Source organism: Kitasatospora sp. NPDC059648, from assembly GCF_042734825.1.
Classification (GTDB): Bacteria; Actinomycetota; Actinomycetes; order Streptomycetales; family Streptomycetaceae; genus Kitasatospora.
Map to the genome: position 1 here is coordinate 1 of NZ_JBHWDU010000042.1, position 55,652 is coordinate 55,652.

Genomic DNA, 55,652 nt, shown 5'->3' on the forward strand with positions numbered 1-55,652 from the left:
CTGGCTGCCACCACGCCCCTGCCTGCGGGGGGTCGGACGGGAGCCCCCGGGGCCGGTTCGCGGGGACCCGCCCCGGGGGGCTCCCGCGCCTCACGACCCGGCGAGGACCCACGCCTGGCCGGAGGACCGGACGCTGCCGGTGGTCAGGCCCTGGTATGGCCACCGGCCTCCGGAGGTGCCGCTCCGCCCGGTGGCACCGGGTGGTGCGTGGAGCACTGCCCTCACGAACGGTCACCCCGCACCGGGACACCGACGGTGGAGCAGGCGTGGCCCCGTGGGCGGTGGGGAATGGTCAGTGGTGCGTGCAAGGATGACTGCAACGGAAGCTACGTCTCAAGGGGGGTGGACCGTGATCACGAGCCGGTTCACGGGCACAGACGCGAACGGGTACCAGCACACGGCGGTGATCGTCTCGCGCGGGGACAACGAGCGCTACGTGGAGTGCGGCAGCTGCGACTACCAGCGGCGGGTGTCCTGGGGCGCGCGCGAAACGGCCGAATCGCACCTGTGGAGTGAACACCATGTCTCCGGGGTCCACCGACAGCTCGCGCTCGGCCCGTTCATCGCGGCTGGCTTCGGGCTGCTGCTCGTCCTCTTCCTCCTGTCCAAGGCCCACGCCCTGTAGGTCCGTTGACACGCCGCCGCCCCGCACGGCGGGTGCCGTGCGGGGCGCAGGGGTACGGCGGGTGCGGGGCGGTGCAGTCGAACTGCCGGGTCAGGCGGCCGGCTTGGCGGCGACGGGCTTCGCCTTGCTTCCGAACAGGTTGAAGAAGACGGCCAGGGTGGGCAGCAGGTAGGCCAGCCAGACCACCAGCTGCAGCACGGTCGGGTCCGGCTGGAAGTTGAACACGCCCTTCAGCAGGGTGCCGTACCAGCTGTCCTTGGGGATGGTGCTGGAGATGTCGAAGGCCAGCGAGTGCAGGCCGGGCAGCCAGCCGGCCTCCTGGAGGTCGTGCACCCCGTAGGCGAGCACGCCGGCCGCGACCACGACCAGCATCGCGCCGGTCCAGGTGAAGAACCTCGCCAGGTTGATCTTCAGCGCGCCACGGTAGAACAGCCAGCCGAGCACCACCGAGGTGAGCAGGCCGAGCGCGGCGCCGGCCAGCGGGTTCCAGCCGTCGTCGGTGGCCTGCACGGCCGACCAGATGAACAGCGCGGTCTCCAGGCCCTCGCGGCCGACCGCCAGGAAGGAGGTGACCACCAGGGCCGTCGTGCCCATCGCGATCGCCGCGTCCAGCTTGCCGTGCAGCTCGGTCCTCAGGTGCCGGGCGGTGCGCCGCATCCAGAACACCATCCAGGTCACCAGTCCGACCGAGATGATCGACAGCGAGCCGCCGAGCGCCTCCTGGGCCTCGAAGGTGAGCTGCGAGGAGCCGAACTGCAGCACCGCGCCGAAGGCCATGGAGAGCACCACGGCCGCGGTGACGCCGAGCCACACCGGCGGCAGCCTGTCCCGGCGGTCGGTCTTGACCAGGTAGGCGATCAGGATGCAGACGACCAGACTGGCTTCGAGGCCTTCGCGCAGGCCGATCAGGTAGTTGCCGAACACGGCTGACTCCTCGTGGTGGTGGGGGTGAGGGGGATCATCCGAAGAGGGCCTGGCCCCACCACTCCCCCGGCTTGCGCACGCCCGCCGGGCAGGCGAAGTGGGCGGAGCCGACGTGCTGGATGTACTCGTTGAGCTTGTCGGAGGCCGCGAGCCGCTGCTGCAGCGGTACGAAGGCCTTCCGGGTGTCGCGCTGGTAGGCGAGGAAGAACAGCCCGGCGTCGAGGCGGCCGAGGCCGTCCGTGCCGTCGGTGAAGGAGAAGCCGCGGCGCAGGATCATCAGGCCGTTGTTGGCGTCCGGGTGGGCCAGGGCAACGTGCGAGGTCGCGGGCATCGCCTTGAGGTCGGGGGCGTCGTGCTCCTTGGTCCTGCCGTACGGCGCGCCCTCGCCCTTGGTGCGGCCGAAGGTGTCCTCCTGGTCCTTGAGCGAGGCGCGGTCCCAGGTCTCGATGTGCATCCGGATCCGCCGGGCGACCAGGTAGGAGCCGCCGGTCATCCACTCCGGGCCGTCGCCGGGGGCCGCCCAGACGTGCTCGGACAGGTTGGCGGTGTCGTTGCCCGCGATGTTGTGGGTGCCGTCCTTGAACCCCATCAGGTTGCGCGGGGTCTGCTCGTCCGGGGTGGTCGAGGAGGTCTTGCCGAAGCCGAGCTGCGACCAGCGGATGTTGACGGTGCCCATGCCGATCCGGGCCAGGTTGCGGATCGCGTGCACCGCGACCTGGGGGTCGTCGGCGCAGGCCTGGACGCACAGGTCGCCACCGCTGCGCAGCGGGTCGAGCTTGTCGCCCTTGAAGTTCGGCAGTTCGATCAGGGCGTCGGGGCGCTGGGCCTTGAGGCCGAAGCGGTCCAGGCCGTCCTTCTCGAACAGGCTCGGCCCGAAGCCGATCGTCAGGGTGAGCCGGGAAGCGGGCAGGCCGAGCGCCTCGCCGGTGTCGTCCGGCGGCGCCTCGGCGGAGGCGGGGACGGCGCCGGTGCCGACCTCGCGGCCGCCGGTCATCGCGGCGGCCGCCTTGGTCCACTCCTTGAGGAGCTTGACCAGGGACTCCCGGGTGGCCTTCTCGGAGACGTCGAAAGCCGCGAAGTGCAGCCGGTCCTGGACCGGGGTGGAGATGCCCGCCTGGTGCTCGCCGTAGAAGGGCACCTCCCCGCCGACCACGGCGTTCGCCGCCGGCGCCGGGGCGTCGTCCTGCCGGACGGCCGCGGCGACCGATCCGACGGCGGCGGCACCGAGGGCGACGCCCGCGCCCGCCCAGCCGATGACGGCGCGTCGGCTGACCGGGGACCGGTCGGGGGTGGCAGTGGCGGCAGCGGCCGGGGTGCCGTCCTGCTGCTCGTTCTCGGCGTCCATCGGCGGGCGGGCCCTTCTCACTCTTGCGGAACTACTGAACTGCGGCCGGTGACCGGCCGGTTGAGGACCTGGTGGCGGTCCGACGAGGTCCTACTTGGCGACCACGGCGGCGGCCAGCTTCGACAGCGGCTCGCCCAGCGAGTTCACCGAGTCGGAGAAGGTCTTGCGCTCGGCCTCGGTGACCTTGTCGTACGGGGTGAAGCCGCCGTCGGACTGCTTGTACTTGGCCAGCAGGGCGCTGATGGCGGCGAACTCGGAGTCGAGCGTCCTGGCGAGCTCCGGGTCCTTCTCGGCGGCGACCGGCTTCAGCAGCTCGTAGGCCTTCTGGGCGCCCTCGACGTTGGCCTGGAAATCCGCGAGGTCGGTGTGGCTGTAGCGGTCCTCCTCGCCGGTGATCTTGTTGGTGGCGACCTCGTCCAGCAGTTCCTTGGCGCCGTTGGCCATGCTGGTCGCGGTGATCTCCGCCTCGGGGATCTTCTTCTGCCAGTCCTTGAGGTCGCCGACCAGCTGGTCCGCGAGCTTCCGCTCGTCGTCGCCGATCTTCGCGTCGGCCCAGAGCGCCTTCTCCAGGCGGTGCCAGCCGGTCCACTGCTGGCCCTGCTCCAGCTTGTCCTCGCGGGTGTCGGTCTTGGGGTCGACGTCCCCGAAGCTCTCGGCGACCGGCTCGGTGCGCTCCCAGCCGGTGCGCGAGGGCGCGTACAGCGCCTTGGCCTTCTCCAGGTCGCCGCCCTTGATCGCGGCGGCGAAGGCCTCCACGGCCGGGATGGTGGCGTCGGCCTGCTCCTGGGCGTACTTGCGGTAGGAGTCGACGGCGGCGGCCAGGCGCGGGTCGGCCGGGGCGGTGCTGCCGCCCTCGCCGGTCACCGTGATCTTCTGGCGGATACCGTCGCCGACCATGCCGGGCTTGCAGGCGATCTCGTACGAGCCGGCCTTGATCTCGGCGTTGATGCTGGCCTTGGTGCCGGGGCCGATGTTCTCCCGCTCAGTGACGATCTTGTCGCCGGAGGCGTAGACGTAGACCTCGGTGGTCTTGGAGCCCTTGTTGCTGATGTCCAGCACCACGTGGCCGGCCGGGAAGCTGGTCGTGGACACCTCGCAGGCGGTGTCGGTGGCGTTGACCTTGACCGCGTCGGCGCCGCCCGCCTTGTCGTCCTTCTTCGAGGCGCAGCCGGCCAGGGCGGCGGTCGCCACGGCGAGGCTGAGCAGCGCGGCTGCGGTGGAACGGCGGCGGGCGGACATGGGGACTCCAACGGAAAAGGGCATGGGGGTGCCAAGGCCGGGTAAAGCGCCGACCGGGCCGGCGCCTCCTTTTTAGCTAAGGCATACCTTACGTAAGAATGCTTTACCGTCGATACCCGGCCCCCTGCCCAGCCCGAACCGTCACCTCCCGGGCACGCGGCGGGCGGCGGCCCGGGCCGTCCAACGGCCCTCGTGACGGCTGATCCGGACCGGGTGGCCGAAGGTCTCGCTGATCAGCTCGGTGGTCATCACCTCGTCCACCGGCCCGGCCGCCACGCACTCGCCCCCGCGCAGCAGCAGCGCGTGGGTGGTGCTCTCCGGCAGCTCCTCCAGGTGGTGGGTGACCAGCACGCTGGCCAGCTCGGGGTGCTGGTGGCGCAGCAGGTCCAGGCTGTCCAGCAGCAGCTCGCGGGCGGTCAGGTCCAGCCCGGTCGCGGGCTCGTCGAGCAGCAGCAGCCGGGGGCTGGGCATCAGCGCGCGGGCGATCAGCGCCCGGCCGCGCTCGCCCTGGGAGAGGGTGGTCCACGGGGCCTCGGCCATCGCGCTCATGCCGAGCGTCTCGATCAGCTGCTGGGCGCGCTCCACCGCCTCGGGGGCGGGCTTGCGGTGCCACTCGGGCTCGATGGTGTTGGTGAACCCGGTGAGCACCACCTCGCGCACGCTCAGCGGCGAGCGCAGCGGGTGGCGCGGGTTGACGTGCCCGAGGTGGGCGCGCAGCTCGCGGATGTCGACCCGGCCGAGCCTGCGGCCGAGCACGTCCACCGTGCCCCGGGTGGGGTGGGAGACCGCTCCGAGAAGGGCGAGCAGGGTGGACTTGCCCGCCCCGTTGGGCCCGAGCAGCGCCCAGTGCTCGCCGGGCTGGATCTCCAGGGTGAGGCCGCGCAGCAGGTGCCGGCCGTCGCGCACGACGTCCACGTCCTGGGTGCGCAGCAGCGGGCCGTCGAAGGACGGGCTCATGGGGAACTCCGATTCATGGCGCCGGGCAGGGTACGGGCGGGGGCGCCGTACCGGACCGGCCGGCGCCGACCGTCCGTGTGCACCGTACAACCGTCGGCCGGGGCGGAGTCCGGCCGTCCGATGGGTGGACTCGACAGAACCCTGTTGCACGAGGGGAGTTGGGAGGAACATTGTGCCTTTCCGAGGGGAGCGAGGGGGCGGCGAGATGGTGGCGGACGAGGAGCGGCCGGGGAGCGTGCACGGCCTGGTCGAGCAGAGGGCCCGCCGGGCCCCGGAGGCGGTCGCGGTGCGCTGCGGCGAGGCGGAGCTGACTTACGGGGAGCTGGACGCACGGGCCGACCGGCTGGCCGCCGTCCTGGCCCGGCGCGGGCTGGCCCCGGGCGGCCGGGCCGCGGTCGCACTCGGCCGGGGCACCGAGGTATACGTGGCGTTGCTCGCGGTGCTCAAGGCGGGCGCCGGGTTCGTGCCGGTGGAGCCGACCGCGCCCGACGCGCTGCTGCGGCACGTGCTGGCCGACGCGGCGCCGGACCTGGTGCTGACCGAGCAGCGCCACCGGGCGCGGCTGGCGGACGCCGGCGGCTCGCGGGTGCTCTGCCTGGACGACCCGGCCGAAGCGGTCCCCCCGGAAGGGGAGTTCGAGCGCCCCGAAGTCGGGCCGGGCGACCTGGCCTGCGTGTTCTACACCTCCGGCTCCACCGGCCTGCCCACCGGCGCCCTGGTCGAGCACCGCAACCTGCTGGCCGCGTACGCGGGCTGGCGCGAGGTGTACGGGCTGACGGCCGAGGACCGGATCCTGCAGACCGCGAGCCTGGAGTTCGACGTCTTCACCGCCGACTGGGTCCGCGCGCTGTGCACCGGCGCCACCCTGGTGGTCGCCCCGTCCAACCTCACCCTGGACCGCACCGCCGACCTCGCCGTCCTGCCCGCCCTGGTGGCGCGGGAGCGGGTCACGGTCATGGAGCTGAACGTCCGCACCGCCCGCCGCCTCACCGCCCTGCTGGAGGCGAGCGGCGCCGGGCTGCCCGGGGTGCGACTGCTCACCGTCGGCGCCGAGAAGTGGTACCTGGACGAGCAGGTGGCCCTGCAGCGGCTGCTCGGCGACTTCAGCCGGGTGCTGAACGTCTACGGCCTGGCCGAAGCCACCGTCGACAGCACCTACTTCGACGTGCGCGGCGCGGCCGTCGCCGAGGGGGCGGAGCGGGTCTCGCTGATCGGCCGGCCCTTCCCCGGCACCCGGGTGTACGTGCTCGGCCCCGATTCCGCCCCGGTGCGGCCCGGGCGGGTCGGCGAGATCGCGATCGCGGGCGGCGGGCTGACCCGCGGCTACCTCAACCGGTCGGCGGAGACCTCCCGCCGCTTCGTCCCGGCGAGCTTCGACCCGGACGGGCGGGTGCTGCTCACCGGCGACCTCGGGCTGCTGCGGGCGGACGGCGTGCTGGAGTTCGTCGGGCGGGCCGCGACGGTGGTCGGGCCGCTCGGGTCGGACCGGGTGACCACGGTGACCACCCGGGTCAAGGCCGCGGCGCGGGCCGAGGGGGCGTTGCGCGCCCATCCCGCGGTGCGGGAGGCGGCCGTGGTCGAGGTGCAGCCGGCACCGGGGCGGCGGGTGATGGTCGGCTACGCGGTGACCGTTCCGCAGGCGGACGGTGTGGACGGCTGGTCGCTCACCCAGTACCTGGCGGAGCAGCTCAAGGGCTTCTCCGCGCCCGCCGCCGTCATACCCGTCGCGGAGCTGCCGCGCACCCGGGCCGGCAAGCTGGACCGTGCCGCACTGCCACTGCCGGCCCCGCCGCAGCACACCGCGCCGCGCTCCGCCAAGGCCGGTGGCAGCCGCAAGGGCGGCGGGAAGGCCGGGGGCCGGGCCGGGGCGTCCGGCCAGGACGAGGTGGGCTGCTACGCGTTCTTCGTCACGGTGGCCGCAACCATCCTCGCCCGGTGGACCACCGACTACTTCTACCCCGGGTCGACCGACCTCTCCGGGGTGCCCTCCGACTACCACTTCTGGTTCGGACTGCTCTACTGGGCCGAATCCGCCGCCTTCGGCGCCGGGCTGTCCTTCCTCCTCTTCGGCCTCCCCGCGGTGCTGCGGCAGGGCCGCTCGCTCAGGCTGTCGCTGCTGACGTACCTGTCGGTGTTCTGGCTGCTCGCCAACTGGTGGCCGCAGGACAACCTGTACCGGCTGACCGCCGCCACCGACTGGCCGCGCGAGACGACCATGGTCTACGTCTTCAACATCCCGCTGATGCTGGCCGCGGTGGTGGTCGTGGTGTTCCTGCTGAGCCGGCCGAAGGCGAAGCAGTAGGGCTTCAGCGCAGCGCCTCGAACATGCCGGTCAGCGCGTGGTTGGCAGCCTGGACCACGGCCTGGGCGGCGTCCAGGGATTCGGTGTCCGGCCCGGCGAGGGCGAGGCCGACGGCGGGTTCAGGGTCCCGGCCCGCCGTCGGGATCAGCGGCAGCAGGGTGACGCCGAGCCGGGCGCAGCGCGGGCGCAGCCGGTCGAGGTGGTCGTGCAGCGCCTCGGGGGCGAGCCGGGCGCCGAGCGGCAGCGCGTCCAGGGTGCGGACCAGGTGGCCCGGGCCGCGCACCTGGTCGAGGCGTGCGCCCAGCACGAAGGCGATGGCCGGGCCGGTGAGCCGCAGGTTGATCTCGGTGGGGGCGAGCCGGCGCTGCCGGTCGGTGACGAAGTCGACGTCGTACCAGCCCCGGTAGCCGTCGGCGGCGAGCCGCTCCCCCACCGCGAGGGCGAACCGGCGGGCCGTCTCGGCGGCGGCCCGCGGGACGGCGCCGGGGCCGACGGTGACGCCCTGGTACCGGGTGCCGGCCACCTCCATGGCACCCGCGCCGACGGGGTGCACGGCGCCGTCCGGGCCGACCACCGCGTCGTAGGTGAGGTCGCGCAGCCGGGCGGCCGGGCCCGGGTCGACGTACTCCTCCAGCAGCAACTCGCCCTGCGGCGGCAGGACTTCGGAGCGGACCAGCCGACGCAGCAGGGCGCCACCGCCGCCCGCGGCGAACAGCTCGGCGGGCTCGACCACGACGGTGCCGTAGCCGCCGACGCCGTGCGGGCTCTTCAGTACGGTGGTCAGCCCCCGGGCGGCGCGGACCGTCAGCCGCCTCGCCGCCCGGCGGCGGCTCTCCGTACGGTCCTGCGCGGGGACGACGATCCCGGGGTGCTCGGCGGCCAGGGCCGTGAACAGCCCGTGGGCGGCGGCCTTGGACTCGTACCGGCGGACGGCGGCCAGCTCGGGCCCCTCGCCCTGCGCGGCGGTGCGGCCCCAACCGACCACCGGATGGCCGGAGTCGGCGATCCGCGCGGCGAGGGCGGGCCGGGCGGCGAGCGCCTCGGCGAGGGTCAGGCCGGGCGCCACCCCGCTGTGGACCTCGACCGGCCCCCAGTCCAACTCCCGGGCCAGCCAGTCGGTCCACTCCCGGTCGACCTCTGCGGGCAGCACCAGCACCGCCGGCTCCGGGCTGTAGCCGACGGCCAGGCAGGCGTAGTGGTGCGCCTGCCGCAGCCGCCGGGCGCGCTGCTCCGCGTCCATGCCGGGGGCGAAGAACTGCGCGTTGAAGTCCGCCACGTTGCCGAGGTGCACCGCCGCCCGCCCGCCGGTCCAGGCCCCCACCCATCCGTCCATGCCCCGAGAGCTTAGGGCCTGTCGTCAGAGCGCCGACAGCCCCGCGTCGGTGGGCCGGAGACCGCAGGAGTCCAGGTAGAGGGGGCGCAGGTGCGGCTCGAAGTCGACGTGCAGCCAGGCGCAGCCGGCCGCCCGGGCGCCGTCGGCGGCTTCGGCGACCAGCCGGGTGGCGATGCCCAGCCGTCGGGCGTCCGGTGCGACCACGGTGTCGAGCAGGAACGCGTGGGCGCCACCGTCCCAGGCGACGTTGACGAAGCCGACGAGAGTGCCGTCGGCGGCCCGCCTGGCGGTGACCCAGCCGAGGCTGTGCCGCTCCAACCGGGCCAGCCAGCGGCCGGGTTGGACGGGGTGGCCGAAGCCTTCGGCGTGCAGGGCGTCGAGTTCGGGGTCGGTGAGCGCGCCGCGCCACCGGCAGTCGGTCGGCTGGTCGTCGGTCGCTCGGTAGTCCGTCGCTCGGTAGTCGGTCGTCACGACGACAGCGTAGAGGGCTTGTTAACTTCCGATCATTTTTGATTTGACCAGGACACAACTTGGCAAAGTTATGACCTTTCCTCTAGCTGAATCTGACTGACCGCCGTCAATCTCGGTCGCAGCTCTTTTCCCTGCAGCTACCCCCACTGGAGCCAGAGTGAGCCCCACCTCCTCCTCCCGCCGTGTCCGCACGGCCGGAGCCGTCGCCGTCGTCGCCGCGCTCGCCGCCGTGGCCGTCCCCACCACGGCCGCCGCCGCGCCCGCCACGCGTGAGGCCGCGATAGCCCAGGCCCGCGCCAACGTCACCCACAACCCCGGGGTGTTCGGCTACGGCGCGGGTCAGGACCTCGTCCTCAAGGACGTCGTCCTCGACGCCGACGGCACCTCGCACGTCCGCTTCGACCGCACCTACCAGGGCCTCCCGGTGGTCGGCGGCGACCTGGTCGTCCACCAGGACGCCCGCGGCAGGCTCAGGGACACCTCCCGTGCGGCCGCCCACGACGCCGCCGTGAAGTCCACCACCCCCAAGGTGCCCGCCCAGTCCGGCGCCGCGAACGCGCTCTCCGCCGCCCCCGGCGTCCGGGACGCCGTCAGCACCCCCGAGCTGGTGGTCTGGGCCGCCGACGGCACGCCCCGGCTCGCCTGGCGCACCACCGTCGAGGGCGCAGGCGAGCACGGTCAGCCGGCCGGCAAGGTCGTCGTCACCGACGCCACCACCGGCGAGCAGATCGAGTCCTACGACGCCGAGCACCAGGCCGCCGGCACCGGGAACTCCGAGTACACCGGCCAGGTCACCGTCGACACCACCCAGACCGGCGGCGGCTACACCCTCACCGACCCGGTCCGCGGCCACGTCACCAAGGACGCGGGCAACCTCTCCGCCGGCTCGGTCAAGGCGACCTCCGGCACCCCGTTCACCAGCACCACCAACGTCTGGGGCGACGGAAGGAAGTTCTCCACCGACCGTGCCACCGCCGCCGTCGACGCCCACGCCAACACCGCCTGGACGTACGACTACTACAAGAACGTCCACGGCCGGAACGGCATCAAGAACGACGGCAGGGGCGCCACCGTCTTCGTCCACGTCGGCACGAACTGGGACAACGCCCAGTGGTCCGACAGCTGCTTCTGCATGATGACCGGCGACGGCGACGGCAGCACCGACCCCGAGCAGGTCGACCTCGACACCATGGGCCACGAGATGACCCACGGCGTCACCAGCGCCACCGCCAACCTGCGCTACAGCGGCGAGTCTGGCGGCCTCAACGAGTCCACCAGCGACATCTTCGGCACCATGGTGGAGTGGTACGCCAACAACAAGGTCGACACCGGCGACTACCTGTTCAGCGACCAGTCCACCCCGCCGTGGCTGCGCCGCTTCGACAAGCCCTCGCTGGACGGCAAGTCGGCGGACTGCTGGACGAGTTCGGTCGGCAAGCTCGACGTCCACTACTCCTCCGGCGTCGGCAACCACTGGTTCTACCTGGCCAGCGAGGGCAGCGGCAGCAAGACCGTCAACGGGGTCGCCTACAACAGCCCGACCTGCAACAAGTCCACGGTGACCGGCATCGGCAACCAGAAGGTCGCCAAGATCTGGTACCGCGCGCTGACCGTCTACATGACCTCCACCACCAACTACAAGGGCGCCCGCGCCGCCTCCCTCAACGCCGCCCGCGATCTCTACGGCGCCGGCAGCACCGAGTACAACGCGGTCGCCTCGGCCTGGAGCGCGGTCGGCGTCAACTAGCCATCGCAGGCTAGCTGTTGAACCCGATGTGGACGTGGTCGTGGTGGGTGTCGTCGGTGAAGAACCGGTTGCCGACGCCCGCGATCGCCACCGGCCCGCCCACGTTGTACGAACCGGCGGCCGCCGCGTCCCGCATGAAGGACTCGATCAGCCGCCGGGGCGTGGCCGGGTCGATCACCGCCCGGCCGTCGATCCGCCAGACGTCGAAGGCCCGGCCCAGCGGATGGTCGCTGGGCCGGGTCGTCCCGAAGACGTCCAGCGGGTGGCCGCTGCGCACCACGCTCACCGAGAGCGTGTACGGGCCGGCCAGCCGCAGCATCGCCGCCAGGACGGTGTCGTGCACGGCGCCGCTGCGCAGGTCGTCCGCCGCCCCCGGCGCCAGCTCGACCCTCGGCTCGGCCAGCACCTCGGCCATCGCCGGGGCGGGTGAGGTGGCGGCCGGGCCCGGGTCGCCCGGGTGCAGCGCGGTGACGGTCCAGCGCGGCTCGGCCCGGCTCAGCCGGACGTCCACGGTGATCCCGCCCGGGGCCACCGCGCCGTCCGACTGCCGGGTCCACTGCCGGCAGACCACCAGCACACTGGCCGAGTCGGCCAGGATCCCGCCGTACTGGGCGTCGATCACCTCCAGGCTCGCCTCGGTAGCCGCCGGGGCGAGCCGCCCGGCCTGGTCCGCCAGGCCGGGCGGCAGCCCGAGCGCCGCCACCCGGGACCGGGCCGCCTCCGCACCCTGGGCACCGGACGGCCAGGCCCCGAGCGCTGCGACCAGCTCGACGGCGCGGCGCTTGACGTCGGGCTGGATCTCGCCGGGGCCGGGCTGCCAGAGCGGCGGGTTGGGCAGCGGGGTCGGGCTCGGGGTCACGGTCGGGCTCGTGCTCGGCGACGCGGCGGAACCCGTCTCCGCTGTCCCGGACTTGCCCCCGCTCGAACACCCCACCGCCCCCAGCAGCACCGCCGCCGCCCCCGCCCGCAGCACCCCGCGCCGGCCCGCCCGCCGGTGGCCGCAGCCGCCTCCGCTCGTCATGCCGTCAGTATGCGACCGGAAGCCCGGGCACGGGCGCCGGTGTCAGCCCAGACGGCGGATCGGCTCACCCTTGAGGAAGGCCTCGATGTCCTCCACCGCCTCACCGAAGTACCGCCGGTAGTTGTCCCGCGAGACGTACCCCAGGTGCGGAGTGGCGAGCAGCCGGGGCGCGCTGCGCAGCGGGTGGTCGGCGGGCAGCGGCTCGACGTCGAAGACGTCCAGGGCGGCGCCCGCGATCCGGCCCTCGGTGAGCGCGGCGAGCAGCGCGTCCTGGTCGACGATCGCCGCCCGGGAGGTGTTGACCAGGTAGGCGTCGGGCTTCATCAGGGCGAGTTCGGCGGCGCCGATCAGCCCGTGGGTGTCCGCGTTCGAGGCGAGGTGGACGGAGACGAAGTCGCTCTCCCGCAGCAGTTCCTCCTTGGAGCCGGCCCGGCGCACGCCCGCCTCGGCCGCCCGCTCGTCGGTCAGCCTCCGGCTCCAGGCGAGCACGTCCATGCCGAAGGCGGTCCCGACCCTGGCCACCAGCGCGCCGATCCGCCCGAGGCCGAGCAGCCCCAGCGTCCGCCCGTGCAGATCGGCCCCGACGGTGCTCTGCCACGGGCCGCCCTCGCGCAGCGCGGTGTTCTCCTGGACGATCCCGCGGGCCAGGCCGAGCAGCAGCGCCCAGGTCAGCTCGACGGGCGGGGTGCCGGAACTGGCGGTACCGCAGACCGTGACGCCGTGCGCCGCGGCGGCGGCGTGGTCGATGACCGAGTTGCGCATGCCGGAGGCGATCAGCAGCTTGAGCCGCGGGAGCCGGGCGAACAGCGTCGCGGGGAACGGCACCCGCTCGCGCAGGGTCACCACGATGTCGAACCCGGCGAGCGCGGCGGCCAGTTCGCCCTCCGAGCCGTGGTGCTCGCGGAAGGAGGTCACCTCGACCCGGTCGGCTATCGACGACCAGTCGGCGGAACTGGTGGCGACGCCCTGGAAGTCGTCCAGGACGGCGCAGCGGAGCATCGGAAGCGTCATGACGGCAGCTTGCCAGACGGCGGTGGGGCCGGGGGCCGCAGCCCGTACCGGTCCCCGTCCCGGACGATCCACCAGGGCTCGCCGAGCTTCATCCGAAGGACGGCCATCGGGTACCGCAGCTCCCGGGGGCCGAGCCAGACGCCCCAGCCGCGCAGCAGGACGTCCTGCGCGTCGTGCAGCCCTTCGCCCAGCTCGATCAGGGTGCGCAGGCCCCGGACGTCCTGATGGGTGAGCCGGACCTCGCGGCCGTCCACCGTGGCGGTCCGGGCGTCCGGGTCGAGGACGAGGCGTCCGTCGAAGACGGTCAGCGGGCCCTGCGGCCGGTCGGCGTGTGGTCCATGCCCGGCAGCCTAACCGGCGCCCGTTCCCCTGGTCCGGGCTTCGGGGAACGGGCTTCAGCCGTCCGGGTTCAGCAGTGCCTCCGCCGTGGCCGTCCGGGCGTACAGCACCGAGCGCCCCGCGCGGTGGGCGCTCACCAGTCGGGCGTCGCGCAGCGCCGTCAGGTACTGGGAGACGGCCGAGGGCGACAGCCCGGTGCGGCGGGCGAGTTCGGTGGTCGAGGCGGGGGCGGCGAGTTCGGCGAGCAGCAGGGCGCGGGAGCGGCCGAGCACCGCCGCCAGCGCGGCCGTTCCGGATGCCGGTGCCGCGGCCGTCGTCCAGAGACCGCCTATCCCCCGGGCCGGGTAGGCGAGTTGGGGCGGGTCCGGCGGGGCGAACAGGGTGTACAGGCCGGGGCCGGTGAAGGCGGACGGGATCAGCAGCAGGCCAGGTCCGGCGCTCCGGCGGGACATGGGGCGGGTACGGCGGCTCAGCCGCAGGGTGCCCTCGGCCCACCGCAGTTCGGCGTGCAGGTCGTTCAGCACCCGCGCGGCGCCGTGCTCGGCGGCCTGCCGGGCCCGGTGCAGCACGTCCGCGTCGAGCACCGCGCGGATCCTCGCCCAGTACGGCGCGAGGGCCAGCTCCCAGTACGCCTCGACCGCCTCGGCGAGGCTCCCCAGCCCGGGGCCCGGATCGGCGTGCAGGGCCCGCAGCCGCGACCCGAGCGTGCCGTGCTCCGCCGCGAGCCGGTCGAGGTCGCGCCGGACCTGCCCGGCGGGGGTGGCCCGGATCGCGGCGAGTTCCTCGGCGAGGGTCGGCGCGGGCCCGGCCGGGGCGGGATTGATGAAGTCCGGCACGTAGCCGGTGGGCGGTACGAGTTCGGCGAGCAGCCCGAAGGCCGGGCCGAGTGCCGTCAGCCGGGGCCTCACCTGCTCCGCCCAGGGCCCGTGGACGGCGTGCGGGAGCCCCGAGCGCAGCAGGCGCAGGCTCGGACCGACCTCCCACATCGGAGCGACGGCGAACCGCATCCGCGCCAGGTCACCCGCCGTGAACAGCAGATCCGCCAACTCCCTCTCCCCGGCCATCCCGTTGGATTCGCACATGCGCGAATCAGTGGCGGTCAGGTTAGTGCAGAAGCGATCATGACCGGCATGACTTCCGATGCCACCGTGCCCACTGTGACCGCAGCCGCCTCCGGCACCTGGAACCTGGGCGACCGCGCCGTCCACCGGATCGGCTTCGGCGCGATGCGCCTGCCGCAGACCGGCCCGGCGCTGGTGCCCGACGCCGTACCGCGCGACCGCGACCAGGCCCTGCGGGTGCTGCGCCGGGCCCTCGAACTGGGCGTCAACCACATCGACACCGCCGCGTTCTACTTCTCCCCGCTGCGCTCGGCCAACGAGCTGATCAACCGCGCCCTCGCCCCGTACGCGGACGACCTGGTGATCGCCACCAAGGTCGGCCCCGCCCGCGGCCCCGACGGCCAGTGGAGCGAGCACGCCCGCACCCCGGCCGGGCTGCGCGCCCAGGCCGAGGAGAACCTGCGCCAACTCGGCCGCGACCACCTCGACCTGGTCAACCTGCGCGTCCTCGGCACCGACTCGATCGCCGAACGCTTCGGCGCGCTCGTCGAGTTGCAGCGGGTCGGCCTGATCCGCCGGCTCGGGCTGTCCAACATCCACCCCCACCAGCTGGCCGAGGCCCAGGCCATCGCCCCGGTCACCTGCGTGCAGAACCCGTACGGCATCGGCGCCTCCCCCGCCCAGGACGAACTGCTGCGCCTCTGCGGCGAGCAGGGCATCGCCTTCGTCCCCTTCTACGCCATCGCGGGCGACGGCCGGCAGGACGGGGCTGGCGGAGCCGAACCCGCCCAGGTCCAGGCGGTGGCCGAGGCCCGCGGGATCAGCACCGCCCAGGTGCGGCTCGCCTGGACGCTGCACCGCGGCCCGCACGTCCTCGCCATCCCGGGCACGGGCGACGTGGCGCACCTGGAGGACAACGTCGCCGCGGGCGCGGTGCGGCTGACGGCGGAGGAACTCGCCCTGCTGGACCAGGCCCACACCGGCTGACGGAACCGGCAGCGGCCCCCGGGCGTCGCTGAGGGACACAGGTCCGAAGATCACCGAAGTCCACCGAAGACCACTGACGAGTCGAGGAACCCCTCAGCATGCCCGACACCGCCACCCGCTACCTGTACCTCGCCCGCCACGGCGAGGCCGCCTCCGACGGCTCCGACGGCGGCGGACTCACCGCCGCCGGACGCCGCCAGGCCGTCCTGCTCGGCCGCCGCCTGGCGAACCGACCGATCACGGCGGTGCACCACGGGCCGCTCCCCCGGGCCGCGCAGACCGCCCGGCTCATCGGGGAGCAGCTGGGCGGGGCGGCGGTGTCGGCGTGCGAGGAGGCCGACGACTACGTCCCCTACCTGCCCGCGGCCGACGAACTTCCCACCGACAGCGCGGAGTTCCTGCTGAACTTCCTGTCCGGTGCCTCGGCGGAGGAACTCGCCCGGGGCCCTGAGCTGGCCCGCCGGGCCGTCGAACGGTTCACCGGCCCGGTCCCGGGCGGCGAGGAGCGGCACGAACTGGTCGTCACCCACGCCTTCCTGGTCGGCTGGCTGGTCCGCCACACCCTCGATGCCCCGAGGTGGCGCTGGCTCGGCCTCAACGCCGCCAACGCGGCCCTCACCGTCCTGCGCTTCACCCCCGGCCGCCCCTCGTCCGTACTGCTGCTGAACGACCAGAGCCACCTGCCCGAGGAACTCCGCTGGACGGGCTTCCCGCCCGAGCTGCGCTGCTGATCCCCCGCGTCGGCGCTCCCCCTGCCCGGCGGGCCGTCGCAGGTGGCGGCTCACGTCCCCACGATGACGGTCTCCCGGAGCATCCGCTCCGCATCCCCGTGACCGGCCGTGCTCGCGGCACCCGCGCCACTCGTCGCACCCGCGGCGCTCACCGGCCCGCCCCCTGCGACTCCCGGACGACGACCGCGTCCCCGGCTGCGGCCGCGCCGGCGAAGAAGTCCCGCAGTTCGCGCAGGTCGTTGACGACGCGGGCGGCCCATGACTCCGACCAGGGCGGCGCGGAGTCGAGCTGGGCGACCCGCCGGGCGAGCACGGTGTCCTGCTGGCGGACGAGTTCGCCGAGCGCCGAGCCGCGCAGGAAGGTGGAGGCGGCGGCGACCTGTTCGGGGCGCAGCACCGGCATCCCGGTCCCGGCCGCCGGGCGGGCGCCGCCGTAGACGGGCAGCCGGGCGGCCGGATCGGGATGCAGTCCGTTCTCGGTGAGCGCGACCTCCATCAGGGCGGCGGTCTGCCGCACCCCGAGGGCGAGTCCGTCGGCGGCCAGTCGGTCGTACCGGAGGTCGCGGCTCCGGGGCACCAGCTCGCCGAGTTCCTCGGGCGAACAGGCGTCCACGGCCTGACCCGGCAGGCGACGCCAGAAGTGATCCACGCTCACCCGGAAAGCGTAGCGAACGACGGCGCGGTGATCAGTGGATCACGCCTCTCCGGGGTGCCAGGCCGGCCATTCCCAGGGCCGGTCGGCCCAGTGCACCTTGACCGGGTCGCGCGGGTCCAGGTCGGGGAAGAGCTGGTGGATGCGGGGCTCGAACTCCTCGGGAGCGAGCGGTTCCCAGCCGTGCCCCTCGAAGTGGACGAGGCGGTAGCGGCTGTCGGTCCGGAACTCGGCCACCTCGACCAGATGTGCGGTCGTACTGTTCGTCTCCATGACCCCCAGCATGTGGCGCGGCGGCAATCCACGCCCGTCCAGACCCCTCTTCCGGGTCATGTCCCGGCGTCCGCGCGCTCGTTGAGCACGGAAAGGTACGGCGGGGGCGCGCGGGAAGGACGAGCAGATGACTGGGCAGCCCACCGGAGGACAGTGGCAGTGGCCGTCGAACGCCTGGCAGCCACCGCCGGTCCCCATTCCGCCCCAGGCGGTCCCGCCGCACGTGGGGCCGCCGGCGCCACCCGCGCCGGAGCCGCCGCGCCGTTCGCGGAAGGCGTGGGCGGTGGCGGCGGGCGGAACGCTCGCCCTGCTGGCGGCGGTCATGGTGATGTGCGGACCCGGCTCGGGTGACGACGTCCGGGTGGTGACCCTGCCGGACGCCCCGCCCTCCGCCACCCCGTCGGACCCGCCGGCGGAGGGCGGCACCCCCGCGCCGTCCCCGCTGCCCTCCCCCACCAGCGCCGAGAGCACTCCGGCGAGCAGCGAGGCCCCGGCCACCCCGGCGGCCGCCCAGACCGGGCCGGAGCACGCCGACGGCCGGCACCCCTCCCCCCGCGCCCGTCCCAGGGCCGGCCGCACCCCGCACCCCAGCCCCGGCACCCACCCGGCCCCGAACGGCGGAGCCCAGAAGGTCCCCTCCCTCGCCCCGGGCAACATCTGCGAGCAGGCCGAACGCATCGGCCGCTGGCCGGCCGACTCGGAGCAGGCCCGCCTCTGCCACGAGTTCTACGGCTGACCCCTCCGCCCCCGCCCCTCCGCCCCTGCGCCCGTCGGCGGCTCACAGCACGGCCGGGCGCCCGGCTGACCCGGGAACGCCGTGCCGCTCCGACGGCGACCGGCGGGCACTCACCCTGGGGCGGTTCCCCGTCCCGCGGGGTACGGTCACGGCGCGCCCAGCAGTCCCTTGTCCAGCCGGGGTGCCAGCACCTGGGCCAGGGTGTCCGTGATGTGCCCGGTGTCCCGGTAGAGCACCACGCCCTCCAGCACCGCCGGGCAGCTCGGCCCGCTGCCCGGGCAGAGCACCGGTCCGAGGTCCAGGGTCCGGACGCCGTAGCGGGCCGCGAGGCCGCCGTCGAGCATCGGGTCGGGCTCGAAGGCGGTGCCGCGCGGGAAGAAGCAGGCGTCGGAGCGGCCGTCGGAGGCGGCCAGGCAGGTGGGGACGTCCTTGCCCGGCATCGGGGTGTCGCCGAGGTAGGCGAGCGGCGCGCCGAGCGCGGCGCGCCGGTCCAGGGTGCGGGTCCAGCCGACGGTGCGCTCCTCCTGGCTGCCGTAGCGGTTGAGCCCGGCCATCAGGACCAGCCGGGGTCTGGGCCCGGAGGTGAGCCGGGCGAGGGTGTTCTCGCGCCAGCGGTCGCATTCGGCGTAGGTGCGGCCGAGGACGTCGTTGCGCACGGTCAGGGTGGCCAGCGGGCAGCCGGGCTTGACCAGGACCTCCAGCGCCCAGTGCCGCTGTTCGGCCGTCTTCAGCGCGGCCGAGATCCACTGTCCGGCGTGCGAGTCGCCGAGCAGCACGATCCGGTCGGGGCTGTCCTCGTTGCCGAAGAGGCAGCGCGGGCTGCTGTCGGCGTCGAGCGGGATCTCGCAGCCCTTGCCGGGCGGGAAGTCCTCCCGGGCACGGGCGAGCGAGGGGGTGAGGCCGGGCACCCGGGTGCCGGGGGCGAGCAGGGTCGGCCCGTCGGCGGCCCCGGCGGGTGCGGCGGTCCGGGCGTTCGCCGCACCGCCGAGCGCGCGGACGGTGCCGCCGCCGAGGGTGAGCGCGGCGATCAGCGGGATGACCAGGGCGCTGGCACCGACGGCGAGGCCGCGCCGGGGTGCCGGGCTGCTGCCGTACCGCAGCGGCTGTTCGACGAGGCGCAGGGTGAGCCACGCGGGCAGCGCACCGGCCGCGGTCAGGGCGAGGAGCGCCGGCCAGGGCATTTGGCCGTACCGGGCCTGGGCGATGGTCAGTACGGGCCAGTGCCACAGGTACCAGGCGTACGAGAGGCGCCCGGCGGCGCGCAGCGGCCGGGTGGCGAGCAGGCCGCCGACGAGGCGGTCGGAGGGGGCCGCGAGCAGCACGGCGGCGGTCCCGAGGACGGGCAGCAGCGCGGCCGCGCCCGGGAACGGGGTGGTGCGGTCGTAGAGGAGGATCGATCCGAGGACGGCTGCCAGGCCCGCCCAGCCGAGCGGTCGCAGCGCCCGGGCCAGGGCGCGCCCCGGCGTGCGGGCGGCGAGGGCGCCGCTCAGCAGGGCCGCGCACGCTCCGGCGGCGAACTCCCAGAGTCGGCTGCCGGTGGAGAAGTAGGCGAGCGGCGCCGAGGTCGCCGTCCAGCGCAGGCAGAGAGCCAGCGAGGTGCCGCCGACGGCGAGGGTGGCGAGGGTGATCGCCAGGGTGCGGCGGCGCCCGTGCAGGTAGCGGGCGAGGCCGAGGACGCCCCAGAGCAGGTAGAACTGGTTCTCCACGCCGAGCGACCAGAAGTGCTGGAGCGGACTGGGGTCGCGTTCGGCGGCCAGGTAGTCGGTCTGCTGGCCGGCGAAGCGCCAGTTGGCGTACTGGCCGGCGGCGGCGATCAGGTCTCGGGCGAGGTCGGTGCCGCGCAGCGGGTCGAGCAGTGCGCCGCCGGCGGCCGCGGTGGCGACCAGCACGGTGGCGGCTGCGGGCAGGATGCGTCGGGCGCGGCGGGCGGCGAAGTCCCACAGGCCGAGCGGACGGCCGGTGATCAGTCCGGTGATCAGGAAGCCGGAGATGACGAAGAAGACGTCGACGCCGACGTAGCCACCGGTCGGGCCGGGGACCGCGGCGTGGAAGGCGAGAACGGAGAGCACGGCGATGCCGCGCAGCCCCTCGATGTCGGGGCGGAAGGCGGTGCGGCGGCGGGGCTCTCCCGTCGGCAGCATCTCGGCGGAGGGGGATTCCGGGGCCGGGGCCGGGGCGGCCTGCCGGTCCGCCCGGACGGCTCCGGGCAGCGGTCCTTCGGAGGACGTGGACGACGTCGGTGGTACGGCCGTTGACACGGCGGTGCTCCTTGCTGGGCTGGCAGCGGTGGTCGGGCCCGCCGGGCCGATGGGGCGGCCGGGCGGCGGGTTCCGCGCCGGTGGGGCGACGCGCAAGGAAACGAAGCGGTGGAAGGCGGAGGGAGGGAACGCGGCGGAGGAAACGGGTGATCAGAAGATCAGCGGATCGGCCCAGCCGGAGGCCAGCACCCCGCACAGCAGCAGCACGGCGGTGAGGGCGACGGCCTCCGCCCGCCCGAAGCCGAGGTCGGAGCCGAGGTCGGAGCGGCGCCGCACCGGTGGGGCGACCTCCCCGTCGGCTCCGCGGCCCCCGTCGGCTCCGCGGCCCCCGCCGAGCAGCGGCCACAGGGCCCGGATCAGCGGGATCACGGTGTACGCGGTGATCCCGAGCAGCGCGGCGAGCGCCCAGAAGGGCCGCCAGCCGTACTCCAGCGCGGCACGCACCAGGCCCGCGCCGCCTGCGAGGACGACCAGGCCGAGCCAGCCGACGCCGAGCCGGGCGACGGTCCGGGCCAGTGACGTCCCGCCGGAGACGGCGCCGGTGGGCACCCAGTCGGCGGAGCGGCGGCGCAGCGCGTGCGCGATGGCGACCACGTGGCAGAGCCCGCCCAGGAGTTGGACCCGGGTGACCTCGAAGCGCCAGCGGGTGCGGGACACCGCGGGCAGCAGCACGAGGGCGACCCAGATCGGCGGCAGGAAGGGGAGCACCTGCCAGGGCCGGACCTCCTCCGGCGCGAAGTACAGCGTGATCAGCGCGGGCAGCGGTACGGCGAACACGTTCACCGCGCTGGTCAGGTAGCCGAGGATGCCGTTCCAGAAGCAGAGCCGGGCGGACTTCGACAGCGGTCCGCGGCGGAACTCCGGGTCGCCGACGAGGGCGAGCGAGCCTAGGCACCAGCGGTACTGCTGGCTGACGAAGGCGGGCAGGCCGGCGGGCGACATGCCCTTGGCGACCAGCGCGGGCACGTACCGGGTGCTCCATCCGGCGCGGGCCAGGGCGAGGCCGGTGTAGAGGTCCTCGCTGTGGTCGGTCTCGGCGAAGCCGCCGACCCGCCGCAGGGCGGCGCGGCGGTAGAGCGCGTTGGTGCCGCAGCAGACGGTGCCGTCCCGGGCGTCCCGGGAGGGCTGGATCCAGCGGTAGAAGATCTCCTGGGTGGCTCCCGCTGCGCGTTCGAGCCAGGACATGTCGGCGTCGGTGTCGAAGCACTGCGGGCTCTGCACGATGCCGATCCCGGGGTTGTCGAGGTAGGGCACCAGGTGGTGCAGGAAGTCGGGGCGCGGGCAGAAGTCGGCGTCGAGCACGGCGACGATCTCGCCCTCGCCCTCGGCCAGGCCGTGGTTGAGGTTGCCGGCCTTCTTGAAGCGGCCCCGGTCGGGGCGGGCGCGGTAGCGGAAGCCGTAGGACTCGGCGAGTCGGCGCACCTCGGGGCGGTCGGCGTCGTCGAGGACCAGGACGGTGAGCGCGCCGGGCCACCGGACGGCGGCGGTGTGCCGGTAGGCGTTGTCCAGGACGGCCAGCGGCTCGCCCGCGGTGGGCAGCAGGAGGTCCACGCTCGGGTGGCGGTCGGGGTTCCAGGCGCGCAGCAACAGGTCGTGCGAGTCGCGGGTGAAGCGGCGGGCGCGCTGGCCGTCGGTGAGCGAGAGCAGCCAGGTGGCGGCGTTGAGCAGGGTGAGCAGCAGGAACGGCCACAGCAGCGGCTTGCTCAGCGCGAACAGGCCGAGGGTGGCGGTGGCTCCCGCGTACGAGAGGGTGGCGCACAGCAGGACCCAGCGGCGCTGCGGGCCGAAGTACCAGTAGAGCTCGTCGTCGTCGGGCGGGCTCGGCAGGCGCAGGTCGGGGTCCGCGGGTGTCCGGCGCGGACCGGTGTCGGGTGCGGGCACGGCGGCGCCATGGAGTGCGGGCATGCGGAAACGGCCCCCCTGGGCATCGGACGGAACCTTGCCGTTCGACCCCAGCCTCTCATATTGGTCTGGACCAATTATGAACGAGATATGACATCTCCGCATCGTCCCAGCTCAACTACTTGACGGCCCGTCAGTAGGACGACAGACCGTCGGACGATCAACGAATCAGCCCCGGAAGGGCCCCGGAACGAAGCCCCGGCCCTTCCCGGACCGGCCACCCTCAGACCCCCTTCAGCTCCTTGGTCAACAGCTCGAACCGGAGGTCCGGCCGACGTGGGATGCCGAAGCGCTCGTCCCCGTACGGGAAGGGGCTGTAGACGCCGGTGCGGCGGAACCCGCGCCGCTCGTACCAGGCGATCAGGTCGCCGCGCTGCTCGACCACCTTCATCTCCAGCAGCCCGACGCCCCACTCCTCCCGGGCCACCCGCTCCGCCTCGGCCAGCACCACCCGGCCGATCCCGCCGCCCTGCAACGCCGGGCGCACCGAGAACATGCCGAAGTAGGCGCAGTCCGGGCGCCGTTCCAGCTGGCAGCAGGCGACCAGTTCACCGTCGCGCTCGACCAGCAGCACCACCCCGTCCGGGTCCTCGACGGCCTCGGCGACGCTCGCCGCGTCGGTGCGCTGCCCGTCCAGCAGGTCCGCCTCGGTGGTCCAGCCGGCCTTGCTGGCCTCGCCCCGGTAGGCGGACTCGACCAGTTCGACCAGCGCCGGGACGTCGGCGAGGGTCGCGGTCCGGAAGGCGGGCTCCCCGGCCGGTGCGGTGCCGGGCCCGGTGGCGGTGTCGGACATGCTGCTGGTCCTCTCCTCGGAAAGTGTCGGCTTCCGGGCATGGTGCCACAGGTCCCTGAGTCCCCGGTGTGGCGGCAGAGGACGCGGGCAGCGGGGCGGCGACTGCCCCGCGCCGCGGCGGACGGCACGCGTTCCGCTCCTGGAGTCCCGCCGACGGGCGGGTCCGACGAGGAGCCTTCCGTCAGGGGAGCCGGTCGGGCCGGTCCTGGACGGGTGTGCGGATGGCCAGGACGGCCATGTCGTCGTGACCGTCGCTCGGGTGGTGATCGGTGAGGGCGTGGACGAGTTCGTCCAGGGGGTGGGCGGCGTGGGCCGCGGCGAGTTCGGCGAGGACGTCGAGGCGCTCGTCGATGGGGTGCCCGGGATGCTCGACGAGGCCGTCGGTGAAGAAGAGGACGGTGGAGCCGCCGGGCAGGACTGCGGTGTGGTCGGGACGGGGGATGCCGGGGTCGACGCCGAGCGGGATGCCGGGGTCCGCGAACAGGTACCGGGCGCGGCCGTCAGGGGTGAGAACGAGTGGGGGCGGATGACCGGCCGTGCTCCAGTTGAGGATCCAGCCGTCGGTCGCGTGCTCGATCCGGGCCAGGCAGGCCGTGATGACGGGCAGGTCGGTGATGGCCCGGAGGGTGTGGTCGAGCTGGGTCAGCACCGAGCCGGGCGGGCCCTGGCGGTCGTAGAGCAGCGCACGGAGCATGTTGCGGGCCTGGGCCATCGCGGCTGCGGCGTGCAGGTCATGGCCGACGACGTCGCCGATGACGGCGGCGCAGGCACCGTCGGGCAGCACGGCGGTGTCGTACCAGTCACCGCCGACACCGGCCGGCGCGGCCGCGGTGCGGTAGACCGCCGCGCCGGAGAACGGCGCGAGGTCCGGCAGGGTCGGCAGCAGCAGACGCTGGAACTGCTCGGAGCTGTCGCGCATGTAGCCGAACAGACGGGCGTTCTCGATCGCGATGCCGGCCGCCCCTGCGAGGGCGCGCACGAGGTCTTCGTCGTCCTCGTCGAACGGGTGCCCGTCCCGCCGCTCGGAGAGGTAGAGATCACCGTAGACCTCGCCCCGAACGGTGACCGCCACACCCATCAGGGTGCGCATCGGAGGATGGCCCGGCGGGAAGCCCACCGAGGCCGGGTGGGAGGGGATGTCGTCCACCCGCAGCGGCACGGGGTGGCGGATCAGGCACCCCAGCACGCCAAGCCCGTGCGGGAAGTGGGTCCCCGCGAGGGCCGCGCGCTCCTGCTCCGTCAACCCGGCGGTGATGAACTGCTCCAGGTGGTCCCCCGAGGGAGCGAGGACACCCAGCGCACCGTAGCGGGCGCCGGCCAGGTCCATGGCGGTGGTGACGATGCGCTGCAGCACCGCTGGCAGGTCCAGGTCACTGCCGATGGCCAGCACCGCCGACAACAGTCCGTGCAGCCGGTCCCGCACAGCGGCCAGCGCCCGCAGCTGCTCCCCCATCCCGTCCAGCTGCTCGTCCAGATTCAGCCGCAGCCGCGGCGGGCCACCGTCGTTCGGTGACCCCCCGGTCGGCCTCTGTTCGGTGTTCACGGCGCCGCCTCGGTCATCAGTTACGTACGACGTCCCGCCCGCGCATCGGCCGGTTCGGCCGACCTGGTCGACGTGGCGGCGGCAACCGCGCCGAGGTAGCGCAGCAACGCCTGCGGTTCCTCAGGACTCCAGGCTCCGCCGGGTGCGGAGCGGCGAGCCTCCGTCCCCGCTGAGTACTGCTCCCGCTCGCTCACGGTGCGCCTCCTCGGCCGGCGGTCCTGTCTTCCTCCAGTGTTGGCCCCGCCCGCCGCCCCGGCTTGTGCCGATCGGCCCCATGTCGGCGCGGGCCGTCCGGACTGCGGGGGACAGGAGCGGCCGCGACCGGCGTTCCCGCCGACCGGGCGGCCGGGCTGGCGCCGGAGCCGGCGCCGTCGCCCGACCAGGTGGCGCAGGCCCGGCAGGAGGCGGCGGCCGTCCGGGCCGGGGGCCTTCGAGACGGCCGCACGCGTCCGGCACGAGGCCGTGCCCGGGGCGGCGATCCTCGACGGAGCCGGGAACCGTGCCCCGCGCACGTGGCTCAGTCGACCAGGAACGCTCCGGTGCGGCGCGGCCCGTACACGGGATCGGCGTACGCGCCACCGGTGAGCACCCGGTCCTGGACGGCGATCGCGCGCAGGTCGCAGGAGCGTACTCCGAGGAAGGCGTAGCGCGGCGGCGGGGCGTCGTCCTCCCGGACGGTGACGGTGCCGTCCTCGGACCGGTCTGCCTGCCAGAGCCGCGCCCGGGGCGGGTGCAGGAAGGTCTTCCAGGACTGCGGCCCGGCGGAGTGCGCGAAAGCCGCCCGGTCCTCGCGTCGGCGCAGCCGGTAGTGGCCGGACTCGGTCTCGACGCCCCAGCCGTGCGGCAGGTCCTCGGCGGACGCCAGCTCGGCGAGGACGATCGCGCCGTCCCGGCGGGTGGGACCGATCACGGTGTACCCGCGGTGCCGCAGGGCTTCGACGAGTGCGGCGAGTCCCGCCTCGTCCGGTTCCGCGGGCTGTGCAGGGGTGTCCATCGGCTGTCCTCCGGGTCGCCGCGGCCGCCGCCGCGAGTGGCTACCCGGCGGCCGGTGCCGTACTCCCAACTGTCCACCGGTCCCGGTGACCCCGCACAGGGCCGACCGGCCCCGCCACCCGGCCCCGGCGGCTCCGGTTCGCCACAGCGTGGAGTACCGGGAGATCGGCAGCCCCCCGGTGAACGACGTGGCGGCGACTTCCGGGCATGGTGCCACAGGTCCCGGAGTGCAGGGTGTGGCGGCAGACGCCTGGCGCAGCGCGAAGGCCTGGAAGACCTCGAAGGATCCCGACCACGCCACCGGGAAGGCCCGCGTTGAGCACCTGTACGCGATCGCTGACGGCGAGGTCGTATCCGAGGAGGGCGACCCGAACTCATCTTCTGCCTGGACGAGTTCGGCCCGCACCTAATTCGCGATGGACCCCTGCGCCGAACCGGCGGTTGGCAGTGCGCGCGTGCGACCGGGGGCGAGGAGTCCAGGGCGCTCATCCGGCTCGGCCGGGAAGCGGCTGCCGCGGCGGTGACAGGTGACCAGGTGGGTGTCGACGAGACCGGTGGCCTCCATGAGGGCGTACATGCCGGTGGGGCCGACGAAGGTGAAGCCGTGGGCGCGCAGGGCCTTGGCGAAGGCCGCTGACTCGGGGCTGCTGGTGGGGATGTCGGCGTGCTGGCGGGGCTCGGGGGTGGTGGCCGGGCGGTGGGCAAGGACGAGTTGTTCGAGGCCGCCGCAGTCGTGGAGGCGCATGCGGACCACGGCGCGGGCGTTGGTGCGGGCGGCTTCGATCTTCTTCCGGTTGCGGATGATGCCCGGGTGGCTGGTGAGTTGCTCGATACGGGTGTCGGTGAACCGGGCGACGGTGTCGGGGTCGAAGCCGTCGAAGGCGTCGCGGAAGGCGGGGCGTTTGGCCAGGACCGTGCGCCAGCTCAGGCCGGCCTGGAAGACTTCGAGGCTGATGCGTTCGAACAGCTCCGCCTCGCCGGTGACGGGCAGTCCCCATTCGGTGTCGTGGTACTCGCGCAGCAGGTCGTCGGCGGCGGCCCACGGGCAGCGGGCCAGTCCGTCCGCGCCGATGACGGCGGTCACCGTGCCTCCTCGGGTTCGGTGAGGCCGGTGACGCGCATCGTGATGTTCAGCCGGCCGGATCCCAGGCCGCAGGCGGGGTCGGCGGTGCCTTCGTGGACCCTGGGAACGCCGTGGTAGACGTAGCGGGAGGGGCCGCCGAAGACGAACAGGTCGCCGGAGGCCAGTTCGATGTCCGTGTAGGGCCGGGTGCGGGTCTGCGTGTTGCCGACGCGGAAGACGCAGCTGTCGCCGATGGACAGGGATACCACGGGCGCCGAGGAGTGTTCGTCCTTGTCCTGGTGCATGCCGAGCCGGGCCTGCCCGTCGTAGAAGTTGATCAGTGCGGTGTCCGGGGTGTAGCCGGCCGCCGCCTGCTGGTCGCGGTACGCCTCGTGCACTGCGCGGCGGCCGAGGCGGACCATCCACGCGGGGAACGGGGCGACCTGTTCGCCGTTCACGTCGTCGGCGGTACGGGTGTAGCGGTAGGGCTGCCAGTGCCAGCCGATGCAGACGGTCCGTACGGACATGACGCCGCCGCGCGGGAGCCGGGTGTGGCGGATGGGGACCGGGCCGGTGGCCCAGGTGCGGCAGGCGGCGACCAGTTCACGCTGCTCGTCGAGGGTGAGCCAGCCCGGCACGTGCACCGCGCCGGGTGCGATCTCCATGGCGGGGCGGGGAATCAGCGCGCTCACCCGTTCGCCTCCGTCGTCGGGCGGAAGGTGTCCCATGCCTCGCGGACGTCCCAGGTGCCGCCGTCGGCGCTCGCGCCGCGCAGCCCGCTCAGGGTGCCGGGGCCGGCCAGCGCGGACAGGCGGGGGGTGTTCAGCGAGGCGAACGCCACGGTGCGGGCCGGCTCGAAGTCGGTGGACAGGCGCAGGCGGCGCGCGAGTTGGGCGAAGCCCGGCACGGAGGCGGCGATCACCCAGGCGTCGGGGGTCTGGGCGGTCAGCCGTTTGGCCGGACGCAGCCAGGACGCGGCCGTCTCCGGCCAGTCGACGACCGCGAGCACGCGTCCGCCGCGGGCCGTCCACGCGTCTTCGAACGCCTGGGCGGCCGCCCGGGAGGCGTCGTCGCGGCTGTGTCCGACCACGACCGTCCCGGTCCGCTGCCCCGGCCCCGGCCCCGCGAGCAGGCCGAGGAGCGAGGCGAGTTCGGCGTCGGTGTGCGGCCGGGGCACGGGCAGGTCGCCGGCGTGGGCGGCCAGATCGGCGGGGCTGATGAGGGACGAGCGGGACCCTACGTACCGTTCGGTGAGGGGGTTCATCGGGCGGTGCTTTCCTGTTCGGCTTTCCAGCGGGCGTAGTCGGTGGGCAGGCACACGGCGCAGGGCCGGTATCCGGCGGCGACGGCGGTGGCTTCGTCGGCGAAGAACACCCGGTGGGTGACGTAGTCGCCGCGGGCGATGGCACGCAGCGCGGACGGGCAGTCCAGCCGCCCGTACAGTCGGCCGCGGCGGTGTCCGCCGAGCGTGCCGGGTGTCGGGCTCCGGTAGGGCTGCCCGTCCGCGCCGCACAGGGTGTAGGTGCGTACGGGCTCGCCGCCTTCGGCCGGGGCGGGGGTCATGCGGCGTCGTGGAAGACGAGGCCGAGGGTGTGCCGTCGGCCGGAGCGGACGGTGCTCACGCCGTGTCGCATCGGCCCGTTCGACCAGCCGCGCTTGCTGGCCACCGGCCGGTCGCGGGTGGTGAAGACCAGGCCGTGGCCCCGGGGCAGGACGGTGGCCGAGCCGCGGGTCTGTGCCCGGGGCCGCTGCTCGGTCATCAGGAACTCCCCGCCGGTGAAGTCGGTGCCGGGGGCGTTGAGGCCGATGACGACCTGCAGGGGGAAGATCATGTCGCCGAACACGTCGCGGTGCAGGGCGTTCCAGTCGCCGGGCCCGTAGCGCAGAAGGATCTGGGCGGACTTGGTCTGCCCGGCCTCGTGGCACATCTCCAGCCACTCGGTCAGGGTGTCGGGCCAGGGTGCGGGCTTGCGCAGTTTGACGGCCCAGTCGCGTGCGATGGGCAGCAGGCGGGGGTAGATCGCCTCGCGCAGGTCACGCACGAGGTCGGGCAGGTCGTGGGTGAAGTAGCGGTACTGGCCGGAGCCGAAGCGGTGGCGGGCCATGTCCACGGTCGTACGGAAGCGGTCGGGCCGGTCGTAGAGGGCGGTGAGCTCGGCGCACTGGGCGGGTGTGACCAGAGGCCCGGTCAGGGCGTGGCCGTGTGCGTCGAGTTCGGCCGTCAGGGCGGCCCAGTCGTTCTGTGCGACCCGGCCGTCGACCGGGCCCGAGAGCCGAATGGTCTCGGTCATGACGGGGATTCCTTGCGTCGGTGGAGAGGCGGCGCTGCCCGGGTCCCGCCGTGCGTGAGCGGTCGGGGCCGATCGGGCAGGCCTGGTGGACGTCTTCGAGGTGTGGGAGCCGCTGCCTTGCGCTCCGGGGTGTTCAGATCAGGGCCGGCTGCAGGGCGCCTTCGTGGGTGAGCAGGTGCACCTTGCGCTCGACGCCTGCCGCATAGCCGCGCATCGCGCCGTCCGCGCCGATGACGCGGTGGCAGGGGCGGACCAGCAGCAGCGGGTTCGCGCCGATCGCCGCACCCACCGCCTGGGTCTGCGCGCGCGGCAGCCGAAGGCGGGCGGTCAGAGCGCCGTAGGTGGTCGTGGTGCCGTGCGGGATCTCCTCCAGCGCACGCCAGACGCGCTGCTGGAAGTCTGTTCCGCCGGGGGTGAACGGGATGTCGAAGCGGGTGGGTTCGCCCGCCCAGTACGCCTCCAGCCGGCGGATGACGTCCGCGAACGGCTCTGCGGTGTACCGCCATCCGGGGCGCGGGGCAGGGGCGTTCTTCTGCCCGGGCATGGACAACGAGGTCAGGGTGAACCCGTCGGCGCCGTCCTCGCCCACCAGCAGCAGGTCGCCCAGCGGGCTCGTGATCGTCGTGCAGGCGATCATCGTCGCCTCCTTCTCGTCAGTTTTCGCTCCACCGTCAACTGTGGTGTCCGGCGGTCCCGATTGCTGGCGGATATCGGACGTCACGCTGCGGGGTGCGGTGCCGGTCCGCCGCCGTGCTCCAGAAGTGGTGCATGGCGTAGGTGCGCCAGGGGCGCCAGCGCTCGGCGTCGACCGGGTCGGCGCCCGCCCGTCGCATGCCGGCCTGGACGGCGACGTCGCCGGTGAGCAGGACGTCGGGGTCGCCCAACGCCCGCATGCGGATGTAGCCGGCCGTCCAGGGGCCGATGCCGCGCAGGCCCAGCAGCTTCTTCTCGGTCTCGTCGCGGTCCGCGCCCGCGTCCAGGCACACCGCGCCCTCCGCGAGTGCGGCGGCGACGGTGCGCACGGTCCTGCGGCGGGAGTCGGGCATGCCGAGCTCGGCCAGGGACGCTTCCGCGAGGTCGTCCGCGCCGGGGAACACATGGGTGAGGCCGCCGTCCGGCAGGGGAAGCGGCCGGCCGTAGGCGGTCACCAGCGCCTTGCCGAGTTTCCGTCCGGCGGCGACGGAGACCTGCTGGCCCAGTACGGCGCGGATCGCCAGCTCGTGCGGGTCGGCCGCCCCCGGGGCGCGCAGCCCGCGCCGGGCCTGGACGAGCGGGGCCAGTGCCGGGTCGGCGCCGAGCCGCTCGGTGACCGCGTACGGGTCGGCGTCCAGGTCGAACAGGCGGCGGATGCGCTGTGTGGCGGTGGTCAGGTCCCGCAGGTCGCCCAGGTGCAGGCGGCACTCCAGCCAGCCGTCGCCGAGCTTCTCGCCGACCTCGACGACTCCGGGGCCGTGCGGCAGGCGCAGGGTGCGCCGGTAGGTGCGCCTGCCCGCTCCGCCGGTGATCTCCTCTATGCCGTCCAGGGCGCGGGCGGCGAGGTAGTCGAAGACCTCGGCCGCGTCGTAGGGGCGGCGGTGGGCCAGCCGCAGCGGTATGCCCGCCGCACCGCCGGCGCTGCCGACGGAGCCGTAGCGGGAGGTGCGGCCCGGCCGGGCCGCACGCAGCTCGCTGGGGGTGACGGCGTAGATCTCGCGGATGGTGTCGTTGAACTGCCGTACGCTCGCGAACCCGGCCGCGAAGGCGATCTCGGTGGCCTGCAGGGACGTGGTCTGCAGCAGGATACGCGCGGTGTGCGCACGCTGGGCGCGGGCGAGTGCGATCGGGCCGGCGCCGAGTTCGGCGTTCAGCTGGCGCTGCACCTGCCGGGCGCTGTAGCCCAGGCGTGCGGCCAGCCCGGCGACGCCCTCCCGGTCCACGACGCCGTCGCCGATCAGCCGCACGGCGCGGCCCACCACGTCCGCCCGCGTGTTCCAGGCGGCGGAACCGGGCACCGCGTCCGGGCGGCAGCGCCGGCAGGCGCGGAAGCCCGAATGCTGGGCGGCCGCCGCCGTGGGGAAGAAGCACACGTTGCGCCGCTTCGGTGTGGTCGCGGGGCAGCTGGGCCGGCAGTAGATCCCGGTCGTGGAGACGGCGAAGAAGAACTCGCCGTCGAAGCGGGAATCGCGGCTGCACACAGCCTCGTACATGCTGTCGTCGCTGGTCACCCTCCCAGGGTGCGGCAGCCCACCCCCGGGTGCTGGCGGAAAACGGACGCCGAGCTCCCCGCAGGGCGCCCGCTTCCTCTCCGGTGCGCCGGGGACAGGTCAGCGGGCGTTGTGGAAGATGAGCCCGAGAGTGGTGCGCCGCCCGGACTCGACGGCGTTCGTTCCGTGGCGCATCGGATGGCGGCGGAAGCCGTTCCCGTCACGGAACAACCGGTGCCGCACGGGAAAGATCATTCCCTGGCCGAGTCCGGGTTTGACCACGATCGCGCGGGACTGGAGGCGGGGGCGCTGCTCGACGAAGACGTTCTCGCCACCGGTGAAGTCCTCGCCGGGCTGGTTGAGCATGACCGCGATCTGCAGCGGGAAGACGATGTCGCCGTAGATGTCCTGGTGCAGGCACGCGTAGTCACCGGGGCCGTACTGGAGGAGCAGCGGCGTGGAACGGCGCTGCCCGTGGTCCGCGCATTCGGCCAGCAGTTCCTCCAGGGAGAGCGGGAAGGTGCGTTCGCCCAGCTGCGGCGCCCACTGGTTGGCCATCCACGCCATCGGCGGGTAGAGCCGCTCCCGCAGGGTCTGGACCAGCGGCACGGTGGCGGGGTCGGCGTAGTACTTGTAGGTGCCGCGGCCGAACTGATGGCGCTGCATGACGACCGTGGAGCGGAACAGGCCGGGTTCCTCGAAGGTGTCGATGATCTCCTGGCACTGCGCGCGCGACAGCAGCGGCGGGGTGAGGGCCACGCCCTCCTCGTTCAGCTGGGCGTACAGCTGGTGCCAGTCCAGTGCGCCGAGCCCGGGCAGGTCGTCCGTCGCGGGGACGCGCGGCGGCTGCTCGGCCGGTGCGGCGGAAGGGAACAGGGTGTCGGCGGCATAGGTGAACCGGTTCATGAGGGAGTCTCTCGTCGATCTGTAGCGCCGGTGCGGGTCTGCGCACCTCCTCGGCCGGGGGACGTTCGCCCGCTCGGCCAGGGCGGGGCGTTCGCCCGCGCCGTCACCGATCGTCGCGCCCCACCCGGCCGGGGGCTGGCGGCATTCGGACGTCGCGTTCACCCGGAGCGGCTTCCGGGTGGGGCGCGGACCGTCCCGGTACGGCGTTTCCGGCGTTCAGGCGGGGAGCGTCAGCGCGGCGGTGACCGCGGCCGGGTCCCAGTAGAAGGGGCGGATCTCGGCGATGCGGCCGTCCCGCACCGTCATCTCCTGCACGATCCGGGTGTGCAGTTCGCGGCCCGTCGCCCGGGCCACGAAGCGGACGTGATTGGTCACGACGACGTCCTGTCCGTCCACGAAGCAGCGCTGGTCCAGGAACTCCATGGTCCGCCACGCCTCCCCCATGACGGCCAGGAACCTCTCGATCCCCTCCGGGCCCTGCCAGACCCCGGAGTACGGCAGACCGGGCGCCTGGTGCAGCGTCACGTCCGGGGCCAGGCACGCGGCGACCTCGTCGAAACTCGCCGCACCGGGTCCGCCCGCTTCCACGTAGGCGGCTTCGGCGGCGTAGAAGCGCTCAAGGGTCTCGGTCGTGCTGGTCTCGCGTGTCATCATCGTCTCTCCCGGGTCTCACGGCGGTCCAGGTGCGGCCGCCGGAAGGCCAACGAGAGGCGATAAGTCCCGGTTACGACGGTTCAGGGATGAACGTTCCGGTGTACTTCGAGTGTCACGGTGGAGCGGTTGAGCGTGATGTAGTGCAGACCCGGCGCCCCCTCCCCCAGCAGGCGTTCGGCCAGTGCGGTGGCGTGCTCGACACCGATGCGCCGGCCGTCGGCCGGACGGTCGCGGGCCTCGTGCAGCCGCTGCGCGAGACCGGTGGGGACGGTTGCGTCGGAGAGCTCCGCGAACCGGCTGATCTGCCGTACGTCCGTGGCCGGCATGATCTCCGGGATGATCGGGATGTCGCACCCGGCCCGTAGAACACGGTCCCGGAGCCGCAGGTAGTCCTCCGCGTCGAAGAACATCTGGGTGATGGCGAAGTCGGCGCCGGCCCGGCACTTGGCGACGAAGTGCCGGATCTCGCTCTCCCAGTCCGGTGAGCGCGGATGGCGTTCGGGGAAGGCGGCCACGCCGATCCCGAAGTCGCCCAGCCCCCGGACGAGTCCGACCAGTTCGCGGGCATAGGTCAGCCCGTCGGGGTGCGGGGTCCAGAGCTTGCGGGGGCCGCCGGGCGGATCCCCGCGCAGCGCCAGGACGTCGCGTACGCCCGCGTCCGCGTACTGGCCGATGATGTGGCGCAGTTCGGCCACCGAGTGGCCCACCGCGGTCAGGTGGGCCACCGGCCGCAGCGAGGTCTCGGCGGCGATGCGCCGGGTCACCTCGACGGTGCGCTCGCGCGAGGACCCCCCTGCTCCGTAGGTGACCGAGACGAAGGAGGGGGCCAGCGCCTCCACCCGCCGGATCGCCTCCCACAGGGTCTTGTACCCGGCCTCGGTCCTGGGCGGGAAGAACTCGAACGAGAAGGTCCGCTGCCCGGCGGCCAGTTGGTCGCGCACCGACGCGGCACCGCGTGGGCGCGGGCGGTGGGGCTGGGTCGGGAGTACGGTCACGGCAGGTCCGCGAGGAGTGGTTCCAGGGCGGCCGCAGTGCCCGGGCCGTAGGTCTCGGTGATCCGGCGGCGCATCTCGTCCGGCACGATCTTGTACTCCTGTGTGCCCACCGATTCCAGGACCGTGGTGGCCAGCGCGCAGCCGAGCCGGACGGCCTGCTCGATCGGGACGCCCTGGGTCACCGCGGCCAGGAACCCCGCCCGCAGCCCGTCGCCGACGCCGGTCGGATCGGCCGGTCCGCGCGTGGGCAGGGCCGGGACGCGGCGGACGGGTGCGGAGCGTTCCAGGATCTCGGCGCCTTCGGCGCCCCGCGTGCGGATCCAGGTGCCGACCCGGTCCAGGACGTCCGTCATCGTCCATCCGGACCGTTCGAGCAGCAGCGCGGACTCGTACTCGTTGGTGAACAGGTAGCGGGCTCCGCTGACCAGCGTCCGGGTCTGTTCGCGGTCGAGGCGGGCAAGTTGCTGGGAGGGATCGGCGGCGAAGGGGACCCCCAGTCCGGCGCACTCGTGGGTGTGGCGGAGCATGGCCTCGGGGTCGTCCGGGGCGATCAGCACCAGGTCGAAGGGGCCCGTGCGCCGTGCGGTGTCGCTGAGGGAGATGGTCCGGGCCTCCGCCATCGCCCCGGCGTAGAACGTGGCGATCTGGTTGTGCTCGGCATCCGTGGTGCACATGAACCGGGCGGTGTGCAGGGTCTCGCTCAGGTGCACGGCCCGGGTGTCGACGCCGTTGTTGACCAGCCATGCGGCGTAGTCGGCGAAGTCGTGGCCGGCCGCGCCGATCAGGACGGGGGTGAGGTTCAGCCGGGCCAGCCCGATCGCGATGTTGGCGGCGACGCCGCCGCGGCGCACGTCGAGGGTGTCGGCGAGGAACGACAGGGACACGTGGTCGAGCCGGCCGGGGATGAGCTGGTCGGTGAAGCGTCCGGGGAAGACGGCCAGGTGGTCGGTGGCGATCGAGCCGGTGACGGCGATGCGCACGGCGGGGCTCCTTGTCGGCATGTCGGTCACAGGCCCGCGGCGGTCCTGAGCTGTGCGGCACGGTCCGTGCGTTCCCAGGTGAAGTCGGGCAGTTCGCGGCCGAAGTGGCCGTAGGCGGCGGTCTGGGCGTAGATCGGGCGGAGCAGGTCGAGGTCGCGGATGATCGCGGCCGGGCGCAGGTCGAAGACCTCCGCGATGGCCCGCTCGATGCGTTCCTGGGCCACGGTGGCGGTGCCGAAGGTCTCCAGGAACAGGCCGACCGGGCGGGCCTTGCCGATGGCGTACGCGACCTGGACCTCGCAGCGGGTCGCGAGTCCGGCGGCCACGACGTTCTTGGCGACCCAGCGCGTCGCGTACGCCGCCGAGCGGTCGACCTTGGAGGGGTCCTTGCCGGAGAAGGCGCCGCCGCCGTGCCGGGCCATGCCGCCGTACGTGTCGATGATGATCTTCCTGCCGGTGAGGCCGGCGTCCCCCATGGGGCCGCCGATCTCGAACCTCCCGGTCGGGTTCACCAGGAGCCGGTATCCGCCGGTGTCCAGCTTGATGCCCTCGTCCTCCAGTTGGGCCAGGACGTGGTCCACCACGTACTCGCGCACGTCGGGTGCGAGGAGCGCGTCCAGGTCGGTGTCGGGTGCGTGCTGCGAGGAGACCACGACCGTGTCCAGGCGCACCGGCCGGCTGTCCTGGTACTCGATGGTCACCTGGGTCTTGCCGTCCGGGCGCAGGTACGGCATGACGCCGTCCCGGCGTACGGCGGTGAGGCGGTGGGCCAGCCGGTGTGCCAGGTCGATCGGCAGGGGCATCAACGTGGGGGTCTCGTCGGTGGCGTAGCCGAACATGAGCCCCTGGTCGCCGGCTCCCTGCCGGTCGAGGGCGTCGTGCCCGCTACGGTCGCGGGACTCGTACGCCTCCTCGACCCCTTGGGCGATGTCGGGCGACTGGCTGCCCAGGGAGACGGACACCCCGCACGACGCTCCGTCGAATCCCTTGGCCGACGAGTCGTAGCCGATCGCCAGGACGGTGTCGCGGACCAGTTGGGCGATCGGTGCGTACGCCGTGGTGGTGACCTCGCCGGCGATGTGCACCTGTCCGGTGGTGATCATGGTTTCGACGGCGACGCGGGAGGCGGGGTCCCCGCGGAGCAGGGCGTCGAGGATCGCGTCGCTGATCCGGTCGGCGATCTTGTCCGGGTGGCCCTCGGTGACGGACTCCGAGGTGAAGAGGCGACGGGACATCACGGCTCCTGGGAGTGAGGGGGACGCGGTGCGGGCTCGGCGAGCGCGCGGGCCACGAGGGCGGGGGCGCCCCCGGTGTAGGCGGTGGGGTCGAGGAGGTGCGCCAGTTCGTCCGGGGTGAGGTGGGCGCTCACCTCGGGCCGGGAGCCCAGCACCTCGGCGAGGGGGCGGCCCTCCTGCTCGGCGGTGAGGGAGGCGTCGGTCAGCAGCTGCTTCGCGGACACGCGGCCCAGGGAGGGTGTGAGGGCGGCGGCGAGGCGTTCGGTGGCGATCCGGCTGCCGGTGAGGCCGAGGTTCTCCCGCATGCGGCGGGGGTTCGGGGTGAGTCCCTCGGCCAGTTCGGCGGCGGTCGACGCGGCCCCGCCGGTGAGGCGCAGGGCCTCGCGCAGCAGCAGCCACTCGGCGTGCCAGACCCCGGCCGACCGCTCGTCCTCGGTGACCATGCACTGCGTCAGCGCCTGGGCCAGGGCGGGGACCTGGAGGGACGCGCTGCGGACGAGCGTGGAGAGCACGGGGTTGCGTTTGTGGGGCATCGCCGACGAGCTGCCGCGCCCCTGTGCGGCGGGCTCGGACACCTCGGCGATCTCCGTGCGCGACAGCACCAGGGCGTCGGCGGCCAGTTTGCCGAGGGCACCCGTGGTGAGGGCCAGTGCCGCGGCGGTGTCGGCGATCGGTGTCCGCAGGGCGTGCCACGGCAGGCGCGGCCGGGCGAGGCCGGTCTCGGCCGCGTAGGCGTCCACGAGCCGGTCCTGGTAGTCGTGGGGCGGCGGGGTCCGTGGGGTCGGGCGTGCGAACTCCAGGTATCCGCCGAGTGTTCCGGCGGCGCCGCCCAGGGAGACGGGCAGGGTGTTCCGGGCGGCCGAGGTCCGGTCCGCGGCGTCCAGGACGAGCTGTCGCCAGCCGGCGGCCTTCAGGCCGAACGTGGTGGGCACCGCGTGCAGGGCGAGCGTGCGGCCCGCCATGGCGGTGTCGTGGTGGTCGGCGGCCAGGCGGGCCAGGGCGTCGGCGGTCCGGTTCAGGTCGGCGAGTACGAGGCCCAGCGCACGGTGGGTCATGAGCATCGTGCCGGTGTCGAGGACGTCCTGACTCGTCGAGCCCCGGTGCACGTACTCGGCCGCCGCCGGGTCCTCGGCCGCGACCGCCCGGCCCAGCGCGCCCACGAGGCCCACGACCGGGTTGGCCGTCTCCCTCGCCCGGACGGCCAGGTCCCGCAGGTCGAACCGTTCGGCGCGGGCGGCCCGGGTGATGGCGTCGGCCGCTTCGGCAGGGACGGTGCCGAGCCGTGCCTGGGCGCGGGCCAGAGCGGCCTCGGCGTCCAGCATGGCCTGCAGCCACGCCTGTTCGCCGGTGGCCCGCTCGACCGCCGTTCCCACTCTGACCGGGGAGAAGAGGCCCGCGTCCGGGCCCCCGTCCCACGGGGCGCCGCCGTTGTTCCGGGTCATGTGGTCGTCTCCAGACGGTCGGGTGCGGGCGCGGGTTCGGCCGGGGGGAGGCGGAGCACCGCACGGGCGATCGCGTCGGAGTCGCCGAGGATCACCGAGTTGGCTCCGGGGCGGATGCCGGCGGCGGTGACCCAGTGCACCGATTCGGTGGGGACGCCGTAGGCGAAGCGCCGGGGGTGGGCCCGGCCGTGGACGTCCACGATGTGGTAGGGGCGTGGGGTGACGGCCAGTCCACCGGATTCGAAGACGGAGCCGCGGGAGTCGTCCAGGCGGTAGGGGACCGCCTGTCCGGTGCTGAGGAGGTACCGCAGCAGGGCGTCGGCGGTCTGCCGGACGTCGGGCTCCGGCAGCCGGGCCTCGATGAGTGCGGACGCCCGCACCGGGTCCGCGGTGACCTGGGGCGACGCGGCGACGAAGGCGCCGTGGTCCCCTTCCCGTTCCAGTGCGAACTCCGTTCCGGGGCCCAGGAGTTGGACGACTCCGGCCTCTATCAGCGCGGCCAGTTCCTCGATCCGGGACGCGGGCGGGCCGATGGACAGGAAGGCGTTGAGCGGCGTGTACCAGCCCTTGAGTTCGTCGCGGTAGGAGTTGCCCTCGATCCCTCCGTGGTCGACCGCCAGCCGTATCTCGTTGCGCAGGTCGCGCAGCACGTCGAGGGCCGCCTTGAGCGGTCCGTTGACGTTCCCGTTCCGTGCTTCGCGGACGTCCTCGGCCAGGTAGTCGAGCAGCCAGCGTTGGAAGTCGGCCCGGTCGGCGAAGAGGCGGCCTCCGGTGGGCTGCTGGAGCCGGTCCCAGTCCCAGCGCTCCTCCTCGGTGATGCCGTGTGCCCGCAGGACCGCGTCCTGTTGCCCCGGGGTGTCGGCGGCGAGGTACTCGGCGGCGAAGTCCGCTGCCCGGATCTCGTGCCGGGACCGCAGCACCGTCTCGTAGTAGACGCTCTCGACCTCCCTCGCGATGAGGGGCCACAGGTCGGTGGCGAATTGCGCGCGGTCCCCGTCCTGGCCGCGGCGTCGCAGCCTCTCGATGGTCCGCGGTGTCAGCAGCCTGGGCTCGTGCCGGCCGTACGCGCCCTTCTCGTTCTCGCCGCGGGCGTGGTACGGGATGCCGCGCCGGGAACCCGCGTGGATCAGGGGCTCCCGTCCGGACGGGAGGTACACCAGCCGGCCGGAACGCCGGACGAACGTGCCTCCCCGCCCCCTGGTGAGCAGCGCCACCTGGTCGAAGAAGTTGAGTCCGAGTCCGCGGATGAGGACGGTGCGGCCCGGCTCGATGCACGACAGGTCGAGGTCGGCCGGGTTGGCCGGACGCACGTACGTCAGGCCCAGGCGCGCGGCGGCGCGGGACCAGTCCGACTCGCGTGCGCTGGGCAGTTCGGGCAGGTGCCCGAGGGCCAGCACCACGGCGTCGAGACCGGCCAGCCGGGTGCCGTCCGCGAGGGACAGCACCTGTCCCGCGCCGGAGCGGGACACCCCGTCCCGCAGGGCGACGGCGCGGGTGGCGTGTTCGACGATGTGGCAGTGGGCCGGTGCCCGCTCGCGGATGCGCCGGTAGGCGTCGACCAGGTAGCGGCCGTAGAACGCGCGAGTGGGGTAGCCGTCCGGGTGCAGGGCCGTCGCCTCGGTGTACGTCGCCTCGCCGAACGCGTCGGGCCCGGCGGGCAGCACGACGGTGCGCGCCCATTCGTAGAGGTTGGGGCCCGGCTCGACCGGGCCCGCCATGTCGACCGTCTCGTCGGTGAACACGGTCACCTGGGACGCCACCGTGTTCATGAGGAGCAGCCGTGACTGGCTGGTGCGCCACACCCGCCCCGCGCCCGGCCGGTAGGGGTCCACGAGGTGCACGGTCAGCCGGTCGTGCCGTCCGGGTGCGCGTTCGTTGGCGCAGATCCGTTCCAGCACGGACAGGCCGCGCGGTCCCGCCCCGACGATGGCGATCTCCAGGTTCCTGTCGCTCACCGGGGCCCCCGTGTACCGGTGACGAGCGCCACCAGGGCGTCCGGGTCCTCCGGCAGCCGGTCGCCGCGCCAGGCGACGTGCTGGTCGGGCCGGATCAGCACGAGGTCGCGCTGGTAGAGGTCGCGCGCCGCGTCATGGTCGACGTCCAGCACGGTCAGCGGCATCCCGTGGGCCTGGGCGGCGGCCTCCAACGGCTTGCCGGTCGGTGCCCGTCCTCCCAGCCTGAGCAGGGTGAAGCCCGGGCCGAGCCGGTCGAACAGGGAGCTGCCCGGACCGTGCCAGGTGTCCAGCCACAGGTGTGGGGCGCGGCCTCCCGGCACGCTGGACGGTGTGTACGTCCCCCAGGAGTCCGCGGGCGGTGTCCCGTCCTGCGCGATGACGGGTGATCCGTCGTAGCGGGCGCCGAGCTGGACGCCGAGCGAGTGGGTCCGCTCTCCGTAGCAGCGCAGTTGGTCGCCGACGCGTGCCCGTGCGGCCTCGCCCTCCGGGCCGGGGAGTTCCAGTTCGGCGGGGCGTTCGACGGTTCCGAGCCCCGCGTTGAGTTCCCGGGCGGCCGTCGTGTTGCGCCGGGCGGTCGGCCTTCGCTCGGCCTCGTAGCTCGCGAGGAGGGCGGGGCCGCCCCAGCCGGCCAGGATGCCCGCCAGTTTCCAGGCGAGGTTGGCGGCGTCGTCCACTCCGGTGTTCATGCCGAACCCGCCGTTCGGCGTGAACAGGTGTGCCGCGTCACCGGCCAGCAGGATGCGGCCGACGGTGAACCGCTCGGCGACCAGGGCCACACCGGGGGTCCACGGCCGTCGGCCGAGGACCTCGACGGGCAGCGGCATCCCCGCGCCCCGGCGCACCAGGTCCGCGATGTCGTCCGCCCCCGCGTCCGGTGCCACGGAGCTGGTCAGCAGGAAGAACTCGTCCGCCCCGTTGAGGGAGATCAGGTTCATGACCAGCTCGCTGTTGAGGGACCAGTAGCTCCAGGCGCGGCGGCCGGTCATCACGTCCCGGTGGAACGTGGGCAGGCGCAGGTGCGCCGCCGTCGCCTGGCGGCCCAGCACCTCCTGGTCCAGGGCTCCCTCTCCGTCGTAGCGCACGCCGAGGGAGCGGCGCACGAGGCCGCGGCCTCCGTCGCAGCCCACCGCGAAGCGGGCGGTCCAGTGCTCGGGAGGGCCGTCCGCGGGCCGTGCCCACAGGGTGACCTGCTCGGCGTCCTGCTTGAGGTCGGTGACCCGGCGTCCGAGGCGAAGGGTGATGTTCGGCCGGGTGCGGACGTACTCGTACAGGAACCGCTCGACGTACATCTGGTTCGCGCGGTGCACCGGCTCCGGTGTCTGGTCGGTGGCCGGTGCCACGGAGGTCTGCCGCATCCTGCGGGCGCGGGAGGCCAGCTTGAGCCGGGAGAGTTCGGTGCCGGAGTAGCGGGTGAAGTAGGCGATGTCGGCGGGGTGTTCGGCGGGCAGCCCCAGGGCCCGGATCGGCGCGGAGATGCCCAGGCTGCGGTAGTGCTCCATGGTGCGCGCGTTGTGGGTGTTTCCCCGGGGGGCGTCGTAGGGGGTCTCCGCCTCGTCGAACACGACGCTGCGCACCCCGTGCCGGTCGAGGAACAGGGCGAGCATGATGCCGACCGGTCCACCGCCGACGATCGCGACGGGCGTGTGCTGGGTCCGTTGCATCTAGCGGCCCTCCGGTCGGCCCAGGCCCAGGCCCACGCGCAGCGCCGCTTCGAGTGCCGGCGACGGGTCGGGGCAGCGGGTCAGATGGCGGGCGAGGACGAATCCGTCCGGGCGTACGACGACGACTCCGTCGTCGTCGTGGCCGCGCAGGCGGGTCCATGCGCCGTCGGTGTCCTGGAGTGCGCCGTCGGGTCCGACGTCGTACGCGTCGATGCGCAGGTCCAGTCGTGCGGCGAGGTCCTGCGCGGCCCGCAGCCACGCGTCGCCGCGCGCGCCCGCGAGCAGCAGGAACGAGCCGGGGGCGGTGTGCAGTCGATGGGTGGCCACCCGCTGGTCGCGGTGGCGCAGCCAGGCGTGCGGGAGGCGGGCGCCCGGCCGGGCGGTCTGCCGGTATTCGAGGCCCAGGGGGTCGGTGGGCGGGGGCGGGGTCCTGTCGGGGACCACGAATCCGGCGTCCCCGTACTCGTAGCCCATCTCCAGGCCGAGGTGGGCCGTCGTGATGCGGTTCGTGTCGAAGTACTCGCGCAGCACGGTGCGTCGGGTCTCGCCGTCCGGCGTGTCCGAGAACAGCGCGGTCATCTGTGCCCGGTTCCACTCGGGGCGGGCTCCTTGGATCACGCCGGTCGCGGCGGTGAACGCGATCTGGTTGAAGAGGGAGTACACCGCGCGTTCGACCACGCGTTGTGCCACGGGCCGGCGCTCGGCCTCGTAGCTGTCGAGGAGTGCCTCGCCCGCCGTTCCGGCGAGGACGTGCGCGAGCTTCCAGGCGAGGTTGTGCGCGTCCTGGATCCCGGTGTTCAGTCCCAGGGCCCCGGAGGGCGGATGGCGGTGGGCGGCGTCGCCGACGAGGAAGACGCGGCCCGTGCGGAACCGCTGCGCGACGGTGCCCTCGACGGGCCAGCGGCTGATGCTCTCGACGTCCATGGGGTGGTCGTCCGGGAGTTTGAGGGTGCGGCGCACCATCTTGATGACGGTCTCGTCGTCGAGGTCGGCGGCCCCCGGGGTGCCCGGGGCCCTGGAGAACATGAGGGTCCACTCCTGGGAGTGCCGTCCCCAGTGGTCCGGGCCCATGGGGACGACGCCGCAGTGTTCGAGGGTCCCGTCGTCGGAGAGGCTGGAGACGCGGTTGACGACGGCGTCGTCGTACGGGATGAACGGTGAGAAGTCCGCCCGGACGTGGAGGTTGATCCATTCCAGGAACGTCGGGGTGCCCTCCATCGGGATGCCCCGCAGCCGCCCGATGGTCTTGCCGCCGTCCGCCGCGATCACGTAGGAGGCGCGCACGCGGAAGGTCCGCTCGTCCCTGCTGCTCCGGTCGAGGACGGTCGCGGTGACCCCGGTCGTGTCCTCGTCCAGGTCCAGGAGTTCGTGGTGGAAGAGCAGCGAGCCGGGGGCCCGCTGTTCGGCGTGGCGGCGCAGCAGGGGTTCCAGCCAGCGCTGGCCGAGGTTGGCGTGCGGTTGTGCGGAGGCCGCGGCGTACCGTGCGGCCAGGTCGCCGCCGCCGTAGGCGCTCGTGCGGTACAGGACCTTGCGGTCGTAGGGTGCGTCGCCGCCCAGGCTCGACAGCCAGACCATGGCGCCGCAGTTCTCCGGTGGCGCGCCCTCGCGGTAGACGTCCTCGGCGACCTTGTGGTGGGCGAGGATTTCCATGGTCCGGGCGTTGAGGATGTGTGCCTTGGGCTGCACGGACGTCGAGGGGTGGCGCTCCACGAGGAGTGATTCGACGCCGAGGTCGGACAGCGCCAGCGAGGCGGTCAGTCCGGATCCGCCGCCGCCCACGATCAGTACGGGGACCTGTCGCTCGATGTCCCCGTCGGCCTGCGGGGTGCTCATTTGTCCTCCTCGGCCGGTCCGATGACCAGCAGGCTGGTCTCCAGTGCGAGTGCGTGTACGGAGCGCAGGCGCAGGCCGGCGCCTTCCAGCAGGCTGCGGTAGCCGTCGAGGGTGCGTTCGCGGCCGCCGGCGGCCATGAGCAGGTGCAGGTCCCACAGCAGCGGAAGCAGTTCCTGGTCTCCTGCGGGGTCGGGGATCACCCGCTCCACGACGAGCAGCCGGGCCGTCGGCGGCATCGCCTCGCGCAGCACCTTGAGCAGCCGTACGCAGGAGGCGTCGTCCCAGTCCTGGAGCACCCGTGAGAGCAGGTAGACGTCCGCTCCTCCGGGCACGTTCTCGAAGAGGTCGCCCGCCACGGTGTCGTAGCGGTCGGCTCCGAGGACGCTGCCGAGGGCGGCCTCGGCGACCGGGATGACGTGCGGGAGGTCGAAGAGCACCCCGTGCAGCCCGGGGTGGGCCTGCAGCACGGTCGAGAGCAGGGCGCCCGCGCCGCCCGCCACGTCGACGACGGTGCGGGCGGACGAGAAGTCGTGGGCGGCCGCGACGTCCTGGAAGAAGACGTTCCCGGCGTTCATGGCGCGTTGGAACCGGACGGCGGCCTCGGGGTCGCTCGCGAGGTGGGTGCGCAGTGGTGTGCCGAACGCGTGCTGGAATCCCGAGGTGCCGGTGCGGACCGCGTCCACGACGGCGCCCCACGCGCGGTGGAACTCCTGTCCGTAGACGACCGCCATGTCGCGCATGGACCGGTCGTGATCGGTCCGCAGGAGGTCGCCTGCCGGAGTGAGCCGGTAGCCGGAGTCGCCTCCCCCGTCGAAGAAGCCCATGGCCGTCAGCAGCCGCATGAGTCGTTCGACGGCGTCCTCGTCGCAGTCGGTCGCGGCGGCCAGCGCCGTGGTGGTCGTGTGTCCTGCCTGGATGTGGTCGGGTAGGCGCAGTACGGCGGCCGCATGCAGCGCCTGGGCCTGCCAGGCGCCGGTGAGGACGTCCACCACGCGGCGCGCGGGAAGCGCGTCGGCCATGTCTCGTGCCTTTCGCTGTCCGGTCGTCTCTTGGGGTGCGGATGCGTTGTGCTAGTCGGCGCGTGTGGACGCCGGTTCGGGGAGGCCGGGAAGGGTGTGCGTGTGGGCGGCCCCCGGCCGGGCGGGCTCGCCGAGCATGTGGCGGTGGGTCTCGCGCAGGCTGCGCTTGAGGACCTTTCCGGTCGGGCCGACGGGCAGCTCGTCGCGGTGGGCGGCGATGATCAGGGCGTCGAGGGTGCGCAGGCCCTTCTTGCGCAGATCGGCGTTGCACGCCTGGAGGAGGTCCTCCGGCGAGCGCCGCACGTCGTCCCGGTACAGGACCACCGCGGCCGGCACGTGGAAACCCGGCCGGTCCGGGTCCTCGACGGCGACGACGGCGGTGTCCAGGGCCTGGGTCGTGAGCAGGACCCGCTCCTCCAGGGGCAGGCTGTGCACGGGACCGTCGACCGTGTGGATCACGTCCGGTGTGCGGTCGAGGTGGTACCAGCGGCCGTCGGGGTCCCGCCGCACGATGTCCCCGGTGAGGAAGTAGCCGTTGCTCAGCGACTGTTGGCTCAGGTCCGGGTCGTCCCAGTAGCCCGGTGTGACGCTGGGTGTGCGCACCCCGAGGAGTCCGGCCTCCCCGTCGGGCAGGACGTTGCCGTGCTCGTCGAGGACGGCGGCGTCCCGCACCGCCTTGATGGGGTGGCCGATGAGCCGGTCGTAGTCGGTGCTCTGCTGGGTGTGGACGGTGCGGAAGAGCACCATGCCCATCTCGGACGAGCCGAGGCCGTCGATGTAGCGGGATCCCGCGAGACGTTTGCGGCCCTCGCGCCGCGCGCCGAGTGCGGTGAGCGGGCGGATGTGCCGTTCGTGCGAGGCGTCGCCCATTCCGTTCCAGGAGTGGATGGACTGGGCGGCGTACGGCGTGACGCGCGTGACGTCGATCTCGGCCAGCGTCAGGGGGAATCCCAGGACGAAGGTCGGGCGGAACCGGTTGATCGCGCGGGTCAGCAGTTCCCCGTCGGCGCCGTCGAGCACGAGGGTGGGGATGCCGAGGAGCAGTGCCATGGTCAGGTAGCTGATGCCGGCCGAGTGGCTGTGCGGCAGCGCGGTGAGCATCCGGTCGGAGCGCTGCGAGGGAAAGGTCCACAGGCGGCCGCGCTTGCCGTCGAAGAACGAGGCGTGGGTGAAGACGGGGGCCTTGGGGCGGCCGGTGGTACCGGAGGAGTGGGAGATCATCACGAGGTCGTCGCGCCGGTGCCGGTGCGGGAAGCCCGGCAGTGGTCCGCTCGGGCGGGGCGCGGTCTCGTGGAGCAGGCGGATGTCCTCGGTGAGGATCTTCTTGGCGTCGGCGTTCGCGGACCGGTCCCACGCGCGGGTGCAGCCCGCGAGCAGGTCGGCGTCGGCGACCAGGACGGTGACACGGGTGCGGACGAAGTAGTCGGCGGCGGTGGGCAGCGCCATGTTGGGGTTGCAGTGGACGGCGACCGCGCCGAGGCTCGTGACCGCGATGTGGTGCAGGAGGCCGTACAGCCCGTTGCGGGTGAGGATTCCGACGTGCGTGTGGGGCAGTACGCCGTGGCTGCGGTACCAGTGGGCGTACCGGACGACGATGCGTCGCATGTCGTCGAGGGAGACACCGGGCAGCTCGCCCTCGTCCCAGTGGTCGGAGGTGACGTCCGGGTGGAACAGCAGCGGCCGGTCCCGGTCGTCGGCCACCTGCCAGGCGTGCCAGAAGAAGTTGCCCGCTCCGAGCTGCCGGTCGGCCGTCAGCCGCAGGCGCTGCACGGTGGACCTGTGCGTCCCGAGGATGTTCATGGGGTGTCTCTCCTACGTCGGCTACGGGGTCCGGGCTCGGGGACCGAGGGTCTGGCGCAGGCGGCCCTCCAGCGCCCGGCGCCGGATTTCTGGGGGGACCGCGGGGTGGCCGGGGCACGTGCCGTGCCGGAGGGCGTGTGCGAGGCGGCTGGCGAGGCCCGGGTCGGCCGCGACGTCCGTCGCCTCCGCGTAGCGGTGGCGGACCTGGTCGACGAGGACGTCGTGGTCCGGGCCGAAGAGAACGGCGCACAGGCCCGTCGGGGTCTCGGCGACGAGCAGCCGGCCGGTGGCGTCGGGAACGACGGCGTAGCGGACCGGTACTCCGCGACCCCGGTTGCGGAACGCCGTGGGGGTCATGCCCAGGAGGTCCTGGGCCACTGCGTAGAAGGCGCCGGCGGAGTTGAATCCGGACCGGTAGATGGCCTCCGTGACAGTGTCGGCACGGGCGAGCTCGTGGTGCAGGCGCGCGGTGCGGCAGACCGCGGCGTAGGTCTTCGGGGTCACTCCGATGGTGTCGGTGAACAGTCGGTGGAAGTGGAACCTGCTGAATCCGCTCAGCGCGGCCAGCGTGCCCAGTCCGTGCGGCTGTTCCGGCCGGTCCATCAGCCGGCAGGCCCGCACCGCGGCCCCCGCCGCCGCGGGGATCCCTCCCGTGTCCGTGTCGGGCCGACAGCGCAGGCAGGGGCGGAACCCGGCGTTCCGCGCCTGCCGCGCGTCGGCGAAGAAGACCGTGTTGCGTCGGCTCGGTGTGCGGGCCGCGCAGGAGGGCCGACTGTAGGTCCGCGTGGACAGCACCCCGTAGCGGAAGGCGTCGTCGGACCGTGGGTCGCGCCGGGTCACGGCCTCCCAGCGGATCTCGTCCGGACTCACTTCTCCAGGCAGAACTCGTTGATCGGGTATCCGACGTGCCGGTCGGCGACGGGGAGGTAGCCGAGCACCTTGTCCCCGGGCTTGAGTTCGGTGCTGTTGAGGACGGTGCCGCCCGGGCCCAGGACCCGTACGTGCCAGTCGTCCTGGAGGATCAGATTGGCCGTGCGGCCGTCCGGTCCCACGGCGTCGATGGAGATGAGCGGCCGGGTCTCGATCTTGACGCGGCCCACGGTCACCAGGCGGGTCCTGCCGTGGATGTCCACGGCCGTGACCTTGCTGCCCGCCTTGAGCTCGCTCAGGTAGTTGGTCCGCTCGCCCTGTCCCAGGGTGTACGAGTGGATCGCGCCGGCGTTGACGCGGAACGGCCGGGTCGGCATGTAGGGCAGGGGGTGCGTCTCGCTGACGCAGAGGATCATGCCCTTGGAGTGCGAGCCGACGAGGATCCCCTCGTCCTCGCGGAAGTACGTGGCCGTGTCCACGCAGGCCCGGTCGCCCATCCCGACGTGCGCCGTGCCGGTGATCTCCAGTTCGACGAGCTCCACGTCGGGTACGCCCGCCTCCGCGGCCCGGCGCAGGGCGGTGGCGTCACCGACGGCGGTGGGGGCCATCAGCACACCGTCCGAACCGAGTTCCAGGACGCCGAAGATGATCTCCGCCTCCTCGGTGTCCTTGGCCACCGTGATCAGGCTGCCCTCCGCCTTGGCCGCGGCGGCGATGACGATCTCCAGCGGGATCTTGGTCGGGTCGCGGAAGTACAGCAGGCTCCAGCGGTCCGTGCGTGCGGACTGGCAGGCGTCCTCCAGGGTGTCCGCGTCGATGATCTCGACGTACCGGCCGAACTCGACGCCGGGGTGGCGCAGCGCCAGTTCGGCGGGCTCGCCGTGCTTGTCCGGTTCCACGATGACGACGTCCGCGGGGCCGAAGTCCTCGGGCAGCGGCTTGCCCTGGGGGAACAGCACCTTGCGCACCGTGGGCGGCAGACCGGTCAGGTCCTCGGTGTCGGCGGCCACGATGCCGTCGACCCGCGCGTGGACGGCCTCTTCCACGACCGCTGCCTTGGCCGATCCGACGGAACGGATGTCGATCCAGCTGAGCTTCACAGAACACCTGCCATTCGTGAGGGGGTCGAGGGGGTGAGGGGGCCGCCGGAGCCGTGGATGATCTCGGCGAGTTCCTGGACGGTGGCGCGCGGATCCGGGGAGCCGAACACCCGTCGGCCGACGGCCAGTCCGCGACACCCTGCCGAGAGGGCGGCCCGGGCGAAGTCGGCCAGGCTGGTGGCGCCGGTCCCGCCGGCCACGATGATGGGCAGCGGAGAGTTCTCGACGACCTCGGCCATGCGCTCGGCCGGTGCCGCGAACACCGTCTTGACGATGTCCACTCCGAGGTCGGCGGCGATGTTGACGACGTGGGACAGCAGGACGGGGTCGTGCGGGTCGGTGACGCGCGGCCCCCGCGGGTAGATCATGGCGAGCAGCGGCATGCCCCAGCGGTCGCAGGCGGTCGCGACGGCACCGAGGTCGGCGAGTTGGTCGGACTCGGTGTCGGCGCCGATGTTCACGTGCACGCTCACCGCGTCGGCGCCCAGCCTGATCGCGTCCTCCACACCGCCGACGAGCACCTTGGCGTCGACGTCGGGGCCGTGTGCGGTGCTGGCGCTCAGGTGGACCAGCAGGGAGCACCCGGACAGGAGTTCGGGGTCGAGGGCGCGGGCTCTGCCCCGGTGGACGACGACGCCGTCGGCGCCCCCGGCCACGATGTCGTGGACCAGCTTCTCGAAGCCGCTGGCGGTGGCGATCGGTCCGTCCGACACCGAGTGGTCGAGGGGTACGAGCAGGAAGCGCCCGTCCCCGTGCCCGGACAGTCTGGCCAGGCGCATGGATTTCCCCGTGAGGGGGGTGGTGGTCATCATGCACTCCCTTGTGCAGCGGGTTGCGTCGTGCGGGATGTGCGGCGGCAGGGCCCCGGGTCAGGGGCGCCGGCCGGTGTTCAGGGCTTCTTGCGGACGAGCGACACACCGTCCCCGATCGGGAGGATGACCGTCTCGACCCGCGGGTCGGCGGCGACGTGCGCGTTGAACCGGCGCATGGGCGCGCCTTCGCCCTCGGGGTCGTTCACGACCGTCGAGAACCACAGGACGTTGTCGACGAGGATGACGCCGCCCGGGCGGATGCGCGGCACCAGTTCCTCGTAGTACGCGGTGTAGTTGTCCTTGTCCGCGTCGATGAACGCCAGGTCCCAGTCGGGGGTCCTCGGCAGGCTCCGCAGGGTGTCGAGGGCCGGGCCGAGCCGCAGTTCGATCCGGTCCGCCACCCCGGCCTCCTTCCACGACGCCTGGGCGATGGCGGCCCACTCCTCGTTGACGTCGCAGGTGAGCAGCCGCCCGTCCGCCGGCAGCCCCTTGGCGAAGGCCAGGGCCGAGTATCCGGTGAACGTGCCGACCTCAAGTACCGCCCGGGCCGACATCAGCTGGGTGAGGAAGGTGAAGAGGGTGCCCTGGGGAGTTCCGATCTGCATGCGCGACCGCTCTCCCACTCCGGCCGTACGCTCAATGAGATTCCGCTGGAATTCATCGATCGGACTGCTGTTCTCGACGATGTACTCGAAAAGCGCGTCGGATACCAGTTTCGGCCTCATGGGAATGAGCCTGCCACTCTTCGCACCAGAAGCACACCAGAGCCGCTACAGAGAAACGGATTCCAGGGTTCCGCGAAAAATGCAGAAATGAGGTGGCACGCCCCGCGTCCGGGGCGGTGCCACCTCATTCTTCAGCTCAGTAGTGCCACTTCTTCACTTCGTCCGGCAGCGGCTCCAGTTCGGCGATCTCGCTGGGCTTGCGCTCCATGTACTCCGGGTTGCACCCCTGGTACCCCAGCAGCCGGGCCACGGGCGCCAGGACGCCGAACAGCACTCGCTGCACGGGCCAGGCCGGCGAGGTGAACCGCAGGACGTCCTGGAACTCCAGGGTGGTCACGGCCTGTTGCAGCAGGTGCGGCATGCCCTCCGGAGTGGTCCTGCCGTCCTGCGCGAGTCCGAAGAGCTGACGCAGGACCAGCTGCTCGAACCGGTCCGCTCTGCCCCTCAGTTCGCAGATGTGCCGGGACTCCTCGTCACCCGCGTTCCACCAGCGGTGCTTGGCGCCGGGCTCTATCAGGATGCTCTGGCCCGGCTGGTCGAGCACCGTCTCACGGCCGTCGACCAGGAAGGCGACCCGCCCGCGGACGAGCGTGAACCGCTCCTGACTCAGCGGATGCACATGGGCGCCCGACACGGCACCGCCCGGCTGCACGTAGACGTCCATGACGGTGCGCTCCCCGCCCGTGTCCGCCGAGGGAGTCCTGATCACCACCCGCTCGCGGCACCGCGGGTTCTCGTAGACCTCTCCCTGTCCGACAGCCATGCCGGTACTCCTCTGTGTCGGGGCGAGCGCGTCGCCCTCCGCCAATCAGAGCCGCTCACCGCCACTCACGTCGACCACCTGGCCCGTGATCCAGCGGGCCCGCCCGGACGCCAGGAAGACGATCGCGTCGGCGACGTCGTCCGGCTGCCCGACGCGCCGCAGCGCGACCTGCTCGGCGACGGACCGCTGTGCCTCGGGATTGCCACGGAGCCAGCCGGCGTTGACGTCGGTGTCCACGGTTCCCGGAGAAACCGCGTTCACCGTGATGCCGCGCGGACCGAGTTCCTGGGCCAGGGTGAGTGTCAAAGTGTTCAGCGCTCCCTTGGTCAGCCCGTAGGCCGCCACTCCCGGAAACGCCATTCGTGTCACGGCGGAGGCAACGTTAACGATCCGCGCCCCGTCCCGCAATCGTTGCATGCCTTTTTGAATCAGAAAGAAGGGAGCCCGCACGTTGACGGCGAACATCCGCTCGTAGTCCTCGAGTTTCGTCTCCTCGATGCCGGCCACGACCGAGGTCGCCGCGTTGTTCACCAGAATGTCGACGCCTTCGTCCGCCGCGAAGTCCAGGATGCTTCCGTCGAAAGCCTCCCAGAGCCTGTCCGGGCCGTCGACGGCGGCGAAGTCGGCCTGTACGGCGAAGGCCGCGCCTCCCGCGGCCCTGATGGCGCCGACCACGTCACCGGCGGCCGCGGCATCGGTGGCGTAGTGCACCGCGACCACTGCTCCGTGCTCCGCGAGCCGCACCGCCGCCGCCCGCCCGATGCCCCGGCTCGCGCCGGTCACCACCGCGGTCTTCCCTTCGAGGTCCCTCATCGTGCGCCCGCCTCCTTCTCGGCACGGCCCCGCCCGAGGAACAGCCAGACGACGAGGGCCGAGAAGAGCAGGAAGGCGGTGAGCACCAGCACCCCGGCGTGCAGGCCGCCGAGCATGGCATCCGTCGCGGACTCCTGCGACAGCGAGGACGTCCGTGCCGTGATCACGGCGCTGATGGCCGGAATGCCGAGCGTGATCGCGATCTGCATGCTCATGGTGGTGAGGCCGGTGGCCAGCCCCTGCTCGTCGTCCGGAAGCCCGGACGTGGCACTGACCATGTAGGAGACCAGGCTGTAGGCGTGCCCGAAGAAGCCCACCGAGAGGGCGACGAGCACGAGGATCACCCCGGTCGATTCCTTGTCGCCGAGCAGCAGCAGCACCCCGTAGCCCACGCACTGGACCACCAGCGAGAGCGCGAGGACGGCCGGCGCCCCGATCCGGCCGAGCAGGCGGGGCGCGATGGTGCCGCCCAGCACGGTCAGCAGACCCGGCAGACCGATCACGACGCCCGTCGTGAACGTGGGGAAGTCGAGCACCTTCTGCATGTACAGCGTCGTGGAGAACGAGGTCGCCGTCGTCATCGCGATGGAGGCGAAGCCGCCGAAGTTGCCCCAGCGCACGGTGCGCCGCTTCAGCACCCGCACCGGTACGAGCGGGTTGGCGCTCTTCAGCTCGATGAACCAGAAGGACACCAGCAGGACGACCGCCGCGGCCAGCCAGAGGTAGACCTCCGCGTGCCCCCACCCCTGCTGGCCCGCCGTCGTGATGCCGAAGACCAGGGCGAGCATCCCGGCGGTGACGGTGGCGGCGCCGGGGACGTCGAGCCGACCGCGCACGGCGGCGCGGCCCTCGGGGATGACGACCAGCGTGCCGATCAGCACGAGCAGCGCGACCGGCACGTTGATCAGGAAGGACCAGCGCCAGCTGAACAGTTCGGTGAGCCCCCCGCCGAGGAGGGCGCCCGCGCTGAATCCACCGCCCAGCAGGGCGCCGTTGAGACCGAGTGCCTTCTGCCTCAGAGGCCCTTCGGGGAACGTGGTGGTCAGCAGCGCCAACGCGGACGGCACGGAGATGGCCGTCGCCGCGCCCTGCGCGACCCGCGCCGCCAGCAGTACCTGCGTCGACTGCGCGAGACCGCCCACCAATGACGCGGCGGCGAGCAGCGCGATGCCGAGGAGGAACACCTTGCGGCGTCCGAAAAGGTCGGCGATGCGGCCGAACAGCAGCGTGAACCCCGCCGCGGGCAGAGCGAATCCCGTGGTGATCCACTGCAGACTGTCCAGCGAGAAGCCTAGCGAGTCACCGATGACCGGCAGGGAAACGGTCAAGATGGAGAAATCCGCGGCAAGCATGAACTGAGCGCCCAGCAGGACCGCCAGGGCCAGCTTCTGCTGGCCCGTCATGCGCTCCGGCACGGCTGGAGCGTCGGCCCTGATGCCGGCCATCTCCTCCAGATCGGACATTTCGTCCCCTTCGTTTCGGTTGCCTGTCGCCTGTGGAACACCGCGCCGGTCCGGCCGGTTGCATGGCGGGGCCGCGGAATTCGACCGCAACTTCCCGAGCGTCCGGATCGAAGGCAGTGGATAGCGTCCGAGGCAGCCGTGATCCGCACGGCTGCCTGCGGGAGGGACGGCACATGCACACACCGAACGAGACCGGGCGCTTCCCCCGGCGCGGCTTCCTGGCGGCCTCGGCCGGCGCGGGCGCGGCCGCCGTCCTGGGGACGCCCCCCGCCGCGGCGCACGGGCCGGAGAACGGCGCCCTTCCCTCCAGCGAGGTGGTCACCGCCGCGGACCCGCGTTACGCCGATGTCGTACGGGGCTGGAACCAGCGCTGGGTGGCCTCGCCCGACGCCGTCCACCTCGTGCGGACACCGGCCCAGGCCCTGGCCGCCGTTCAGGGGGCCGTGCGCAGCGGGCGCCGGCTGTCGGTCCGCAGCGGCGGCCACTGCTACGAGGACTTCGTGTTCAACCCGGCCATCGAGCTCGTGGTCGACGTTTCCGGGATGAACCGCGTGTCCTACGACCCCGGACACCGCGCCTTCGCCGTCGAGGCGGGCGCACGGCTGCTGGACGTGTACGAGGCGCTCCACCTGGGCTGGGGCGTCACGGTGCCGGCGGGGATCTGCTTCTCGGTGGGAGCGGGCGGGCATGTCAGTGGCGGCGGATGGGGCATGCTGTGCCGCCGCAACGGCCTGGTCGTGGACCACCTGTACGGCGTGGAGGTCGTGGTGGCCGACGCCTCCGGCACCGTACGCCTGGTCACCGCGACCCGGGAGGACGACGGCGCGCTCAGGGACCTGTGGTGGGCGCACACGGGCGGGGGCGGCGGCAACTTCGGCCTGGTCACCCGGTACCTGTTCCGAAGCCCCGGCGCCGCCGGGGCACCGGGGGACCTCCTGCCCACGCCGCCGCGCGAGGTGCTGCTCAGCTCCGTGTCCTGGTCCTGGGACAAGCTCGACCGCTCCGACGTCACGGCCCTGATCGACAACTGGGGACGCTGGCACGCGGCGCACCGCGACCCCGGCGGCCCCTACGACGGCCTGTGCAGCTATCTCGTCCTGGGTCACCGCGCGGGCGGCACGATTTCCCTGACGACGCAGATCGATGCCACGGCGCCCGACGCGGCGGCCCGCCTCGACGCCTTCCTCGCAGCGATCGGCGAAGGGGTACGGGCCCGCCCCGCGTCGTCCGACCTGCCCGTCGGCAAGCATCCCGCGCTCCCCGGGCTCGACGTGCCCCGGCGCCTGTCCTGGCTCCGCGCGACCCGCCTGCTCGGCACGACGAACGCACTGGTCAACGACCCCACGCAGTACAGCGACTTCAAGTCGGCCTACCTGCGCGAGCCCTTCACCCGGGCCCAGACGGACGCGCTGTACGACCAGCTGGACCGGGGCGGCAGCGCCACGGCCGCGGTCACCCTGAGCTCCTTCGGCGGGCAGGTCAACGCCGTGTCGCCCACGGCCACGGCGTCCGTGCACCGCAACGCGGCGTTCAAGGCCCTGTGGGGGATCTTCTGGGCCGCCCCCGAGCAGGAGGCGTCGTCCCTGTCCTGGATCAGGACGGCGTACCACGATGTCTTCGCGACCACCGGCGGGGTGCCCGTGCCGTCGGCCGCGGCCGACGGCGCCTACGTCAACTATCCCGACGCCGACCTCGGTGATCCCCGCTGGAACACCTCGGGCGTGCCCTGGCACGACCTGTACTACGGGGAGAACTATCCGAGGCTGCAGCGCGTGAAGCAGGCCTGGGATCCCGCGGACGTCTTCCGGCACCGCCAGTCGGTGCGCCTGCCCGCCCGGTGAGCGCCCCGCGCGGCACCGTGCAACCCTTTCCGAGTCCGCGGTGTTCTGATCTGTGATGGACGAGATGGCCGAGCAGTTGACCGAGCGCCTGGCAGTGGATCTCGACGATGGCTTCACGGAGCTGGTTCGTCTCCACGCCTCGGCGGTTCGTGCGTTCCTGTTCCGGGTCTGCGGATCCGCCGCGGAGGCGGACGACCTGGGGCAGGACACATTCCTGCGCGCGTACACCGCGTTGCAGGGCTACTCGCCACAGCGGCGCCGCGACCTGCGGCCGCGGGCGTGGCTGATGACCATCGCGGCCAACGTGTGGCGCAACCACGTCCGTACCAGTGTTCGCCGCCCGGTGGCCGTCACGGCGATCGAGGACACGAGCCAGTCCTGGCCCGACGAAAGGCCGGGTCCGGAGGAACGCGCCTCGACCGCCGAGGACCGCAGACGCCTTGTCTCGGCCCTGACCCAGTTACCGGAGAAGCCGAGGGTCGCGGTGGTCCTGCGCCACGTGGTCGGCCTGAGTTACGGCGAGATAGCCGAGGCCCAGGGGTGCCCCGTGGGAACGGTCAAGGCACAGGTGTCGCGCGGCGTCGATAGCCTGCGGTTATTGCTCGACCCCGAGCAGCCGCCCCGGAGGGAGGTGTTGAAGTGAGTCCGAACGGCGAAGGCCCGTGGCCTTCGAGAGTCCATGTGGAGAGTGCGCTGGCCGACCTCACGTCTCCCGCGCCGTTGGACTTCGGGTTGCGCGTCCTGCGGCACGTGGGAATTCCACAGGACCGTTACGACCAGTACGTGTGCCTGGAGACGGACGCCGGCGGCCTGTACGTGGCGTTCAGCCCGCAGGCCGTCACCGGCTCCGTGCCGTCGAGCATGGTCGTGAGCACGGAGATGTTCGAGGAGCTCCACTGGAGCCGGACCGGTCGCACCGCGATGCGCTGCACCGTTCCGTTCCGGGGGCTTCGCACCGCTCTGCGGACCGGCCGCGCGAGGAACCTGGCGATCGACCTGGGCCGCCTGCCCGAGGAGCAGCGCAGGGTCCTGGAAGCCGTGCGGAGCGTGCCCCGGGGGCAGTTGCGTCCGACGAGCTGGATCGCCAGGGAGGCCGGCGCGGGGCAGGAGGACGACGTGCTGGAGGCTCTCCGGCTCAACCCGGTCGTGCAGCTGGTGCCCTGCCACCGGGTCACGTACGAGGACGGCACTCCGTGCGACGCCGCCTACCTGCCGGGCACGGGGCGCGCGCTGCGCGACGCCGAGGGCATCGACATGGAGCGCTTCGCGGACTTCGGCCGTCAGGGGCTGTCGCTGCTGGGCAGTGACACGACGCGCATCTTCTGCCATCCCACCTGCGCGCACGCCCGCCGCATCACCGCGGCGCACCAACGCCCGTTCCACGACGCGGCCGAGGCCCGCCGGGCGGGCTACCGTGCCTGCCACGTCTGCCGTCCCGTCACCGTGTGACGGTGTGCGAACCGTCCGACCTAGGAGCCAGTAGGAGCCAGCGTGTCCATCACCGAAACCGATCGCCTCTCGATGGTCCGCCATCCCACGCCCCTGGGCGAACTGACACTGGCCGCGTCCGACGAGGCCGTCGTCTACTGCGGGTTCGACGATCCCGCACAGGTCCTGCACCGCCTGGAGAGCGCTGAGCCGAAGGGCACTGTGGGGCGTACCCCCGCGCGGCACGCCCTCCTCGACGAGGCCCGGTGCCAGCTCGACGCGTATCTCTCCGCCGGGCGCCGCACCTTCGACCTGCCCGTCGACCTCGGCCTCGCCTCCGGATTCGTGCGGCAGACCGTCACCACGCTGGCCGAGTTCACGCCGTACGGCCGCACGGCCACGTACGGCGCTCTCGCGGCCCGGCTGAACAGGGCGGGAGCCGCGCGGGCCGTGGGCCGGGCGCTGGGCGCCAACCCGCTGTGCGTGATCCTGCCCTGCCACCGGATCGTCCCCGCCTCCGGGGGGCCGGGCGGCTACGCCGGCGGGACCGAGGCCAAGCGCTTCCTGCTCACCCTGG

52 protein-coding genes and 1 pseudogene (1 of these 53 running past the window's edge) are annotated in these 55,652 nt (G+C 73.1%); 11 read left to right on the forward strand and 42 right to left on the reverse strand.

What is annotated here, in order from left to right:
• The first annotated feature begins 349 nt into the window (after positions 1-349).
• On the forward strand, positions 350-625 hold the full coding sequence (locus ACFV1W_RS23490; RefSeq protein WP_380419181.1) for a hypothetical protein: 276 nt from the start codon (positions 350-352) through the stop codon (positions 623-625).
• A gap of 90 nt (positions 626-715) precedes the next feature.
• On the opposite strand, the gene efeU is transcribed toward ACFV1W_RS23490, so the two are convergent.
• The 4 genes from efeU to ACFV1W_RS23510 form a co-directional block, all read right to left on the reverse strand.
• On the reverse strand, positions 716-1,549 hold the full coding sequence (gene efeU / locus ACFV1W_RS23495) for an iron uptake transporter permease EfeU (RefSeq protein ID WP_380419182.1): 834 nt from the start codon (positions 1,547-1,549) through the stop codon (positions 716-718).
• Between the two features lie 34 nt (positions 1,550-1,583).
• Positions 1,584-2,894 (reverse strand): iron uptake transporter deferrochelatase/peroxidase subunit, encoded by a 1,311-nt coding sequence (gene efeB / locus ACFV1W_RS23500; RefSeq protein WP_380419183.1) that lies wholly within the window; start codon positions 2,892-2,894, stop codon positions 1,584-1,586.
• A gap of 90 nt (positions 2,895-2,984) precedes the next feature.
• The gene (gene efeO, locus ACFV1W_RS23505) at positions 2,985-4,133 is read right to left on the reverse strand and encodes an iron uptake system protein EfeO (RefSeq protein WP_380419184.1); all 1,149 of its coding nucleotides are present in this window, start codon (positions 4,131-4,133) and stop codon (positions 2,985-2,987) included.
• 141 nt (positions 4,134-4,274) lie between these two features.
• The gene (locus ACFV1W_RS23510) at positions 4,275-5,090 is read right to left on the reverse strand and encodes an ABC transporter ATP-binding protein (protein WP_380419185.1); all 816 of its coding nucleotides are present in this window, start codon (positions 5,088-5,090) and stop codon (positions 4,275-4,277) included.
• Between the two features lie 205 nt (positions 5,091-5,295).
• Between ACFV1W_RS23510 and ACFV1W_RS23515 the strand changes: the two genes are divergently transcribed.
• Positions 5,296-7,392, forward strand: a complete 2,097-nt coding sequence (locus ACFV1W_RS23515) for an amino acid adenylation domain-containing protein (RefSeq protein WP_380419186.1) — start codon at positions 5,296-5,298, stop codon at positions 7,390-7,392.
• Between the two features lie 4 nt (positions 7,393-7,396).
• On the opposite strand, the gene ACFV1W_RS23520 is transcribed toward ACFV1W_RS23515, so the two are convergent.
• Both ACFV1W_RS23520 and ACFV1W_RS23525 read right to left on the reverse strand, forming a co-directional pair.
• On the reverse strand, positions 7,397-8,725 hold the full coding sequence (locus ACFV1W_RS23520; RefSeq protein ID WP_380419187.1) for a hypothetical protein: 1,329 nt from the start codon (positions 8,723-8,725) through the stop codon (positions 7,397-7,399).
• Between the two features lie 24 nt (positions 8,726-8,749).
• Positions 8,750-9,097, reverse strand: coding sequence for a GNAT family N-acetyltransferase (locus tag ACFV1W_RS23525; protein WP_380419237.1), 348 nt, complete (start codon positions 9,095-9,097; stop codon positions 8,750-8,752).
• Between the two features lie 256 nt (positions 9,098-9,353).
• Here ACFV1W_RS23525 and ACFV1W_RS23530 point away from each other — a divergent pair, with 256 nt between their 5' ends.
• A complete protein-coding gene (locus tag ACFV1W_RS23530; RefSeq protein ID WP_380419188.1) occupies positions 9,354-10,943 on the forward strand; it encodes a M4 family metallopeptidase in 1,590 nt (529 codons plus the stop codon).
• 10 nt (positions 10,944-10,953) lie between these two features.
• Here the strand turns inward: ACFV1W_RS23530 and ACFV1W_RS23535 are convergent, their stop codons facing one another.
• The 4 genes from ACFV1W_RS23535 to ACFV1W_RS23550 form a co-directional block, all read right to left on the reverse strand.
• Positions 10,954-11,964, reverse strand: a complete 1,011-nt coding sequence (locus ACFV1W_RS23535) for a hypothetical protein (protein WP_380419189.1) — start codon at positions 11,962-11,964, stop codon at positions 10,954-10,956.
• Between the two features lie 42 nt (positions 11,965-12,006).
• On the reverse strand, positions 12,007-12,975 hold the full coding sequence (locus ACFV1W_RS23540; protein ID WP_380419190.1) for a D-2-hydroxyacid dehydrogenase family protein: 969 nt from the start codon (positions 12,973-12,975) through the stop codon (positions 12,007-12,009).
• Positions 12,972-13,229 carry a hypothetical protein gene (locus tag ACFV1W_RS23545; protein WP_380419191.1) on the reverse strand — a complete coding sequence of 86 codons (258 nt, stop codon included), beginning with the start codon at positions 13,227-13,229 and terminating at the stop codon, positions 12,972-12,974. The genes ACFV1W_RS23540 and ACFV1W_RS23545 overlap by 4 nt, the downstream gene beginning before the upstream one ends.
• A gap of 141 nt (positions 13,230-13,370) precedes the next feature.
• Complete coding sequence (locus tag ACFV1W_RS23550) at positions 13,371-14,396, reverse strand: DUF5937 family protein (RefSeq protein ID WP_380419192.1); 1,026 nt, start codon at positions 14,394-14,396, stop codon at positions 13,371-13,373.
• Between the two features lie 39 nt (positions 14,397-14,435).
• On the opposite strand from ACFV1W_RS23550, the gene ACFV1W_RS23555 reads away from it, so the two are divergent.
• Together ACFV1W_RS23555 and ACFV1W_RS23560 are read left to right on the forward strand one after the other, a co-directional pair.
• Positions 14,436-15,362 (forward strand): aldo/keto reductase, encoded by a 927-nt coding sequence (locus ACFV1W_RS23555; protein WP_380419193.1) that lies wholly within the window; start codon positions 14,436-14,438, stop codon positions 15,360-15,362.
• A gap of 98 nt (positions 15,363-15,460) precedes the next feature.
• On the forward strand, positions 15,461-16,093 hold the full coding sequence (locus ACFV1W_RS23560; protein ID WP_380419194.1) for a histidine phosphatase family protein: 633 nt from the start codon (positions 15,461-15,463) through the stop codon (positions 16,091-16,093).
• Positions 16,094-16,241: 148 nt separating this feature from the next.
• Here ACFV1W_RS23560 and ACFV1W_RS23565 read toward each other — a convergent pair whose 3' ends face one another.
• Both ACFV1W_RS23565 and ACFV1W_RS23570 read right to left on the reverse strand, forming a co-directional pair.
• Positions 16,242-16,748: a hypothetical protein gene (locus ACFV1W_RS23565; protein WP_380419195.1), complete on the reverse strand. Its 507-nt coding sequence runs from the start codon at positions 16,746-16,748 to the stop codon at positions 16,242-16,244.
• Positions 16,749-16,787: 39 nt separating this feature from the next.
• Positions 16,788-17,018 (reverse strand): hypothetical protein, encoded by a 231-nt coding sequence (locus ACFV1W_RS23570; RefSeq protein ID WP_380419196.1) that lies wholly within the window; start codon positions 17,016-17,018, stop codon positions 16,788-16,790.
• A 283-nt stretch (positions 17,019-17,301) separates the two neighbouring features.
• Between ACFV1W_RS23570 and ACFV1W_RS23575 the strand changes: the two genes are divergently transcribed.
• Positions 17,302-17,754, forward strand: a complete 453-nt coding sequence (locus tag ACFV1W_RS23575; RefSeq protein WP_380419197.1) for a hypothetical protein — start codon at positions 17,302-17,304, stop codon at positions 17,752-17,754.
• Between the two features lie 146 nt (positions 17,755-17,900).
• Here ACFV1W_RS23575 and ACFV1W_RS23580 read toward each other — a convergent pair whose 3' ends face one another.
• The 5 genes and pseudogenes from ACFV1W_RS23580 to ACFV1W_RS23600 form a co-directional block, all read right to left on the reverse strand.
• Complete coding sequence (locus ACFV1W_RS23580) at positions 17,901-20,012, reverse strand: acyltransferase family protein (protein WP_380419198.1); 2,112 nt, start codon at positions 20,010-20,012, stop codon at positions 17,901-17,903.
• 150 nt (positions 20,013-20,162) lie between these two features.
• The gene (locus ACFV1W_RS23585; protein WP_380419199.1) at positions 20,163-21,917 is read right to left on the reverse strand and encodes a glycosyltransferase family 2 protein; all 1,755 of its coding nucleotides are present in this window, start codon (positions 21,915-21,917) and stop codon (positions 20,163-20,165) included.
• 220 nt (positions 21,918-22,137) lie between these two features.
• Entirely contained in the window at positions 22,138-22,707 is a 570-nt protein-coding gene (locus ACFV1W_RS23590) for a GNAT family N-acetyltransferase (protein ID WP_380419200.1), read from the reverse strand.
• Positions 22,708-22,888: 181 nt separating this feature from the next.
• The gene (locus ACFV1W_RS23595; protein ID WP_380419238.1) at positions 22,889-24,160 is read right to left on the reverse strand and encodes a PP2C family protein-serine/threonine phosphatase; all 1,272 of its coding nucleotides are present in this window, start codon (positions 24,158-24,160) and stop codon (positions 22,889-22,891) included.
• 613 nt (positions 24,161-24,773) lie between these two features.
• Positions 24,774-25,244: pseudogene (locus tag ACFV1W_RS23600) on the reverse strand (4Fe-4S ferredoxin); the annotation flags it as partial.
• 235 nt (positions 25,245-25,479) lie between these two features.
• Between ACFV1W_RS23600 and ACFV1W_RS23605 the strand changes: the two are divergent.
• Positions 25,480-25,653, forward strand: a complete 174-nt coding sequence (locus ACFV1W_RS23605) for a hypothetical protein (RefSeq protein ID WP_380419201.1) — start codon at positions 25,480-25,482, stop codon at positions 25,651-25,653.
• Here ACFV1W_RS23605 and ACFV1W_RS23610 read toward each other — a convergent pair.
• The 25 genes from ACFV1W_RS23610 to ACFV1W_RS23730 form a co-directional block, all read right to left on the reverse strand.
• A complete protein-coding gene (locus ACFV1W_RS23610) occupies positions 25,650-26,327 on the reverse strand; it encodes a DNA-3-methyladenine glycosylase I (protein ID WP_380419202.1) in 678 nt (225 codons plus the stop codon). The genes ACFV1W_RS23605 and ACFV1W_RS23610 overlap by 4 nt on opposite strands.
• On the reverse strand, positions 26,324-26,998 hold the full coding sequence (locus tag ACFV1W_RS23615) for an alpha-ketoglutarate-dependent dioxygenase AlkB family protein (RefSeq protein ID WP_380419203.1): 675 nt from the start codon (positions 26,996-26,998) through the stop codon (positions 26,324-26,326). The genes ACFV1W_RS23610 and ACFV1W_RS23615 overlap by 4 nt, the downstream gene beginning before the upstream one ends.
• On the reverse strand, positions 26,995-27,570 hold the full coding sequence (locus tag ACFV1W_RS23620) for a hypothetical protein (protein ID WP_380419204.1): 576 nt from the start codon (positions 27,568-27,570) through the stop codon (positions 26,995-26,997). The genes ACFV1W_RS23615 and ACFV1W_RS23620 overlap by 4 nt, the downstream gene beginning before the upstream one ends.
• On the reverse strand, positions 27,567-27,869 hold the full coding sequence (locus ACFV1W_RS23625; protein WP_380419205.1) for an Ada metal-binding domain-containing protein: 303 nt from the start codon (positions 27,867-27,869) through the stop codon (positions 27,567-27,569). The genes ACFV1W_RS23620 and ACFV1W_RS23625 overlap by 4 nt, the downstream gene beginning before the upstream one ends.
• Positions 27,866-28,597 carry a 2OG-Fe(II) oxygenase gene (locus ACFV1W_RS23630; RefSeq protein WP_380419206.1) on the reverse strand — a complete coding sequence of 244 codons (732 nt, stop codon included), beginning with the start codon at positions 28,595-28,597 and terminating at the stop codon, positions 27,866-27,868. Before ACFV1W_RS23630 ends, ACFV1W_RS23625 begins: the two co-directional genes overlap by 4 nt.
• A gap of 133 nt (positions 28,598-28,730) precedes the next feature.
• Positions 28,731-29,234 carry a methylated-DNA--[protein]-cysteine S-methyltransferase gene (locus ACFV1W_RS23635; protein ID WP_380419207.1) on the reverse strand — a complete coding sequence of 168 codons (504 nt, stop codon included), beginning with the start codon at positions 29,232-29,234 and terminating at the stop codon, positions 28,731-28,733.
• A gap of 34 nt (positions 29,235-29,268) precedes the next feature.
• The gene (locus tag ACFV1W_RS23640; RefSeq protein WP_380419239.1) at positions 29,269-30,783 is read right to left on the reverse strand and encodes an AlkA N-terminal domain-containing protein; all 1,515 of its coding nucleotides are present in this window, start codon (positions 30,781-30,783) and stop codon (positions 29,269-29,271) included.
• A 117-nt stretch (positions 30,784-30,900) separates the two neighbouring features.
• Positions 30,901-31,686 carry a 2OG-Fe(II) oxygenase gene (locus ACFV1W_RS23645; protein WP_380419208.1) on the reverse strand — a complete coding sequence of 262 codons (786 nt, stop codon included), beginning with the start codon at positions 31,684-31,686 and terminating at the stop codon, positions 30,901-30,903.
• 216 nt (positions 31,687-31,902) lie between these two features.
• On the reverse strand, positions 31,903-32,340 hold the full coding sequence (locus ACFV1W_RS23650) for a nuclear transport factor 2 family protein (RefSeq protein ID WP_380419209.1): 438 nt from the start codon (positions 32,338-32,340) through the stop codon (positions 31,903-31,905).
• An 80-nt stretch (positions 32,341-32,420) separates the two neighbouring features.
• Positions 32,421-33,281, reverse strand: coding sequence for a methylenetetrahydrofolate reductase [NAD(P)H] (gene metF, locus ACFV1W_RS23655; RefSeq protein WP_380419210.1), 861 nt, complete (start codon positions 33,279-33,281; stop codon positions 32,421-32,423).
• Positions 33,282-33,331: 50 nt separating this feature from the next.
• Positions 33,332-34,315: a carbohydrate kinase family protein gene (locus ACFV1W_RS23660; protein WP_380419211.1), complete on the reverse strand. Its 984-nt coding sequence runs from the start codon at positions 34,313-34,315 to the stop codon at positions 33,332-33,334.
• Between the two features lie 26 nt (positions 34,316-34,341).
• Positions 34,342-35,550, reverse strand: coding sequence for a methionine adenosyltransferase (gene metK, locus ACFV1W_RS23665; protein ID WP_380419212.1), 1,209 nt, complete (start codon positions 35,548-35,550; stop codon positions 34,342-34,344).
• Entirely contained in the window at positions 35,550-36,992 is a 1,443-nt protein-coding gene (locus ACFV1W_RS23670; RefSeq protein WP_380419213.1) for a lyase family protein, read from the reverse strand. The genes metK and ACFV1W_RS23670 overlap by 1 nt, the downstream gene beginning before the upstream one ends.
• On the reverse strand, positions 36,989-38,947 hold the full coding sequence (locus ACFV1W_RS23675) for an FAD/NAD(P)-binding protein (RefSeq protein ID WP_380419214.1): 1,959 nt from the start codon (positions 38,945-38,947) through the stop codon (positions 36,989-36,991). The genes ACFV1W_RS23670 and ACFV1W_RS23675 overlap by 4 nt, the downstream gene beginning before the upstream one ends.
• The gene (locus ACFV1W_RS23680; protein ID WP_380419215.1) at positions 38,944-40,608 is read right to left on the reverse strand and encodes an FAD-dependent monooxygenase; all 1,665 of its coding nucleotides are present in this window, start codon (positions 40,606-40,608) and stop codon (positions 38,944-38,946) included. Before ACFV1W_RS23680 ends, ACFV1W_RS23675 begins: the two co-directional genes overlap by 4 nt.
• Entirely contained in the window at positions 40,609-42,441 is a 1,833-nt protein-coding gene (locus ACFV1W_RS23685) for an FAD-dependent monooxygenase (protein ID WP_380419216.1), read from the reverse strand.
• Positions 42,438-43,460: a methyltransferase gene (locus ACFV1W_RS23690; protein ID WP_380419217.1), complete on the reverse strand. Its 1,023-nt coding sequence runs from the start codon at positions 43,458-43,460 to the stop codon at positions 42,438-42,440. Before ACFV1W_RS23690 ends, ACFV1W_RS23685 begins: the two co-directional genes overlap by 4 nt.
• Before the next feature lie 51 nt (positions 43,461-43,511).
• Positions 43,512-45,260 (reverse strand): class I adenylate-forming enzyme family protein, encoded by a 1,749-nt coding sequence (locus ACFV1W_RS23695; protein WP_380419218.1) that lies wholly within the window; start codon positions 45,258-45,260, stop codon positions 43,512-43,514.
• 21 nt (positions 45,261-45,281) lie between these two features.
• Complete coding sequence (locus tag ACFV1W_RS23700; protein ID WP_380419219.1) at positions 45,282-46,130, reverse strand: Ada metal-binding domain-containing protein; 849 nt, start codon at positions 46,128-46,130, stop codon at positions 45,282-45,284.
• The gene (locus tag ACFV1W_RS23705; RefSeq protein ID WP_380419220.1) at positions 46,127-47,230 is read right to left on the reverse strand and encodes a 3-dehydroquinate synthase II family protein; all 1,104 of its coding nucleotides are present in this window, start codon (positions 47,228-47,230) and stop codon (positions 46,127-46,129) included. The genes ACFV1W_RS23700 and ACFV1W_RS23705 overlap by 4 nt, the downstream gene beginning before the upstream one ends.
• A complete protein-coding gene (locus ACFV1W_RS23710; RefSeq protein ID WP_380419221.1) occupies positions 47,227-48,039 on the reverse strand; it encodes a 2-amino-3,7-dideoxy-D-threo-hept-6-ulosonate synthase in 813 nt (270 codons plus the stop codon). The genes ACFV1W_RS23705 and ACFV1W_RS23710 overlap by 4 nt, the downstream gene beginning before the upstream one ends.
• An 80-nt stretch (positions 48,040-48,119) precedes the next feature.
• Positions 48,120-48,767: an O-methyltransferase gene (locus ACFV1W_RS23715; RefSeq protein WP_380419222.1), complete on the reverse strand. Its 648-nt coding sequence runs from the start codon at positions 48,765-48,767 to the stop codon at positions 48,120-48,122.
• Positions 48,768-48,903: 136 nt separating this feature from the next.
• Entirely contained in the window at positions 48,904-49,530 is a 627-nt protein-coding gene (locus ACFV1W_RS23720; protein WP_380419223.1) for a cupin domain-containing protein, read from the reverse strand.
• A gap of 45 nt (positions 49,531-49,575) precedes the next feature.
• Entirely contained in the window at positions 49,576-50,343 is a 768-nt protein-coding gene (locus ACFV1W_RS23725) for an SDR family NAD(P)-dependent oxidoreductase (protein WP_380419224.1), read from the reverse strand.
• The gene (locus ACFV1W_RS23730) at positions 50,340-51,806 is read right to left on the reverse strand and encodes an MFS transporter (protein ID WP_380419225.1); all 1,467 of its coding nucleotides are present in this window, start codon (positions 51,804-51,806) and stop codon (positions 50,340-50,342) included. The genes ACFV1W_RS23725 and ACFV1W_RS23730 overlap by 4 nt, the downstream gene beginning before the upstream one ends.
• Positions 51,807-51,979: 173 nt before the next feature.
• Between ACFV1W_RS23730 and ACFV1W_RS23735 the strand changes: the two genes are divergently transcribed.
• The 4 genes from ACFV1W_RS23735 to ACFV1W_RS23750 all read left to right on the forward strand — a co-directional run.
• Positions 51,980-53,647 carry an FAD-binding oxidoreductase gene (locus ACFV1W_RS23735; protein ID WP_380419226.1) on the forward strand — a complete coding sequence of 556 codons (1,668 nt, stop codon included), beginning with the start codon at positions 51,980-51,982 and terminating at the stop codon, positions 53,645-53,647.
• Between the two features lie 55 nt (positions 53,648-53,702).
• Positions 53,703-54,290, forward strand: coding sequence for an RNA polymerase sigma factor (locus tag ACFV1W_RS23740; protein WP_380419227.1), 588 nt, complete (start codon positions 53,703-53,705; stop codon positions 54,288-54,290).
• Between the two features lie 107 nt (positions 54,291-54,397).
• Positions 54,398-55,096, forward strand: coding sequence for an MGMT family protein (locus ACFV1W_RS23745; RefSeq protein ID WP_380419228.1), 699 nt, complete (start codon positions 54,398-54,400; stop codon positions 55,094-55,096).
• Between the two features lie 42 nt (positions 55,097-55,138).
• On the forward strand, positions 55,139-55,652 hold the 5' portion of the coding sequence (locus ACFV1W_RS23750) for a methylated-DNA--[protein]-cysteine S-methyltransferase (RefSeq protein WP_380419229.1). Its footprint extends 20 nt past the window's final position; the window shows 514 of its 534 coding nt (coding positions 1-514); its start codon is at positions 55,139-55,141; its stop codon lies off the right edge, out of view.

Coding starts and splice junctions, on each gene's coding strand:
- efeB (WP_380419183.1), bottom strand. CDS start 2,894: ATGGACGCCGAGAACGAGCAGCAGGACGGCACCCCGGCCGCTGCCGCC.
- efeO (WP_380419184.1), bottom strand. CDS start 4,133: ATGTCCGCCCGCCGCCGTTCCACCGCAGCCGCGCTGCTCAGCCTCGCC.
- ACFV1W_RS23510 (WP_380419185.1), bottom strand. CDS start 5,090: ATGAGCCCGTCCTTCGACGGCCCGCTGCTGCGCACCCAGGACGTGGAC.
- ACFV1W_RS23515 (WP_380419186.1), top strand. CDS start 5,296: ATGGTGGCGGACGAGGAGCGGCCGGGGAGCGTGCACGGCCTGGTCGAG.
- ACFV1W_RS23520 (WP_380419187.1), bottom strand. CDS start 8,725: ATGGACGGATGGGTGGGGGCCTGGACCGGCGGGCGGGCGGCGGTGCAC.
- ACFV1W_RS23535 (WP_380419189.1), bottom strand. CDS start 11,964: ATGACGAGCGGAGGCGGCTGCGGCCACCGGCGGGCGGGCCGGCGCGGG.
- ACFV1W_RS23540 (WP_380419190.1), bottom strand. CDS start 12,975: ATGACGCTTCCGATGCTCCGCTGCGCCGTCCTGGACGACTTCCAGGGC.
- ACFV1W_RS23550 (WP_380419192.1), bottom strand. CDS start 14,396: ATGTGCGAATCCAACGGGATGGCCGGGGAGAGGGAGTTGGCGGATCTG.
- ACFV1W_RS23555 (WP_380419193.1), top strand. CDS start 14,436: ATGACCGGCATGACTTCCGATGCCACCGTGCCCACTGTGACCGCAGCC.
- ACFV1W_RS23560 (WP_380419194.1), top strand. CDS start 15,461: ATGCCCGACACCGCCACCCGCTACCTGTACCTCGCCCGCCACGGCGAG.
- ACFV1W_RS23570 (WP_380419196.1), bottom strand. CDS start 17,018: ATGGAGACGAACAGTACGACCGCACATCTGGTCGAGGTGGCCGAGTTC.
- ACFV1W_RS23585 (WP_380419199.1), bottom strand. CDS start 21,917: ATGCCCGCACTCCATGGCGCCGCCGTGCCCGCACCCGACACCGGTCCG.
- ACFV1W_RS23590 (WP_380419200.1), bottom strand. CDS start 22,707: ATGTCCGACACCGCCACCGGGCCCGGCACCGCACCGGCCGGGGAGCCC.
- ACFV1W_RS23595 (WP_380419238.1), bottom strand. CDS start 24,160: ATGGGGGAGCAGCTGCGGGCGCTGGCCGCTGTGCGGGACCGGCTGCAC.
- ACFV1W_RS23620 (WP_380419204.1), bottom strand. CDS start 27,570: ATGAACCCCCTCACCGAACGGTACGTAGGGTCCCGCTCGTCCCTCATC.
- ACFV1W_RS23625 (WP_380419205.1), bottom strand. CDS start 27,869: ATGACCCCCGCCCCGGCCGAAGGCGGCGAGCCCGTACGCACCTACACC.
- ACFV1W_RS23630 (WP_380419206.1), bottom strand. CDS start 28,597: ATGACCGAGACCATTCGGCTCTCGGGCCCGGTCGACGGCCGGGTCGCA.
- ACFV1W_RS23635 (WP_380419207.1), bottom strand. CDS start 29,234: ATGATCGCCTGCACGACGATCACGAGCCCGCTGGGCGACCTGCTGCTG.
- ACFV1W_RS23640 (WP_380419239.1), bottom strand. CDS start 30,783: ATGTACGAGGCTGTGTGCAGCCGCGATTCCCGCTTCGACGGCGAGTTC.
- ACFV1W_RS23645 (WP_380419208.1), bottom strand. CDS start 31,686: ATGAACCGGTTCACCTATGCCGCCGACACCCTGTTCCCTTCCGCCGCA.
- ACFV1W_RS23650 (WP_380419209.1), bottom strand. CDS start 32,340: ATGATGACACGCGAGACCAGCACGACCGAGACCCTTGAGCGCTTCTAC.
- metK (WP_380419212.1), bottom strand. CDS start 35,550: ATGTCCCGTCGCCTCTTCACCTCGGAGTCCGTCACCGAGGGCCACCCG.
- ACFV1W_RS23670 (WP_380419213.1), bottom strand. CDS start 36,992: ATGACCCGGAACAACGGCGGCGCCCCGTGGGACGGGGGCCCGGACGCG.
- ACFV1W_RS23680 (WP_380419215.1), bottom strand. CDS start 40,608: ATGCAACGGACCCAGCACACGCCCGTCGCGATCGTCGGCGGTGGACCG.
- ACFV1W_RS23685 (WP_380419216.1), bottom strand. CDS start 42,441: ATGAGCACCCCGCAGGCCGACGGGGACATCGAGCGACAGGTCCCCGTA.
- ACFV1W_RS23690 (WP_380419217.1), bottom strand. CDS start 43,460: ATGGCCGACGCGCTTCCCGCGCGCCGCGTGGTGGACGTCCTCACCGGC.
- ACFV1W_RS23695 (WP_380419218.1), bottom strand. CDS start 45,260: ATGAACATCCTCGGGACGCACAGGTCCACCGTGCAGCGCCTGCGGCTG.
- ACFV1W_RS23710 (WP_380419221.1), bottom strand. CDS start 48,039: ATGACCACCACCCCCCTCACGGGGAAATCCATGCGCCTGGCCAGACTG.
- ACFV1W_RS23715 (WP_380419222.1), bottom strand. CDS start 48,767: ATGAGGCCGAAACTGGTATCCGACGCGCTTTTCGAGTACATCGTCGAG.
- ACFV1W_RS23720 (WP_380419223.1), bottom strand. CDS start 49,530: ATGGCTGTCGGACAGGGAGAGGTCTACGAGAACCCGCGGTGCCGCGAG.
- ACFV1W_RS23725 (WP_380419224.1), bottom strand. CDS start 50,343: ATGAGGGACCTCGAAGGGAAGACCGCGGTGGTGACCGGCGCGAGCCGG.
- ACFV1W_RS23730 (WP_380419225.1), bottom strand. CDS start 51,806: ATGTCCGATCTGGAGGAGATGGCCGGCATCAGGGCCGACGCTCCAGCC.
- ACFV1W_RS23735 (WP_380419226.1), top strand. CDS start 51,980: ATGCACACACCGAACGAGACCGGGCGCTTCCCCCGGCGCGGCTTCCTG.
- ACFV1W_RS23740 (WP_380419227.1), top strand. CDS start 53,703: ATGGACGAGATGGCCGAGCAGTTGACCGAGCGCCTGGCAGTGGATCTC.